The following is a 57,671-nucleotide window of genomic DNA, read 5'->3' as shown; positions in this document are numbered from 1 at the left end:
AGCGATGACTTCCAAAGATGCTTCTTCATTTGCATCGATGACCGACGACCAGTTGCAGGAAACCCTCTCCAAGGCACTGGCGGATGAGCAGTATGAAAAAGCTGCCCGAATACGGGATGAAATCACACGAAGAAAATCGTCGTAACTAAAATCGGTAACTATGTCGATCCGAACCCGACTCACGGTGATGAACTTCTTTCAGTTTTTCGTCTGGGGTTCGTGGTTGATTTCTCTTGGTGGTTATATGGGGAGTCAACTCGGTTTTTCCGGTCTGCAGATCGGCTCTGTCTATTCAACCATGGGCATTGCAGCGGTGTTTATGCCCGGGTTGCTCGGTATTGTGGCCGACCGCTGGATCAATGCAGAACGTGTATTTGCCGTTGCGCATTTTATTGCAGCGGGCGCATTGATTGCGGCAACGCGCGTTACTGACTTCCAGACGTTTTACAGCTTGATGCTTATCAATTCACTGTTTTACATGCCCACCCTGGCACTTTCCAATTCGGTATGTTACAATGTATTGACGAGAAGAGAATTTGACGTGATCCGGTCTTTCCCGCCCATCCGGGTGTGGGGCACGGTAGGCTTTATCGTGGCCATGTGGGCCGTCGATCTGTTGGGGTGGACAAAGAGTACGAATCAACTTTACCTCGCCGCCGGCGCAGGGTTATTTCTGGGTTGCTATGCATTTACTGTACCTCCCTCCCCTCCGTTTCTGGATGAAACCCGAAAAAAAAAGCTCGCTTCGTCACTCGGATTGGATGCCTTTATCCTGTTTAGGAAGAAAAACACGGCGTTGTTTTTTGTCTTTTCGTTGTTGTTGGGAGCCGCGTTGCAGATTACCAACGCTTTCGGTGGCCCGTTTCTGGACGATTTTAAATCTACCTATCCGGATTCATTCGGTGTGCAGCACCCCAACCTACTGCTCTCCATTTCCCAGATTTCCGAAACCTTTTTTATTTTGCTGATTCCGTTTTTCCTTACACGCTTCGGCATCCGCAACGTGATTCTGTTTAGCATCTTTGCCTGGGTATTCCGCTTTGGCCTGTTCGGTTTGGGAAACCCCGATAACCGGCTGTACCTGTTGGTCTTATCCATGATCATTTACGGCATGGCTTTCGATTTCTTCAACATTTCCGGCTCACTGTATGTCGAAAAAGTTGCGGCGCCGAAAATTCGCTCCAGTGCACAGGGGCTCTTCATGATTATGACCAATGGCTTCGGAGCCATTATCGGCGGCTACGGTAGCGGGTGGGTGGTCGACCACTTTACAAGCTCCGGCGGTGTTCGGGATTGGCCCAATATCTGGTTTACATTCGCTGGTTATGCGTTGGCACTAGCCCTGCTTTTCCTCCTGATATTCCGGAACAAACGGATCGAAACCAACCAGGCTTCTACCCCATCTTAATGCGGATAAGTCGGCTATCAACGGGCAGCTGTTCCACGGATGCTACGGTGATCAAATCGTGATAGCCTGGGAATAACGGATTCAATAAACAATTGTATTCTTTAGGATTGACTGCCGACCGCACCCGGACACCCAAGTAATTGGCTTCCCGCATCCACCGGTCGCCCATCCGTTTGTTTTCCAGGTGGCCCAGCTTTGTCCATTGTTTCGGATACGCAGAATCGGGCAGTGTATGGATTAACTCGGGCTTGCCCCCCACCTCAATGCTTATGATAAACAGCTTGGGTGGAATGATGTCCGGGTCGAAATGCACGAGGTTTTCCAGGTAAGCCAACGAGCTGTTCTCGCTGGTATAAAGCATATAGGTGCCCGGATTATTCCAGCGCCCCCCAAATGTATATGCACCCATGCCTGAAAGATCAGTGGTTCGCTGCCTCGATTTAGCGATCCGGTAGAGCAGCATCAGGAATACACCCCCTCTTCAATGCGTCCCAATACGGTATTGACCAAGGCCAGCCCCGTGGGCATGTGAAAAAGCGCTAGCGGACGCATCCCGTTCATTGACCGATTGGGCGTAGCCAGCCAATCGCGCACCTTATCTTCATCCTCAAAAACCATCACGGCATGTTCAACCACTTTGGCAATCTCGATGATATGCGAGGAGGTATGGCGATCCAAGCGGTCTTCGCTACGCTTGCGTTCGATGGTTTTCACCGACATATCAAGGATGCTTTCTACAAACTGTTTCTTGGGCATTCCCAAAAAGGAAATCAGCGCGTCGAGCGATGCTCGTTTCAATCCCTCATTACTTAGGGTAATCAAATCAAACTCTGTTTTGACACCCATGCCGAGCACTTCTTTTCCTCCCAAGAGCGATACCACATCCCAATAAACCTTCGTCTCTTTCTTACTTGCAGCCATATGCGACATTTTTTCCAAAGATAAGGATAATTTGTCGTTTTTCAAAAACATACCCACAAATGGTCCCCATCCGTTACGGGGTAAACTACAACAACCCCAACAACTTTTCCTTGTCCAATGTCCGGAAAAATGAGCTATCGCTGTCCACCAATCCATCTGCCAATGCAAGCTTGGTGGCCTGTAGTTGCAACACTTTCTCTTCCACAGTACCCGGGGTCACTAACCGGTAAGCCACTACTTTCTTTTCCTGGCCGATGCGGTGTACACGGTCAATCGCCTGGTTTTCCACCGCAGGATTCCACCAAGGATCTACTAAATATACCACTTCCGCAGCCGTCAGGTTTAAGCCGGTGCCACCTGCTTTCAGGCTGATCAGGAAAATCCGGATGGCAGGGTCTTCTTGAAATGCGTTGACAACCTGTTCGCGATTACGCGTACCGCCCGTAAGGCTGACGTATCGGATGCCAATATCATCCAACATGTCTGCGATGAGGTGAAGCATCGACACAAACTGTGAGAAAACTACGATTTTATGATAAGGGGCTTTATCCTGAATCTGCTCTTTGAGCAATTCAATTTTAGCCGATACGGCAGTATTCAGCATCCCATCGGGCAACAATGCAGGTGAATTGCAGAGCTGTCGCAGCCGAGTCAATCCGCGGAGCACGTGCATCGGACTGTTATCCACGTCCTCACCGGACAGGGCTGAAAGGAAATCACGGAATTCCTTTTCATAGGCATCGTATATCTTTCGCTGTTCCACTCCCATTTCACTGTACAGTACGGTAGCAACCTTTTCGGGCAGGTCCGTCGCAACCTCCTGCTTGGTACGCCGCAGGATAAAGGGCCGGATTTTACGTTGCAGTTCCATCCGGCGTTTTTTATTTTTGAACAGATCAATGGGTCTTCCATACACATCCCTGAAATACCGCTTGTCGCCCAGCAAACCGGGACAGGCAAATGATAACTGCCCATACAGGTCGAATGAACTGTTTTCAAAGGGCGTACCGCTGATGGCAATCCGATTGCCGGACTGCAGAAGTCGAACTGCCTTATACCGCTGTGAATCGGGATTTTTAATGTACTGGGATTCATCGAGGTATATGTAGTTGAAAACAATCCCCTTCAGAAAGCGGATATCAGCCAACAAGGTGGTGTAGGAAGTCAGTACCACATCGTATTGTCCGACGGTTTCAAGTGATTTGGCACGACTGGAACCATACAACGTTAATACCGTCAACGACGGAGCCAATGCAGCCAACTCCCGTTGCCAATTAAAGATCAGCGTGGCGGGCACCACCACGAGGTCTGTGCCTTTCCGGCCAGCCTCCCGTTGCGACAGCATAAAGGCGATGACCTGCACCGTTTTTCCCAAGCCCATTTCATCCGCCAGTATCCCGCCGAACTTGAATTCATCCAGGAAGCATAGCCAGTTCAATCCTTCCTGCTGATAGCGACGAAGCTTAACCCGGAGGCCGCGGGGTGCATCCACGTCGGGGATAGACTCGAAATTGGCCAGCCGCTCACGGAATTCCCGGATTTCAGTGGCAGCCGTTTCGTCCAACATCGCCGCGTCATAGAGGACCCCTACCGTTTCAAAATTGGCTTTCGCAAAACGGATGGTCACATCGTCCACCACTTCGCCTGCACGGAAATACTGTGCAAACTTTTCCAGCCATTCTTGGGGCAGAATACCGACTGTTCCGTCGTCCAGCGCCACATACCTGCTCTTATTGCGCAGCGCTGCCTGAATTTTTTTCAACGATGCTTTTTTCCTTCCAAAACGTACCTCGTGCGTGGCGTTGAACCAATTTAATCCGCTGATGACTTTGATATCAACCGTTACTTTGTTTGGATTCAATTTATTGCCACTGAGCTCATTGAACCCGTATACTTCGATGCCTGCTTCACGCCAGGTATCAAACACCGGCAAAAACCACGCTTCATCTAGAAAATACCGTTTATGAAGGTAGAAATAGTAGAGTTGGTTATCCAGCTGTTCCGGAAAGTAGGGATGCTGCTTAATAAGCCCTTCAATAAATGCCTGTTCGAAATCCGCATTCCGTGCAACCCTGAATTCATTCCCCTTTCCATCCACTGCCTTCAATTGCTTTTCTGTCCGGATTGCTACCTCTGCCTCACCATAACGGACAACGGGGATAAGCATGACATGCGGACCGAAATCCGATAGGTAAATTAACCGCTCGGGCAATGCAGCGAAGCCTGTCTCGGCCAGTTGCGCCGGCGTGCCAGGTTTGACATCGGGGTATTCCACGCGGATGCTTTCCGACAGTTTGTCGAGCAATTGCCGCTGGAAGTCACGGTATTTGCTGGCATGAATAAGCAATTTCCCCCCTTGTTCGCGCAGCAGGGCTACCAAGGATAGCAGCAGCGTACTGTCTGCAAGATACAACGTGTCTTTCAGTAGGAAAAAACATCCTAGCTTAAGCGGTAGTTCATGCAATGCATAAGATTTTCCGTCCAGTCCAACGTTACCGGTAATCGCATAAAAAGCACCCGCTGCCCGCACGGAAAGGCTAACCGTGCCAAGCATTGCCACCGCCTTTACCGGAACAAGCGATTTAGACGAAAAATTTTCACCCAGTTGTTCATCGTGGTAGTACAGGGGATAGTCTGCTCCGTTTCTGATCACGGTACGCAGCGCTAGCAAATCCGAAGCCATACGGTCCCCGTTTTCTACCTGCTGGAGCCGGGCAATTGCAGCATAGAACTTGGCCTCCTCAACTCCTACGGCCATGGTAAGCCGCTGAAGTGGCTCAACACGATTAAAAGGTGGTTTTAAACTTCCGGAACGGGTGCGCCCTGCGTCTATAAGTTCTACTACCGGATTCCGGTAATATTTATGGCGGCTGACAACCAAAATAGTCCGTTCTGTGGATGTCTCATCCGGCGGCTGTGGATGCCTGCGCTCCGCCTGTTCCTCCAGTTCGCGGAACTTGGGCGACGTAAGTGGCAGCAACCCCGCCAAACGGGGTTGGATGGTTAATCGTCCACCAGTAAGCACGGGAGCCAGGTAACGGTCTAGATCGGGCTCATGTTCCAGTCCGTAGGCGACAGCCGCCTGTCGCAACCTGCGGTGGCGGAGCGAAGACACAAAAAAAACACCTAGTTCTTCCCTTCGAACGAGCGCAATCAATACCGTGGCTTCTAGTGCTGTAAGGACTTCGTCCGGACCGGCCAGATCGCTGGATACGGTTACCTGACCGTCTTCCTGAATTACACCGACCGTTGCCTCCCCCCCGTCCGAAAGACGGCAGGTAAATGTCCCCGCATCCACCGCCAACTCCCTAGGCTGTACCAAAGCGATGGCCTGGGAATCCGCCCAAAAACCACGTTCAGAGACCGACACAATCATCGGCTCAGAAAGCTGCTCCACGGCTGTATCCCGAAAAATAAAAATATGGGTTCCCTGAGTTTCCAGCATCCGCAAACTTAGGTAAATTTGCCCACAATGACAGCGCGCTTTCATCCATTCACCACCGATCTGCCGATCGCCGAATCCATTCCACAGGTCAGGCAGATTCTTGCGGCGCACAACACCCTTATTCTGAGCACACCACCCGGGGCGGGCAAAAGTACCATCGTACCGCTGGCACTGCTGGATGAGCCGTGGTTGCAGGGCAGGAAAATCATCATGCTAGAACCGCGCCGCCTGGCTGCGAGCAGTATTGCCCATCGCATGGCATCCCTCTTAGGCGAAAAAGCGGGCGGGACGGTGGGCTACCGTGTCCGCTTTGAAAACCAGACGTCCTCCCGTACGCGTATCGAGGTAGTCACGGAAGGCATCCTCACCCGCATGCTTCATCATGACAATGCACTGGAAAACGTGGGCATTGTCATCTTCGATGAGTTTCATGAACGGCGCCTGCACACGGACCTATCCATGGTACTGTGCCGGGAAAGTCAAGCCATATTACGGCCTGACCTGCGACTGCTAATCATGTCGGCCACATTGGATACCGATCAGCTTGCCACTTTACTGCAGGCGCCGGTTGTGGAAAGCGACGGACGCATGTATCCAGTCGATATCGTCCACACAGAAGAACCTGATCTGCGGGAGTTACCGCGGGAATGTGCTCGTACTGTCATCCGTGCTATCCGGGAAAAACAGGGGGATATACTCGTCTTCTTGCCGGGCGAAGCGGAAATCCGTGCCTGTGAACAGCTGCTCCTTGCCAACTCAATGGGGGCAGCCGTCCATCCACTCTACGGGCAACTGTCGTTGGCTGAACAGCATGCCGCCATCCAACCTAATCGCCGGGACCAACGAAAAATCGTGCTGGCCACGTCTATTGCGGAAACCAGCCTTACCATTGAAGGAATCACCGTTGTAATAGATTGCGGTTATACGCGCACCCTGGTGTTCGACCCACCGTCGGGCTTGTCGCGCCTGAAAACCATCCGTATCTCGCAGGATGCGGCCAACCAGCGCGCCGGACGTGCCGGCAGACTCGGACCGGGAACCTGCTACCGACTATGGACCGCAGCCACCGAACAGCGCATGGCTGCCTACCGGACACCGGAAATTCTGGAAGCCGATCTGACCTCCCTTCTGCTCGATACGGCCCAGTGGGGTGTACAGGACCTCAAACAGCTGGATTGGCTCACACCGCCGCCCCCCACTACCGTAATGCTGGCCCAAGATCTATTGACCAAACTTGGCGCACTTGACGATGGAAAAATCACCCGGCACGGAAAAGCCATTCATGCCCTGCCTTGTCACCCCCGTATCGCCCACATGCTATTGGAAGGCCAGCGCTTGGGAAGGGCCGGTCTCGCAACCGATATCGCTGCTCTTCTAGAGGAGCGCAATCCGCTTGGCCGAGAAGCAGGAACGGATATCACCTCCCGCATCGAAGCATTACACAGGTACCGGACGGGAAATGAACAGAGTAAGCGCCTGGGAAATATCGAAAAGATCGCCCATTCTTACCGAAAACTGCTTGACGCCAAGGAAGACAATGAAGTAACAGCCCCTTACGTTGCCGGCCTCCTTCTCGCACATGCCTATCCGGAGCGGATCGCCAAAGCCCGGAATGATGGCAAAGGAACCTATCAATTGGCCAATGGCAAAAGGGCGGTTGTACCACCGGGCGATGACCTCGCCCACGAACCCTGGCTGGCGATTGCCCTCTTGGACGCCCGCGACGGACTGGGCAAGATCTTTCTCGCTGCTACGGTTAATCCGGCTGACCTATTGCCGTTTGTCCAAACGTCACAACGTATCGCGTGGGATACCCAAAAAGGATGCGTGGTTGCTTCTCACGACCGCCGTATCGGCAGCATCACACTGGAATCTTTACCTTTGCCAAAACCCGATGAGACGGCCATCATCGATGTGCTCTGTGAAACCATCCGCAGTGAAGGAATGCAGCTGCTTCCTTTCACCGAAGCCGTGGAGCAATGGCAAAACCGCGTGCTTAGCCTCCGCCATTGGCGGCCGGAAGACAGTTGGCACGACGTATCCACGGCCACCTTGCTCCGCCATCCGGAGCAATGGCTTACCCCCTATCTGGGAGGAATCCGCAAAGCCGAGGAACTGAAAAAACTGGACCTATGCGATATCTTACACCATAGTCTCGACTACCAACAGCAACAGGCGATGGATCATTTGGCACCTACCAACCTTATTGTACCCAGTGGCTCAGCGATTAAACTACGTTATTCTTCCACCGGTGAACCACCTGTATTAGCCGTGCGGCTACAGGAAGTATTCGGGCTGCTGGATACCCCCCGGATCAATGATAACCAAACCTCCGTAATACTGCACCTCCTGTCGCCGGGATTCAAACCGGTACAGGTAACGGCTGATCTCCGCAGCTTTTGGCAAACGACTTATTTCGAGATACGCAAGGAATTAAAAAGGCGGTATCCTAAACATGCCTGGCCCGAAAATCCCCTTCAGGCACAGGCCGTGCGGGGTGCCCCAAAAAGACCACCGGTTTCCAAAGATACAACGCGTTAGGGAATCTTCGCAGCCGTAACCTGAAAGTTCGGAAAAATAAAAGCCACCGGAATTTATTAATTTTGGGCCATGAACAATCCTTTATTACAGCCTTTCGGCACGCCGTTCGATTCGATACCTTTTGAATCCCTGAAACCGGAACATTTCAAATCGGCTATTCTTCAATTGATTGAAGACGCCAAACAGGAAATCGATGCGATCGTGGACAATCCAGCTGCACCGGATTTTGACAACACCCTTGTGGCTCTGGAACAGGTGGGTAAACGGCTCAACATCGTTTCTGCTACGTTCTTCAACCTAGACTCGGCCGAAACGAATGACGAAATCCAGCAACTTGCCCAAGAATTATCGCCGATACTAGCGGCATATAGCAACGATATCATGCTGAACAAAGGGCTGTTCCAACGGGTGAAACAGGTGCACGATACAGTGGATGAACAATCGCTGAACAGCGAAGAAAGCCGCCTGCTGGATAAAACCTACAAAGGATTCGTTCGCAACGGCGCATTGCTATCGACGGAAAACAAAGAAAAACTGCGCGAGATCGATAAGCAGCTGGCTACGCTGACCATGAAATTCTCGCAGAACGTACTCCAGGAAACCAACGCATATCACTTGCATATACAGGACAGGGAGCAATTGACGGGTTTGCCGGAATCTATCCTGGCCGCCGCCAAGGCCGAAGCCGAAAAACGTCAGCTAGACGGATGGGTGTTTACCCTTCATTTCCCGAGCTTTGTACCGTTCATGAAATATGCGGTCAACCGGGACCTGCGCAGGGAACTATACCGCGCTTCATCTACCCGCGCACTGAAACCCAATGAATATAACAACGAAGGCATCGTACGTAATATCGTCGTCTTGCGCGACGAACGTGCCAAATTATTGGGTTTTGGCACGCATGCCGACTTCGTATTGCAGGAACGTATGGCTTCCTCCCCTGCCATTGTACTGGATTTTCTGAACAACCTGCTGGAAAAGGCCAAACCCCATGCACAACAGGAGATCGACCAGCTAAAGGCATTGGCCCGGGAAGATGGAATCGATGAAATGATGCCTTACGACCATGCATATTATGCGGAAAAATTGAGGAAAGCCAAATTCAACCTATCTGACGAAACCTTGAAACCTTATTTTCCCTTACAGCGTGTATTGGAAGGGGCATTTGAGGCTGCAAATCGGTTATATGGACTCACATTCAGTGTGCGCAACGACATCCCGAAATATCACGAAGAGGTGACGGTATATGAGGTTTCTGAAAATGGGGCACACAAAGCCTTGCTGTATACCGACTGGCATCCGCGTGAAGGCAAACGTGCCGGTGCATGGATGACGGCCTACCGCGGTCAGTGGAAAGAAGACAACAAACAGGTACGTCCGCATATTTCCATCGTATGCAATTTTGCACGGCCGGCGGGCGAGATTCCTTCCCTGCTTACATTCAACGAGGTAACCACACTATTTCACGAATTTGGACATGCCCTGCACGGCATATTGGCCGACACGACTTTCGAAAGCTTGTCTGGCACCAACGTGTATTGGGATTTTGTGGAGCTGCCCTCGCAGTTTATGGAAAACTACTGCTACGAGAAGGAGTTCCTGCGTTCTTTTGCCAAGCACCATCAAACCGGCGAACCACTGCCGGAAGCAGAAATTGATAAAATTATAGCCGCCGCCAATTTCATGGAAGGTTATCAGACGCTACGCCAACTGGGTTTTGGATTATTGGATATGGCCTACCATACCGGCAAACTGAACAACGACCTATCCATCGAGCGTTTTGAAAAAGACACAATGCGTGACACACAGCTTTATCCCGATGTGCCGGGAACAGCACAGAGCCCCTCCTTTTCCCACATTTTTGCCGGCGGGTATTCCGCTGGGTATTATTCCTATAAATGGGCCGAAGTGTTGGATGCCGACGCGTTCTCGTATTTCAAAGAAACCGGGATTTTCCATCCCCAAACTGCGACCAAATTCAAGCATTTGCTGAGCAGTGGCGGCACAATAGATCCGATGGAACTTTACATCCGGTTCAGGGGGCGTAAGCCCGAACCTGAGGCGTTACTCAAAAGGGCAGGATTGGTACGCTAAAGTACCCTAAAATAACTAATTTTGCGACCATCAAAAAAGATATGTACCAATGAGTGATCGTACCAAGAAAATTTTCCTTGCCGTTTGTATTGTTGTTCCTTTCTTACTATACTGTTTTTACTACTATAGCCAGATGTTTAAGAATGCACCGTTCCGGTTTTCAGATTTCGAATCGATCGTCCTGAAATATGGAACGGGGGATGACCTGGTTAATCAGTTTGATTCGTCAACCGGACGCTACCAATACCTCAATGTCCGCGATTCTTTGGTCATCGATACTGTCCGATTGCGGAAGGACGACTTCCAATACCTGCATGGCAAAGCCACCCAATTGGGTTTCTGGAACCTTCCCGACGACATGACGAGTGGAGACGCAAGGGGCGGGCAGCCCGTACCGCGCTTCTACCTGCAATACAACTACAAGGAAAAAAGTAAGGAAATCACGCTCGATGCGGACTTTGACGGTAATCCGAAAATGCGCGATGTAGCGAAATCAATCGTGGACGAAGTAATGCGTGTCATCAACGATGCGCGCGATCGCTGAGCACGCCAAGTGGTTCATTCCGTAAGCTGAAAAGCAGCCCCTCCTTTGCCGCCGCCGGCCATCGGCAAACGGAGGTTGCGGATATCATCGGATGCAGGCGCCTCGAATACTTCCAGTTCAAAATATTTGATGGCCGAAAGCAGGTGGTCGAATATATCGGACATGATGTCTTCATAAATTGCCCAGCGGATATCCGACGTGAATATGTATACTTCAATGGGAAGGCCATGTTCCGTGGGTTGCAACTGCCGCACCAACATTGTCATATCCTTACGGATCTGCGGGTGATTCTGTACGTAGCGATTGATGTATTGCCGGAACAGTCCCACATTGGTCATGTTGCGGCCGTTAACAGGCATAGACCGGTCGGCTTTGGTTTCCGCGTTGTACCGATCGATTTCCGCTTGTCGTTCCATAATATACGATGCTAACAACTGGATCTTCGACAAACGCTCGATTTCCTCCCTACTTAAGTAGCGAATCGACGAAATCTTGATGTTAATGGCCCGCTTGATCCGCCGGCCACCTGCGTCCTGCATGCCGCGCCAGTTTTTGAATGAGTCGGTAATGAGATAATAAGTAGGAATGGTGGTAATTGTTTTATCCCAATTTTGAACTTTTACGGTATTCAGGTTGATTTCAATGACATCTCCGTCTGCTCCGTATTTGGGCATTTCGATCCAGTCACCTACACGTACCATATCATTCGTAGATACCTGTATACTCGCAACGAAGCCTAATATTGTATCTTTGAACACCAACATAAGAATCGCAGATGCGGCACCCAACGCCCCTAGAAATGCCCACGGTGATTTGCCCGTCACCATCGTAAAGATGATGATGCCGGCAATGAAAAACATAAAAATATTGACGACCTGCAGGTAACTGTCCAGCGGCTTGTCCTGAAACCCTTTCTTTGTGCGCAGGTGGTCTCGGACTGACCGGAAAAGCGCGCGGAACAGCATCACCCATCCCAACACCAGCAGGATGTCTACAAGTTTGCGTAACGGCCCTATCCACCCCGGGAAACCCGAGAATACGACAGGAATAAACTGAATGGAGATAACCAGCGGTATTAGCCGTGCAAAATGGACCAGTGCACGGTTGCTCACCAGGTAGTCGTCGAATTTGGTTGAGGAACGCTTAGCTGCACTTGTCAGTACACTTACCAACACCTTCCTGACTATAAAATCAATCAATCCCAAAACGATCAACATCAGCCCCAGCAGTACGAATAGATTAACCCAGTTCGCCTGTTCTACAGGGACACCCCAGCTGATGAGTTTATCATAAGTCCAATGGTACACAAATGTCGAATAATTTACTATTTCTCCCTGAATTTCCATAAGCTGTGTTACTAGATGAGTGGATTGTAAGAAAGATTTAGCACACAAAGGTAAGAATTATGCACCGATTCTCAAAATCAATCTCCCTCGAAGGCGATGTAATATCACAGCCTGTGGGCCGATCGGTTCACCCCAAAGCGCCGACACATAACCACCATCGTACAGGCCTTTTCACCCAAAAAAGATTATGCTTTCACCCAAAAAATTCTTATTTTCGCATGCGCAATAAGCGGACCTGCTTATATCTGTTTGCGCACAGTGAGTTAAGAGAACTGAAAACGTATAATGGCTGAAGAAACAGAAAACGAAAACAACCTCGTTCCGGCGAACGACCGGATCATCCCCATCAATATCGAAGACCAAATGAAATCGGCATACATTGATTACTCAATGTCTGTCATTGTTTCGCGTGCGCTTCCCGACGTACGTGATGGGTTGAAGCCCGTACACCGTCGTGTATTGTATGGCATGCTTGATCTGGGTGTAACCAGTGGTAAGCCCTACAAAAAGTCAGCCCGTATCGTTGGCGATGTACTTGGTAAATATCACCCCCATGGCGATTCCTCTGTATACGATACCATGGTGCGAATGGCACAGGATTGGAGCCTGCGGTATCCGTTGGTAGACGGTCAGGGAAACTACGGTTCGGTAGACGGCGACCCCCCTGCGGCCATGCGTTATACAGAAGCCCGGCTGAAAAAGATAGCCGAAGAGCTGCTTTCTGATATTAATAAGGACACGATCGATTACCAACTTAATTTCGATGATTCGATCGAAGAACCGACGGTGCTCCCTACCCGTATTCCAAACCTGCTGGTTAACGGGTCATCAGGGATTGCGGTGGGTATGGCAACGAATATGGCCCCCCATAATCTTTCAGAAGTGGTGGACGGGATTATCGCTTACATCGACAACCGTGACATTGAAATCGCCGAGTTGATGCAACACATCAAAGGTCCGGATTTTCCCACAGGTGCAATTATCTACGGGTATGCGGGTGTGCAGGATGCGTTCCAAACTGGACGTGGCCGTATCGTCATGCGGGCAAAAGCTGAAATAGAAACCACAAAAACAGGGCGTGAGCAGATCATCGTAACCGAAATCCCCTACCAGGTGAATAAATCGGAAATGATTAAACGTACCGCCGACCTGGTAAACGATAAAAAAATAGAAGGTATATCCGAAATACGCGACGAGTCCGACAGGCATGGGATGCGTATTGTATACGACGTTAAGCGGGATGCAAACGCATCGATCGTACTGAATAACCTATACAAACACACGGCCTTACAGACCTCATTCAGCGTAAATAACATCGCTTTGGTACATGGGCGTCCGATGATGCTCAACCTTAAGGACATGATTTACCACTTTGTTGAGCATCGCCATGAAGTGGTTGTCCGCCGTACCAAGTTTGAATTGGCTGAGGCCGAAAAGAGGGCACACATTCTCGAAGGGTTATTGATCGCATTGGATCATCTTGATGAGGTTATCCAATTGATCCGTTCGTCCGAAACTCCCGACGATGCACGGGTGGGATTGATGGAAAAATTCGGCTTAAGCGATATCCAGGCCCGAGCCATCCTTGATATGACATTGCGCAGGCTCACCGGACTGGAACGCGACAAGATCAAGGAAGAATATGCTGAACTGATGAAAACCATCGACTACTTGAAGTCGATATTGGAAGATGAAAACCTTCGGATGAGCATTATTAAGGATGAGCTGCGCGAGGTGAAGGAAAAATATGGTGATGAACGTCGTTCAACCATTGTGCATTCTGCAGAAGACATGCGCATGGAAGATTTCATTGAAGACGAAGAGATTGTCATCACCATCTCGCATGAAAGCTATGTGAAGCGCACTCCCTTAACAGAATACCGCAGACAGGGACGTGGAGGCAAGGGTTCGCTGGGCAGCAATACGCGCGAGGAAGATTTTACCGAACACATTATTATTGCTTCTGCCCATAACTACATGCTCTTTTTCACGGAAGCTGGCCGTTGTTTCTGGCTACGGGCCTTCGAAATTCCGGAAGGCACGCGGACTTCCCGTGGGCGGGCCATACAGAACATCATCAACATTCCTAAAGAGGAGAAAATCAAGGCGTACATCAAGGTGAAAAACCTCAAGGATACCGAATACCTGGAGAACAATTTCATCATCATGTGTACGAAACGCGGCACCATCAAGAAAACTTCGCTGGAAGCCTATTCACGGCCGCGGGCCAACGGCATCAATGCAATCAACATCAATGAGGGTGACCAACTTCTCGAAGCCTGCCTGACAGACGGCAACAGCGAAATCGTAATGGCACTCCGCTCCGGAAGGGCCATCCGTTTCAATGAATCAACCGTGCGCCCGATGGGACGGACCGCCACCGGTGTGCGGGGCGTGACACTGGCAGGGCCCGATGATGAGGTAGTTGGCATGATTAGTGTTAATAATTCTGAAACGACGGTACTCGTAGTCTCCGAAAAAGGGTATGGAAAACGTACCGATATTGAAGACTACCGGGTAACCAACCGCGGAGGTAAGGGCGTAAAGACCATCAATGTAACTGAAAAAACAGGTAAATTGGTGGCAATCAAGGATGTGACGGACAACGACGATCTGATGATTATCAACAAGTCCGGCATCGTGATCCGGATTGCAGTCAGCGAACTGCGTGTCATGGGCAGAGCCACACAGGGTGTTCGGCTCATCAGCCTGAAGGGCGACGATGAAATTGCGTCTGTAACCAAAGTGGAACATGAAGATGAAGAAAACGACGAAAACCAGGAGAACATCAATAACACCGATGACAACAAGGGGAATACCGACGAATCGGCTCAGCCGGAGGAATAATCTGGGAAAAGCAGCAGCGATCGTGTTGCTGCTGGCCACAGGTGTATTGCCTGCGACCGCCCAATCAAATCTGAAAGAAGGTAATAATAATTTCGCGCTTTACACGAAGACCAAGGATTTTAAATACTTGGATGCAGCGCGGAAATTGTCGGATGCGGCTTATCAGACCAAGCGGGATTCGGTCAGCTTTCGTAATATCCTACTACGCGGATTGGTATACAGCACATTGGCCGTGGTCGATTCAAACCGTGCGCAACCTTATACCGCCGATCCGGCAGACATTGGCTTGTCAACATTGAGAAGATTAACCAATAAGCCCGTAAGTACTGAACACGAGGCTGAAATTAATTACATCAAGCGCTCATTGGCCAACGCGTACCTGATCAAAGCAAACCGCGCGGTAGTCAGCGCAAACTATGAAGAAGCTTACCATCAATACCGAAAAGTGGATTCCATCAGCCGCTCTGCCATTGATGTAAAACATAATCTTGCAGTATTGAGCACTAAAATAGGCGGAAATGAAGACGCGATTAAACGTTATCAAGCTTTTACTGCTCAAAAGGAAACTTCCTCACCGGTCTATATTCTGGAGTTAGCCAAATTATATCGCCAACAGGGTGATACCCGGTCGATGCTCAACACGTTATTAGCCGGTAGGGAGCAATTTCCGGAAGACAAGGAGATTTTGTTTACATTGATCAATACATACCTCGCCAACGAAGCATATTCGGCGATTGTACCGCTGGTGGACGAAGCGATTGCCCATGAACCCGAAAATGTAAACCTGAATTACATCGCAGGTTATGCTAACGAGATGGAAGGTAACAATGAGGTAGCGAAATCATTTTATGAGAAGGTGATTAACCTCGATGCAAATAACTTTGAAGGCAACCTGGAATTGGGATTGATGTACTTAAAAGAGTACATCGCTAATCCCCAAGATGAAGAGAAACAAAACAAAGCACAAGATTATTTGTTAAGAGCAAACCAAATACAACCATCGGAAGTAAGAGCACTGAAATCCTTAGCCGTATTATATGATCAAGCTGGGGATATTATTCAAAAAGAACGGGTAAATAGCATTTTAAATCAACTCACACAATAGATTACGATCATGAAAGTGAAATCCATTTTATTAGGTACGCTGTTTTTAGCTTCTTCGGTAGCATTTGCACAAACCAGCAACCTAAGAAAAGCAAAAGCAAGCTACGATAAGTTCAATGAAGTAAAGTCCGTCGGTAACGCAACACTTGGCGTAAGTGATTTGAACACGGCCAAAGAAGCGTTGGAAAAAGCCATAGAACATGAAAAAACCATGAATTTGGCAGAGACCTGGACGTATTATGCATTGGTAAATGCCGATTTGGCTTTATTAGACTCTACGGAAACCTCCGAACAATATGTTCAGAAAGCCGTTGAGGCCCGCGAAAAAGCTATCAGCCTTGATACCGAAAAGGAAAATGAGCAGAACCTCAATATCCTTGGGTCGATTCTCGCTCAGTACGAATTGAATAAAGGTGCTAAACTATGGGATAGCCAGGATTTCCTGGGTGCATACAATGCCTTTGACAAAGGATTGACCTATCTTCCCGGTGATACTACCTTATTGTATTATTCAGGTATGGCAGCCGTAAACGCCCAGGATTACGATAAAGCGCTGGCTAAATACGTCGAATTGGTACCTATCGATAGTTTTTCCAACAATCGGCAGATTATATTGGACGTTTCCCGTCTATACCTTATGAAGGGCGATACTACAAATGCTATTAAATATGCTGAAATAGGTACCCAAAAATATCCGGAAGATGGCGAACTAGCCACACAGCACATCGAACTTAACCTGATGGCAGGCAATGACGAAAAAACAATTAATGCCATCAACGATCAGGTAGCGAAAGATCCCGATAACAAAAACCTGCATTATTACCTGGGAATCGCATATAGCGAAACCGGAGATACTGAAAAAGCTGAGGCATCCTACAAAAAAGCCCTGGAGATTGACCCGAATTACCTTGATGCGAACATCAACTTGGGCGGACTGATTTTGAACAAGGGGATCGACCATTTCAACAAAACGAACAACGCTAATCTTCAGCAAGCTGAATACGATGCGGAAATCAAAAAAGCGTATGACATCTTCGATACGGCCCTACCCTATCTGGAAAAAGCAGTAGAGATCGATGGAAAATCTCAGGTAGCTCTCACCAACCTGAAAAGGTACTATGAAATTAAAGAAGATCAAGCAAAGATAGACGAATTACAGGCGCGCTTGGATGCGTTGCAGTAGGCTATTGGCTTAAAACTTAGTAGAGAGCCCACAGACTTCATTGCCTGTGGGCTATTTTTTTACAAATGCGTTTAATCAATCCCGGACCTTCATAAATAAATCCGGTATATAATTGTATCAACGCCGCTCCTGCATCTAGTTTCTCCAACGCATCCTCCGGCGTATGTATCCCGCCGACTCCAATAATGGGAATGGCAGGGTTAGACCGGGTCGAGAGATAACGGATTACCTCCGTTGAACGCGTTGTCAATGGAGCACCACTTAGTCCGCCCAATTCCGATGCCCACCGCGTATGTTTCAATCCTTCGCGACTGATGGTGGTGTTGGTGGCAACGACGCCGGCAATACCGGTTTCACGAACGATTTCAATAATATCATCCAACTGATCATCTGTAAGGTCTGGAGCAATTTTCAGCAATATGGGGCGTGAAATTCCTTCTTTTTGATTCCGCTGCTGCAACGTTTCGAGGATATGCATCAAAGGTTCTTTGTCCTGAAGTGCTCTCAATCCCGGCGTGTTGGGTGAGCTCACGTTTACGACAAAATAATCCACCACATCAAAAAGCGTATCGAAACAAATGATATAATCTTTTACAGCGTCTTCGTTTGCGGTTGTCTTATTTTTGCCAATGTTACCTCCGACAATTATGGGGTGTTCTTTTTTTAACTGCCTCAATCGGGCTGCAGCCACATCCACTCCCTGGTTATTAAATCCCATCCGGTTGATCAGTGCCTTGTCTTCTACCAGCCGGAACAGCCGCGGCCGTTCATTTCCGGGCTGTGGTCTCGGCGTTACGGTTCCCACTTCAATAAACCCGAAGCCCAACGTATCCATTTCTTCAACAAACGCCGCATTCTTGTCAAATCCTGCCGCCAATCCGACTGGGTTTTTAAATTTCAATCCAAATATATTCCGTTCAAGCTTCGGATGTTCATACGCATAGGCAGAACTCAACAGACGTTTCCCTCCCCACAGCCTGCAAAAAGATTTCAAGCCACCTGAAACCAGGTGATGCGCCTCTTCCGGATCGAGGGAAAACAGGATGGGTTTTACCAGTTTATACATGGCCACAAAGGTAAGTTTTAGATTTCAGATTTTAGAAACGAGACGAAATACAAGATACGAGGTACAACTTCCAACTTCCAACTTCGTACTTCTAACTTCGTACCTCGTACTTAATTTCGTACTTTTGCACCCGTAATGATTGCTATAAATAACCTCACATTTGAAATTGGTGCCCGTGCACTGTATGACGAAGCCAATTGGCACATTAAGCCTGGCGACAAAACCGGATTGATCGGTGCCAATGGTACCGGTAAGACGACCTTACTGAAGCTGATCGTAGGTGATTATGCCCCTACGTCGGGTACCATTTCGATGGCCAAGGATATTAAAATCGGGTATCTTAACCAAGACTTATTGTCGTACGAATCCAATAAGAGTATTCTTCATGTCGCCATGGAGGCCTTTGAGCGTCAGAATCAGTTGCATACGGAAATAGAGCGACTGCTTAAAAAGCTTGAAACCGATTATTCCGACGATATTATCCAAAAGCTCAGTGATAAGCAATCGGAGTTTGAAGCGTTGGATGGTTACAACATCGAATACCGGGCCCATGAGATACTCGCGGGGCTGGGCTTCAGCGATGAAGATCAGCAACGGCAGCTGTCTGAGTTTTCCGGAGGATGGCGTATGCGGGTGATGCTTGCGAGAATATTGCTCCAGGCTCCCGATATCTTGCTGCTTGATGAACCTACGAACCACCTCGACCTGCCTTCCATCAAATGGTTGGAAGGTTACCTTCAGGCGTTTGACGGAGCCATTGTGATCGTATCGCACGACCGTTATTTCCTGGACCGCGTAGTTAATACGATTGTGGAATCCAAGCGTGGGAAACTCATTCAGTACGCGGGAAATTACAGTTTCTATCTGGAAGAAAAAGCCTTACGCGAAGAAATCCAAAGCAATCAATACAAAAACCAGCAAGCCAAAATCAAACAGGAAGAACGTTTAATTGAACGGTTCCGCGCAAAGGCCAGCAAAGCCAAAATGGTGCAGTCGCGCATCAAGGCCCTCGAACGCATGGAACGCGTGGAAGATGTGGATGATTACAACCCCACAGTCAACTTCCGTTTCAAGTTTAGCAAACAATCCGGCCGGCACGTGGTCAGGCTGGAGAACATCAGCAAATCGTATCCCGGCATCCCCATCCTGGAGCATACAGATGCCATCATTGAAAAAGGAGATAAAATTGCGTTGATTGGCGCTAACGGAAAAGGAAAATCTACCCTGCTGCGCATTGTCGCCAACGCGGATAAGGAATTCACGGGAAAAAGCGAAACCGGGCATAATGTAACACAGACCTTCTTCGCCCAGCATCAGCTTGAAGCACTCCATTTGGATCATGAAATTCTGCAGGAGCTTCAGGCGTTTGCACCGAAACATACCGAAACAGAACTCCGCTCCATCCTGGGTTGCTTTCTGTTTACGGGTGACGATGCTTTCAAGAAAATCCGGGTATTATCCGGCGGTGAAAAATCAAGGGTGGCATTGGCGAAGGCGCTTACGGCGGATGCGAATTTCCTTGTACTGGACGAACCCACTAACCACTTGGATATTCAATCGGTAAATATCCTGATACAGGCCCTCAGACAATTTGAGGGTACTTTCATCGTGGTGTCTCACGACCGTTACCTACTGGACAACGTAGCGAACAAAATCTGGTACATTGAAGACCGGAAAATAAAGGAATATCCCGGTACATACCAAGAATTTGAAGAATGGCAATCCAAGCGAATGCCAAATACCACACCGGAAAAAGCGGATGCCAAGCCCGTTAAAACTCTGCCCAAAAAAATAGAGTCGCCTAAGGATGAAGATCGCGACCGGCAAAGCAGGAAGTTGAACAAAGAGCTGGAGAGCGTCGAACAGCGCATCGCCGATATCGAACGGACCATCAAGGAAACCGAAGCACTCATGGCAGAAGAAGCCACCTACGCAGACCCAAAAAAGTTAACGGAGGTTTCCCAACGTTACGAAGACCTAAAAAGTGAACTTCAGGAGCTTCAGCAACGGTGGGAGAAGCTGGCGGAAGAAATCATTGTTAACGGCTAAATTTTACTAGTTTGAGGAAGCTAATAGTAATATTCGTTCTGCTGCATATCTGTTTGGGATTGACTGCCCAAAAACAGAAAAAGAAGCGGGTATCACGTGAACGCAGCCCACAACAGGAGTTGGTATACGACAACATCGATTATTTACCTTCCATCAAATCGGTTCAGTTTTATCCTGCGGATCAGGAAAATGCTTTTCCCGTTATCGAATTGTTCAGTGAAAACCAGCTGATGCTTGCTTTTGACGATCTGCGGGGTGATGTACGTAACTATTATTTCAGCATCGAACACTGTGATGCCAACTGGAACCCCAGCAGGCTCTCGCCGTTGGAATACGCTGATGGATACAACGAAGACCGCATTATCAATTACAGTAACTCAGTCAACACACTTCAGTCATACACGCATTACCGTGTCGATTTTCCCACGAACAACGTAAAACCCAAATTGGCGGGCAACTATCTCCTGAAGGTCTATGAAGACGCCGACAAAAGCCGACTAATTATCAGTCGCCGTTTCTACGTGTTGGCACCATTGATGTCCGTTTCACCCGAGTTGGTTCCTTCCGTGGATGTTGCGAAACGGAGTAAAAACCAGAAGCTGAATGTTACGGTACATACCGGTGGCCTGACAGTAAACAACCCTTATCAGGACATCAAAATTTTGGTGCTGCAGAATCAACGGCCAGACATCCAACAATGGCTGACCACTCCTCAATTTGTAAACAACGGCGAATTGAGATACCACGACAACCGCACATTGGATTTCGGCGGAAGCAATGAATTCAGGTTTGTTGACCTGCGCAGCCTGCGACTGGCATCCGAACGGATGGCTACTATCCAGGTTGACAGTACCGTCCGGGTCGATCTCCTCCCCGATGAAAACTATCGCACAGCTTCCTACGCATCTGTTTTCGATGAGAACGGACAGTTTTTTATCCGTAACCAGGATAAAGACAATGCCGATACTGAATCAGATTATATATGGGTTACATTTACCCTGGCAGATGATGCAGTGACAGCGGGTGCGATTTACATCGTAGGTGGCTTTAACAGCTACCAACGTAACGAAGCCAATAAATTGACGTATGACGCCAGCCAAAAAACGTGGCGGGGTACGCTCCTGCTTAAGCAGGGATTGTATGATTATGAATATGTATATGTAAGTCCAACAGGAGAAGTAAACCCTACTTTCTCCAGCGGTGATCATTTCGAGACCAACAACACGTATCAGATCCTGGTTTACAACCGTCGCCAGGGCACAACCTGGGATGAATTGGTAGGATTTTCAACGGTGCGTTAGCTTTTCCTGTAGCATTCGGGAAATGCGATTGAAATAACGCTTTTGTTTGTATCCCATTACCCATTGCACGCCATATATGGCGTTGGTGTGAAATATTTCATCAGCCTGACTCATGATAGCAGGACTGATTTGAGCCTCGATGACTTCCAGACCATTTTCCAACGCCATTTCAATGACTACTTTACGCATAACACCGTCAATACAGCCCTCACTGATAGCCGGTGTATAGAGTTTTTTGCCGTACCAAATAAAAATATTGGAACTGATGGACTCACACAGAAAACCTTCCTGATTGAGAATCAGCACATCATCCAAACCGTTCTTTTTACGGTACAATCCCGCCATCACATAAACCAGTGAGTTGCCTGATTTTAATTTGGAAAGTTCACTGTAAGGTTTCCTGAATTCGGAATAAACATCCACGATCAATCCGATCTTACGGTGTTTTACCTCGTCCGGATCCAGCTTGGCAACACTCATCACGTAAGCGGCTTGATTTTGCTGCGGACTATACAGTCCTCCCCCATCCCGGTATACCTGAAGACGGACGCGCACATGCTGCCCCTCCAATCCATTCCGCTTAATGAGTTCGGCGGCACGCGAACGGATGAAATATGCATCGAAAGTAGCAGGATGTTCCAATTGCAACATGCGCATGCTACCCTGGAGCCTTGATACATGATGAGACAGAAACCGGATATCCCCATCCATCCACCGCATGGTTTCAAAAATTCCGTCGCCGTAACGGAACGCACGGTTGTCGGCTGTAATAATTGCCTCTTTTTCGGGTATTAACTGCTTATTAAAATCGATATAATGTACCGGCATTTATGTTTTTATAATTGATAATTGATAATTGACAATTGATAATTGATAATTGATAGTCATAACCGTCACGGCAGTCATTATCCACTCTCCACTCTCCACTTTTCATTATTCAATATTCATTATTCATCGCGTATCCCCGCCACTTTTCCAAACACGAACTGAAATCTATGGGCAAGGGCGAAGTAAATTCTAGTTGCTTTTTGGAGGTTGGATGCTGAAATCCGAGACTTTGCGCATGCAGAGCCTGACGGGGCAGTAAGGTAAAACAGTTTTCTACAAATTGCTTATATTTACTGAATACCGTTCCTTTCAGAATACGATCGCCGCCGTACACCGCATCATTAAACAAGGGATGGCCGATGGACTGCAAATGAGCACGAATCTGATGGGTCCGTCCCGTCTCCAGTTGGCATTCGATCAGCGTCACATAATTGAGCCGTTCCAGTACCCTGTAGTGGGTCACAGACCACTTTCCTTTATCAGGTATGTCGTACACCGCCATTACTTTCCGGTCTTTCATACTTCTGCCGATATACCCGCTTACGGTTCCATCTTCCGAAAGATCTCCCCAAACCAACGCGATGTACTTGCGGGTTATGCTGTGATCAAAGAACTGTTTCGCCAGGTAAGTCAGTGCCCATTCGTTCTTGCCGATAACCAACAGGCCGCTGGTATCTTTGTCGATGCGATGTACCAGCCCTGGGCGACCGTCGTTACCGGGCAATTGAGGAAATTTCGAAAAATGGTAGACCAATGCATTGACTAACGTGCCCGAATAGTTATTGTAACCCGGATGAACCACCATGCCTGCAGGTTTATTCACAATCAGCAAATCGTCGTCCTCGTAGTAAATATCCAACGGTATGTTTTCGGGATAAATTTCGGTGTCCCGCGGCGGATGCGGCAGGACCACTGAAATGACATCTTGCGGTTTCACTTTGTAGCTGGCTTTCACCTGTTGCCCGTTGACGAGCACGGTTCCGGCAGCGATCGCATTTTGGATGCGATTGCGTGACGCATTTTCAACCCTGTTTATCAGGAATTTATCAATACGCAGCAACGTTTGTCCCTTATCCACGACAATCCGCAGATGCTCAAATAAATCTTGTTCGTCGGATTCCTGCAGTTCCAAGTCGTCAACCATGGCGCAAACTTAGACAAAAAGCGAACCAAAATTCAGTATTTTTGCAAAAAACAGCATGCTTCAGCTCGACGTCCACAGCCCTGTTAACCCGCTTGATTTTCCGCAATTCCGGGAGAGCGGGCTTACCCTTCATATCAAGCGGGATGATCTTATACATCCCTTTATATCAGGCAATAAATGGCGGAAACTGAAATATATACTACAAGATGCTTCTGATCAACGGAAAACACAGCTCGTCACGTTTGGCGGTGTCTGGTCAAACCATTTGCTGGCCATTGCGTGTGCAGGTGCCAGGTTCGGGTTCAAAACCACTGCTTTCGTGCGCGGAGAGCAGGTATCGAACGCCAATTTATCCTTATGCCGAATCTTCGGCATGGAACTGCGCTTTGTAGACCGTACCGCGTACCGAGACAAACCGGCGCTGTTCCAACGGTATTTTGCGGAAGACCAAACTGCCTATTTTGTTGACGAAGGTGGATACGGGGCGGCAGGTGCCAAAGGATGCGCAGAGATAATTGATGAATTGGGCCAGATTTACGACCATATTTTCTGTGCCTGCGGCACAGGTACTACACTGGCGGGATTATGCATGGGAAAAATACGAAACGGGTTGGATACCACAATTCACGGGATTCCTGTGCTGGCCGGCAGCGGTTTTATCAAAGCTGCTGTAGCCGAACTATGCGCTGACGGCGGAGCAGATGACCTAGTATTGCACACCGATTACCATTTTGGTGGCTATGCCAGGACTACACCGGAATTGGATGCCTTCATCCGTCGGTTCTGCGCAAATACGGGAATCCTTATTGAGCCGGTGTACACCGGTAAATTGCTCTACGGTATTTTTGATTTGGCGTCCCGTGGCCATTTCCGTCGGGGCGAAACCATCCTCGCCCTCCACACGGGGGGACTTACCGGCATTTTGGGCATGCATGAACGGCTAGCGCAGGGCTGATTGCTGCCTCCCGGTATGGACAGCTGGATATTGACAAAGGAATGGCAATTATTGACGGAATTTTAGCTGGCATTTAGTAACTTCATCCCTACGAAAAAGAGGATTCAACAAAAACTACGATTATGGCAAAACGCATTTTATTAGTAGTAGGCGACTACGTGGAAGATTACGAAGCGATGGTTCCATACCAAGCCATGCTATCTGTCGGCCTGTCGGTGGATACCATCGCACCGGACAGGAAAAAAGGTGATACCGTTCCGACGGCAGTACACGATTTTGTGGGCGACCAAACCTACCGGGAAACCCAGGGCCATAATTTTGCCATCACGGCCGACTTCGAAGCGGTGGATCCGGCAACGTATGATGGTCTTTATATCGCCGGAGGGCGTGCACCCGAATACATACGCCTCAATAAGCGGGTTCTCGAAATTACACGCCATTTCTTCGATGAAAACAAACCCGTTGCGGCTATCTGTCACGGTATCCAGGTATTGACCGCTGCAAAGGTGCTTTCCGGACGTACGCTCACGGCATACGTGGCTGTGGGGCCGGATATCGAACTGGCCGGAGGTACGTGGAAAAACATCCCTGCAACTGAGGCCATCGTGGACGGCAATCTGGTCACCTCCCCCGCCTGGCCCGGACACCCAGCCATTCTGAAGGAGTTCTATCAATTGCTGGGATTGCGTATCGGATAGCAAAATGCCACAATCATTCGGCAAAAAAGAGGGTTCTGTTTTGTGATCCGCTATCTGTGGGATTCGTTTACGGCCTGCTGTGGTAATTCGGAGCTTCCTTCGTTATCGTGATGTTATGGGGATGGCTCTCACGCAGCCCTGCACCGGTGATCTTCACAAACTGCGCACCCTGTAAAGCTTTGATCGTCGGAGCTCCGCAATAGCCCATGCTTGCCCGCAATCCACCTACGTATTGATAGACGACTTCGGCCAGTGTTCCTTTATACGCCACGCGACCCACGATGCCCTCGGGTACCAACTTCTTAATATCGTCTTCGACGTCCTGGAAATAACGGTCTTTAGAGCCCTGCTCCATGGCCTCAACAGACCCCATACCACGGTAAGATTTGAATTTACGGCCTTCGTAGATAATGGTTTCTCCCGGAGCTTCTTCCACACCTGCAAACAGTGAACCTGCCATGACCGTATCGGCTCCCGCTGCAATCGCCTTCGCGATGTCTCCGGTCTGTTTGATCCCACCATCAGCAATAACCGGAACACCGCTGCCCCGGAGCGCCTTGGCAACCTCATAGACCGCATACAATTGGGGTACCCCCACACCGGCAATGATACGGGTGGTACAGATCGATCCGGGACCTATGCCCACCTTCACGGCATCGGCACCCGCATCGGCCAACGCCCGGGCGGCAGCCGCTGTTGCAATGTTGCCAACTATTACCTGAAGATTGGGAAAGGCTGCTTTCACTTCTTTCAGCTTATCAAGTACACCTTTCGAGTGCCCATGTGCGGTGTCAATGGTAATCACATCCACCTCCGCTTTTACCAATGCCTCCACACGTTCCATGGTATCCGCGGTTACTCCGACAGCCGCTCCTACCAGCAACCTGCCGTGGCTATCTTTAGCTGCATTGGGAAAATGCTTATATTTCTGGATATCTTTGAAGGTAATCAGCCCCACGAGCACATGATCGTCATCCACCACCGGCAGCTTCTCAATCTTGTGATCCTGTAGAATGGATTCTGCTTTCAGCAGATCGGTTCCAATGGGTGCCACGACCAACCCTTCGCGGGTCATCATCTCGGCTATCGGCCGTTTCATGTCCTTCTGGAAGCGGAGGTCCCGATTGGTGACAATGCCCACTAACCGATTCTCACGATCGATGATGGGAATCCCTCCGATCCGATGCTCTTTCATGATCTGAAATGCATCTCCCACGGTTGCATTTTCACCCAGCGTCACCGGATCTTGTATCATGCCACTTTCCGATCGCTTTACTTTGCGCACTTCGGCAGCTTGGTCAACAATGCTCATATTTTTATGCAGCATCCCCAAACCACCCGCCTGCGCAATGGCGATGGCTAGATCTGCCCCGGTAACCGTATCCATCGCAGCGGACACGAGGGGGATATTCAACCGGATATTCCTCGTCAAATACGTACTGGTATCCACATCACGTGGCAGGACTTCGGAATATGCGGGTATTAAGAGTACATCGTCGTAGGTGAGGCCTTCAGCTACGAATTTTTCGGGATCTAAATGCATGGCAAATATGTATTGGAGTTACTATTTGCCGGGCAAAATTACTGAATTTTTATGTCTTCTACAAGTAAAAAAGTTTTTGGACGTATGGATGGAACACGGATGACACGTTAAAAGGAATAGCTCACACCGATCTGGAATACCCGGTTGAGCGAGACTTTATCCGGATCATCAAATATACCCAGGAAATAGTCGTTGTTGAACGCATCCAGTAAACCGGTCTTGAAACGCCCCTCAACCGTCAACCCGAATGGCAACGTATAGCCAAGGCCGAGCGCAATTCCCAGGTCAACACCACCATAATCGTCGTCATCAAAATCAATACGGGGAAAATTCTTCCCGATCTTCATATCGAGCGACGGCCCCACCAATCCATGAAACCCTTCGACAAAATAAAACTTGTTGATCACGCCAAGCGAAAGATATTGAATCGTCACATTTTCCTCTCTGCTGGGTTGGCCCGTCTCCTCCTCATCCACAAAAACCACATGATTGGCCCCTTGCCGTGTATAAATTAGCTCCGGTTGCAGGGTGTATCGTTGACCGAGATTAAGGCTAAGAATGCCTCCGGCATAAAAATCTGTCTTAAAATCGGCATTTATGTTGCTTAAGGTCGCCACATTGACTCCCGCCCGGATACCGGGTGAAACCCTTTTTTGTGCGTATAATGCGTGTGCGGTCGCACATATAGCGACCGCAATCAATAGAAATGCATTCCTTTTCATGAGAGGCGTATCAGTGGGTTATTATTTGAACGTAAACTTAAATCCTAATGTGAAACGGGCCGGTTCAAAATGGCTGTTATTAGACAGGTTCCACCAGGGCTTCCAATCAAAATGGAAAGCCAGCGGTGCGGATGGGATCTTGAATTCCAACCCTACTGCCGGGCGGAGTGCAAAAAAGGTCTCGTTGCCATCCCAATCGTCGTCGCCATACCACCAACGGCCATTATCTATAAAGGCCAGTTGCGGGCCAACGCCCACATACCAACTCAAGCCATTTGCTCCGCGGATGGGCTGGTTGTACGAGTAGTCCACACCCAGCACGGTAACATCGTCGCCAAACAGTACCTGTGCATTACCTGCATTGGCAGGATCAAAAAAATGCTTAATCTGTGGCCCTACCAACGTCGGGCCGTCTCCCAAATCAATCCCCAAACCTAAAGCAGTACGGTAACGGCTTTGTGCATCGGCATCCTGTACACCCAATGCCAGTAATGAAGTAACCAAAAAGAATAAAAATACGTTTTTCATTTGAATAAATTGTTTTTTAATGGTAATGAAGCTTGCATGAATTATTTTTCACTTTTGTTTGAATGGCAATTCATGCAGGTTTCATTTGAATAAATTGTTTTTTAATGGTAATGAACTTAAATCAGCGAGAATCCTTTTTATCTGCGTCATCAGCGTTCTATTTTTCTCGTTTTTAGACATCTTCATCTACGAACCAGAAACTACCGCTGATGGATAAGCAAATAGTTTGCCAAACTGACACCTGTTACAGCCGGCATGGTAATAACTATCCGCTATTCAGACTGCAAAATACCCCTGTGAATAAACTAGAAAATAGACCTTTCTTTATACAAAAATTTTATACCTTTGCCGTCTTAACTAAATTTTGTAAGGAAATAGATAGAATTAATACTAAGCTAAGGTAAGAACATGCAAGGTAAAGGGCTGATTAAATTTTTGGTGGTAGTGGTCACAATCGCGTGCCTCTATTCCCTATCATTCACATTCGTTACCCGCAAGGTGGAACGGGATGCTGCGGCATATGCCAAAGGAGATTTTGCGAAAGAGAAGGCATATTTGGATTCCATGGCCGGGGAAGTGGTGTACAATTTAGGCATTGCCAAATACACCTACCGTGAAGCTAAGGGAAATGAAATCGCTTTGGGCTTGGATTTGAAGGGTGGCATGAACGTGACGATGGAAGTGTCGTTGCAGGAATTGGTACGCAACCTGGCTAACAATCCGAAAGATGAAAACTTCAATAAAGCATTGGAAAATGCCAATATCCGGAGTAAAAATAGCCAAAGCGGATACGTAAGCCTGTTTGTTGAAGAATTCAAAAAGCTCAGCCCGAATACCGGATTAGCCAGTTTCTTCGCTACGAAAGATAACAGTGCCTACGTAAAACCCAACAGCACGGATGCGCAGGTAGAGAGCTTTCTCCAACGGGAGGCAGGTAACGCTATTGACAATTCTTTCAAAGTGTTACGCACGCGTATCGATAAGTTTGGCGTGACTTCACCCAACATTCAATTACAGCAGGGAACCAACCGGATACTCATTGAATTGCCCGGCGTAACGGACGAAGATCGGGTGCGGAAACTCCTACAGGGTTCCGCAAGGCTGGAGTTTTGGGAAACGTATCACAACGTGGAGATTTATCCGATGCTGGAAAATGTCAACAGCGCGTTGGCAGCCACACTGAAAGAAACTGAAAAAACAACCCAGACTACCGCTGATACGGCAAAAACAGACAGTACCGATGCAGGCCTTTTGGCAACATTGGGTGCCAACCAGGATTCATTGGATGTTTCGGATTCCTCAGCCAACCAACTGGCACTCCAAAATCCCCTGTTTAACATCCTGCGCCCGGCAACAGCGCTGGGACCGAACAACCAGCCGATGTTAGCCCCCGGTCCGATTGTTGGATATGCTCAGCTTCGGGACACGGCCAAAGTGAACCGCTACCTGGAAAACCCGGTTGTCAAACAGATTATCCCAGCAAATGTTAAGCTGCTGTGGGGAGTAAAACCCAACCCGAAAACTCCGGAACAATTGGAACTTTATGCGGTGAAACCGAGCGGTGTAGACGCGGGTCCGATTTTGGGTGGTAATGTAATCACGGATGCAAAAGATGATTTTGATCCGCAATCCAATAGCCCAATGGTGACCATGTACATGAACAGCGAAGGTGCCCGGGAATGGAGAAGGATTACGGCCACAGCTTCCGCTGACCCCAATAATAAACAGGCCATCGCCATTGTACTTGATGGCGTGGTGTACTCCGCCCCCACTGTACAGGGTGAAATCCCGAACGGTGTTTCCCAAATTACAGGTAACTTTACGATCGAAGATACGAAGGACCTTGCCAACGTATTAAAAGCGGGGCGTCTGCCTACAACCGCCAAAATCGTAGAAGAAGCCGTTGTGGGACCTACGTTAGGTCAGGCAGCGATTGATGCCGGCATTAACTCTGCCATCATCGGGCTACTGATTGTATTGATCTTCATGATTCTTTACTATAACCGCGGCGGATGGGTTGCGAATATTGCAGTGGTATTCAACGTATTCTTTTTAATGGGTATCATGGCATCACTCAATGCGGTCCTGACCCTTCCGGGTATTGCAGGTATCGTACTGACACTTGGAACCGCTGTGGATGCCAACGTATTGATTTACGAGCGGATCCGGGAAGAATTAGGCTTGGGAAAATCAATCAGACAAGCCATTGCCGATGGCTATAAGCATGCGATGCCGTCCATTTTGGACTCACAAATTACTACATTCCTCGTTGGGGTAATTCTCTTCTTCTTCGGTAGTGGTCCCATACTCGGATTTGCGACCACCTTGATGATTGGTATCATCACATCGTTGTTCACTGCTATATTCATCACGCGGATCATCTTTGAATGGATGTTGGCCAAAGGATGGGAAATCAAAGTATCTTATCCCTGGAGTGCAAATACACTGAAAAATGCCAATTTTGGTTTCGTTCAGAACCGGAAGAAAATTTACCTTGCTTCGGCGCTGTTTATTGTCATCGGTTTTATCTTCATATTCACGAAAGGGTTTAGTTTAGGGGTAGACTTCCAAGGAGGAAGAACATATACGGTACGCTATGAAAAAGCGATCGATCTGGAAGAAGTGCGCAGCAATCTCGACGAGACTTTCGGCTTGACCACCGAAGTTAAGATTTATGGCGCAGATAATCAAGTACGTGTAACCACTACGTATCAGATCGATGAAACCAGTGATGAAGCAGATAAAGAAGTGTTGGCCAAGCTGAATGAAGGATTATCAAAAATAGCTGGCAATCAGTACGAGATCCTAAGCTCTCAAAAAGTAGGTCCGACAATTGCCAATGACATTAAATCCAGAGCAGTATATGCAGGTATTTTCTCTGTCATCGTTATTGCGGTATATATACTGATCCGGTTTCACAAATGGCAATACAGCTTGGCGGCAGCCATTCCGACCATACACGATGCGTTGGTGATCCTAATTTTGTTTTCGATGCTGGACGGGATTGTTCCTTTTTCTTTGGACATCGACCAACACTTTGTTGCGGCGATACTGACGGTCATTGCATATTCGGTAAATGATACCGTGGTCGTATTTGACCGGCTACGTGAATACCTTGGTATGTCAAGACGTAAGCAAGAAGACATTGGTGAAACTGTTAACTTAGCAATCAACCGGACGTTAAGCCGTACCATTGTTACTTCGTTGACTGTGATTTTTGTAATGGCTATTCTGTTTATCTTCGGTGGTGAAGTGATCCGTGGTTTCTCATTCGCAATATTGGTAGGTATTATTGTTGCTACCTATTCGTCAATCTGCCTTGCAGCCCCCTTGATTGTGGACTTGCAGGGAAAGCAGAAATCAGAAGAGCCATCGGTTGCTGACACCAAAAATAAAGCTGCATTGAAGCCTGCAAAAGCTTAATGCCGAGATAGTACGTCACTTAAAATATAATGAGGTTGCTGTTTCCAGCAACCTCATTTTTTTTAAAAAAAACATAGTGAATCACAAAGAAATAATCTCAAACTTTACGACCAATTTCCAACAAAACACAATGTTTTTGTATTTAATTAAATACAAAAAGCAGCATTCTCGATTATAATAGTATTTTTGTTCCCGTTGCTGTTCACAAGCATACTATAATTGCGCAGCATTACCTAAAAAGCATATTTTAATCCGGATGAAGTTACACACAAAGATTTTTATCGGCATGATTTTCGGCATTGTAGCCGGATTAGTTGTAAAAAACCTCGGACTTTCAACAGAAACCTTAACCACCATCGTAAAATGGGTTGAACCAATCGGAAAAATCTTCATGAATCTGATCTTCATGATGGTCATTCCCTTAATTCTATCTGCCTTAATTTTGGGCATTGCCGAAATCGGGGACGTAAAAAAGCTAGGCCAAATGGGCATCAAACTTCTGCTGTACACGATTGTTGTGAGCTTTATCGCTGTTCTTATCGGTGTCACAATGGTAAATATCTTCAATCCTGGAAAAACTGTCTCCACCGAAACGCGAGAATATCTCATCAAACAGTTCGGCACTGAAGCTGCAACCGCAGCGGAACAGGCGAAGGCTATTGAAGCAGATGAGCGGACCGTTGGCGATATCCTGGCACAAATCATTCCGCGTAATCCGTTCGAAGAGATGGTCAATGCATTCAATGCAAACCATACCGGGGGTGGTTTGCTGTCGGTCATGTTTTTTGCGTTGATTTTTGGGGTAGCGATGGCTGCTGTTGGGGAAGAAAAGACCGCAACACTGAAGAGCTTCCTGGAAGGGCTCTACGAAGTGGTGATTAAGGTCATTGGCTACGCAATGGCATTGGCTCCCTATGGGGTGGCTGCATTGTTGTTTAACATGGTACTCAACGTAGGTGCTGATTTCCTGATTTCGTTGCTTTGGTATGTACTCATTGTACTCGGAGCTTTGGCCATCCACCAATTTGTGGTATATTCCATTATTTTGAAATATTTCGCCAACCGGAATCCGATCCAGTTCATGAAAGACATGGGAGAAGTAACCCTAACTGCCTTTTCAACCAGTTCGAGTAACGCCACCCTTCCCACTGCCATCCGGGTGAGTATAGAAAAGCTCAGAATTCCGAAGCCCATTGCTCATTTTGTACTGACAATCGGCAGTACGGGCAATCAAAATGGTACCGCCTTGTTTGAAGGGATAACGGTGCTTTTTTTAGCACAGGTATTTAACGTAGACCTGTCGTTGGGATCACAGATTACCGTGGTACTGCTCTGCATATTGGCCGGAGTCGGCACTGCCGGCGTACCCGGAGGGTCCCTCCCGGTCATCGTAACGATATTAGTCTCCATTGGTGTACCAGGGGAAGCGATCGCTTTGATTTATGGTGTAGACCGCATCTTGGACATGTCACGCACCACGCTGAATGTCAATGGCGACATTACCGCAGCTGCATATATCCAGCATGTAGAAGAAAAAGCGGGCCGAGTTTACCACGAATAATACAGACAGATACCTTGCTTTTATCTTAATTACTTCATATATTTGTCATACTAATTATTAATATGCTAATGAAACAATACAATGCATATTCTTTCTTATTGGACCGCACGGCGCGCCGCGTAAAACAGTATGCGCAATACCAGTTCAATTGCCAGCAATTCGGTATCACAGTAGATCAATGGGCCATTTTGAAAAACCTCAATCAATATACGGATCTTTCTCAAAAGGAATTAGCTGAATACTGTGGAAAGGACCAACCCACACTCACCCGTATTGTGGACCTACTGGTAAATAAGAAGTTGGTGGAGCGTCGGGCAAATCCCACCGACCGGCGCAGTTTTGTAGTTCATCTTACTGCGGCCGGGAAACAGAAAGTAGAAACCCTTTCCGGTGAAATCAGCAAAATCCGTATGCAGGCATGGAAAAATCTCAATGAGAAAGACTTTGGGCACCTGAAGCGAATACTGAATACAATATACGATAATTTGGAAATGGAACACGGATAATACAGATTCAACGGATGGGCGCTGATCGCTGAAAATCTGCGCAAAATGCGCCTTAACCGCGTCATCTGCATTCAAAAAATTAAAAATATGATAACAACAGATATATGCATCATTGGAGCAGGTCCTGTAGGTCTATTCGCCGTATTTGAGGCCGGACTGCTCAAAATGCGGTGCCACCTAATTGATGCGTTGCCGCAAGTGGGCGGGCAACTATCGGAAATCTATCCGCACAAACCCATTTATGACATTCCGGGTTACCCGTCTATCAATGCACAGGAACTGGTAGACAACCTCATGGAGCAAATCAAACCGTTCCACCCCTCTTTTACACTCGGCGAACGGGTGGAAGCTCTCGAACGACGGGCCGACGGTTCATATGATGTGATCGGTAGCGAGAAAACCGTTATCCATGCCCAGGTGGTCGTCATTGCCGGCGGACTGGGTTCTTTTGAACCGCGGAAACCCGAAATACCGGGGTTGGCTGATTTCGAAGGCCGGGGAGTGAGTTATATGGTAAAGAACCCCGAGCTTTACCGGGACAAGCGTATCGTCATTGCCGGCGGTGGTGATTCGGCGCTGGATTGGACGGTATTCCTGAGTGATATTGCCCGTGAGGTAACGCTGATTCACCGAAGCGACAGTTTCCGGGGGGCTCCCGATTCCGCTGAAAAAGTCTTTGCCTTAGCGGAAAGCGGAAAGATTCACTTGCTGTTACAGAGCAATCTCACCAGTGTACATGGCAATGGCACGTTGAAACAGGTAGGTGTAACCGATAAACACAAACAGGAACAACGTATTGAAACCGATGCTCTCATTCCTTTATTTGGGCTAAGTCCGAAGTTAGGACCCATCGCCCAGTGGGGGTTGAACATTGATAAATCCGCTATCGCAGTGGATACAACCGACTATTCCACCGGTGTGGAGCGCATCTATGCCATTGGTGACATCAATACGTATCCGGGCAAGCTGAAACTTATTCTTTGTGGTTTCCATGAAGCGGCTTTAATGGCACAAAGTGCCTTTAAGTACGTTCACCCCGCAGAGAAATTGAGTTTCAAATACACTACAGTTAACGGTATACATACTTTTTAAAGCAAAAAAAATGGAAGAAACCATCCATATCACGGTAGAGGACCAACACGGCGGCATCCGCCAGCTTGAGATTCCCGAGGGGATTAACCTCAGTTTGATGGAAGTTTTAAAAGCTTCCGAATACGACATACTGGCTACCTGCGGTGGCATGGCATTATGTGCCACCTGCCACATCGAAGTGCTGGAAGGTGGTGAAAAGCTCGATCCACTCAATGATGCAGAGCTGGATATGCTGGACACCTTGCCCGATGCAAGCGACGTGAGTCGGCTGGCCTGCCAGATACGGCTGAATCCGGCACTTGACGGATTAAAAATCAGGGTGTTTGGAAACAATTGACAGCATCAACCGTTCGTATTACTAATAGGGCTTTTAATTATTTGAAACGATGAATACAAAATATTCCAATCCTAAATTTCCACGGGTGGTTATCATCGGCGGCGGTTTCGGTGGCATCGAAGTGGCCAAAGCACTTAAAAACAAGGAAGTTGAAGTTATGCTGTTAGACAGAAATAATCACCATACCTTTCAACCCCTGCTGTATCAGGTTGCAACCGGCACCTTAGATGCACCTTCCATTGCTTTTCCCCTCCGCAAGATGTTCCGGAAGCAGGAAAACTTCACGTTCCGAATTGCGGACGTACGGGGTATCGATGCACTAAACAAAACACTTGACACAGACATCGGGTCTATTTCATACGACTACCTGATTGTTGCCACCGGGGCAACCACCAATTTCTTTGGCAATAGCGACATCGCCTATTATGCCATGCCCATGAAAAGCGTAAAGGAAGCGGTTAATATCCGTAGCTTCCTCCTGCAAAATATTGAAGAGTCGCTTTTAAAGACAGATTTAGAGGAGCGCGCCGCTTACCTCAATTTCGTGGTCGTAGGCGGAGGCCCTACCGGTGTGGAACTGTCTGGCTCCATTGCGGAGATTCGCAACCACATTCTCGCAAAGGATTATCCGGAGCTGAAAAAGGAAGACATGAATGTGTACCTGGTGGAAGGACTTCCGAAGATACTGGCCAACTTATCCCCACAGGCATCCGAAAAAGCGGAACTATACCTAAAGGAATTAGGTGTAAAAGTGTTGTTGAACGTACAGGTAACCGGTTACGACGGGGACATTATCACCTTTGCCGACGGTAGCCGCATCAAGACCAAGACCGTCCTCTGGTCGGCAGGTGTAATGGGGCAGTTTCCAGACGGTATCAGCCCCGATATTGTTATACGTGGCAATCGCATACGTATCGACGAAGAATGCCGCGTGATCGGGATGAAAGACATTTTTGCCATCGGCGATGTTGCGGCCATGATTACCGATGAATTGCCTCGCGGGCATCCCGGTGTAGCCCCCGTTGCCCAACAGCAAGGGCGGTTTCTGGCAAAAAATATTGTCCGGATGCTAAATGGGCAACCCACTGAAAAATTCAAGTATTTTGACAAGGGTTCCATGGCAACGATAGGCCGCAACAAGGCAGTTGTTGATATCGGCAAAATCCGCTTCCAGGGCTTTTTTGCCTGGTGGGTATGGATGTTTGTCCACCTGATGTCGCTGGTAGGATTCCGGAACCGGGTGGTTACGTTTATTAACTGGGCGATTAATTACCTGACCTTTAATGCGGGAATACGATTGATTATCCATAAATACCGGCGACCGGAACGGGTCAGTGAACACGCAGAATAGGACACGGTATTTCCGTGTGCTTAAAAACTTTGCGATCTTTACCGGAAACGTTTAATTTGCAGCAATGGATAACAAGAAGATCGCAAAAACCATCAGGCTGTATGCCCAGTTGATGGAGTTGCATGGCGAGAACGCATTCCGGACAAAGGCCATTGCCGCCGCCGCTTTTAAATTGGACAAACTGCCTTTTCTGATTACATCACAATCACTGGAAAAGCTCGGTGAAGTACCCGGCATCGGAAAAAGTACCGCCGATAAGGTCGCGTCATTAGTCTCAACAGGCTCGTTTCCTGAGTTGGACCAACTGTTGAGCGCTACTCCCGAAGGAATACTTGAAATGCTAACCCTTAAGGGATTAGGACCGAAGAAAATACAGATAATATGGCGTGACTTAGGAATCGAGACCATTGGGGAATTATTCTATGCCTGTAATGAAAACCGCCTGATCGAAGCCAAAGGATTCGGACTGAAAACCCAGGAAGAAATCAAACGTGCTATTGAGTTCTCTATCGCAAATCAGGGCTGGTTTCTGTACGCCAATGTCCAAAAGCTCGCCGACGATGTGGTGTTTTCGTTGCAGGAGCTATTGCCCGAAGACAGGAAGCTCTCTTATACAGGTGATTTCCGTCGGAAATGTGAAGTCCTTCAGTCGGTGGATATATTGGTGGAAGCATCTTCCAGCGAGCTCACTACTGCCGTGGCAAACATAGATGGATTGTCCATTCAGTCGGCCGCCGGTTCTCAGCCTTTGGAAGCCTTGACGGATACAGGCGTGCCTTTCCGGTTCATTCCTACCGACCCCGCATCGTTTTTCCGGCAATTGATCATTTCTACCGGCTCCGACGCGCACCTACGTCAACTGGACGAGCAATTGATTGAATCCCAGTTACCCGAATTTGATTCCGAAGAGGCCATTTACCGATCGCTGGGATTGGCTTACGTTGAACCCGAATTGCGCGAGGGAACCAACGAGCTGACACTGGCGGCGGCAGACACCCTCCCTACCCTGATTGGCTACGCTGATCTCCGGGGCACCCTGCATAACCACAGCACATATAGTGACGGTGTCAATACACTGGAAGAGATGGCACTGTACTGCCGCGATGAACTGCGCCTCGAATACCTGGGCATAAGTGATCACTCAAAAACAGCCGTTTATGCCAAAGGGTTAACCGTAGAACGTGTACAGGAACAGTGGGCGGAAATTGATGCACTCAACGCCCGCCTGGCCCCCTTCCACATTTTCAAAGGCATCGAATCGGACATTTTGAATGACGGTTCATTGGACTATCCCGATGAAATCCTCACTGGATTTGACTTTGTCGTAGCCTCGATCCATGCCAACCTGAAGATGGATATGGAGAAAGCAACCGCTCGATTGCTCCGTGCCATCGAAAACCCATACACCACAATCTTAGGCCATCCCACAGGACGCCTACTGCTTAGTAGATCGGGATATCCAATCGACTATGCACGTGTCATAGATGCCTGTGCGGCCCATGGCGTTGTCATTGAGATCAACGCAAATCCCCTGCGCCTCGACTTAGACTGGCGATGGCACCGGTATGCCGTCGAAAAAGGTGTGCTACTTTCCATCAATCCCGATGCGCATCGAAACAGCGGATTTCAGGATATGCAGTATGGAATTCAGGTAGCCCGCAAAGGCGGCCTGACTGCCGAAAATTGCCTCAATACATTCACATTGGAACGAATAAAGGAGTATTTCAACCGTAAACGTCAACAGACAAGATGAGACGATTGCTTTTTCTATACTGCTTTGTATTCGCCGCCATCGATGCCCAGGGCCAATTACTAAAAGCCCGTGAAATTTTCAGCCGGGCCGATTCCCTGCGGGGTCAGTTGACTCCGTTACGTACCTGCTACGACATCAACTACTATCACCTGGATGTGCGGGTGGATCCGGACGAGCGCTATATCAGCGGTTCCAACCTGTTTCAATTCACGGCCACCGAAGATTTCTCACGGCTGCAATTTGATCTGTTTGATAACCTTGCTATCGAAAAAGTTGTCTATCGCGATCAGGAATTACCGTTCAGACGCGAATACAACGCCGTATTTATTGATTTTCCGCATACCTTGCGCAAGGGTGAGCGGGATTCCTTTACCGTCTATTACTCGGGCCACCCGGTTCAGGCAAAGCGGGCACCCTGGGATGGAGGATTCGATTTCAGGAAAGACAGCCAGGGTAAGCATTGGATCGCCACTGCCTGCCAAGGCTTGGGAGCAAGTGTCTGGTGGCCAAATAAGGATCACCTATCGGATGAAGTGGACAGCATGCTGATCAGCATCAGTGTCCCCACGGGACTTACCAATGTGTCCAACGGACGGTTCAGGGGCAGTGAAGATCTGGGAGACGGTTATACGCGTTTTAATTGGTTTGTTGGCAATCCCATCAACAATTACAACGTAGCCGCCAACATCGGTGATTATGTCCATTTCGCGGATACCTTTCACGGTGAGAACGGTGTACTTGACCTCGACTATTGGGTACTCCGCGAAAACAGGAGCAAAGCCAAAGCCCACTTCGACGCCAATGTCAAACCGATGTTACGTGCATTCGAACATTGGTTCGGCCCCTATCCCTTTTATGCGGACGGCTATAAACTGGTGGAGACCGCCCACCTCGGTATGGAACACCAAAGTGCCATTGCTTACGGCAACAAATACCAAAACGGTTACCTTGGCAGGGATGGCTCCGGTACCGGCTGGGGCAATAAATGGGATTTTATCATCATCCACGAATCGGGACACGAATGGTTCGGAAATAACATGACTGCCGCAGACCTTGCGGACATGTGGATCCATGAAAGTTTTACCAACTATTCCGAAGCGCTTTACATTGACTATCATTATGGCAAACAAGCCGGCCAGGAATACATACACGGCAATCGGAACGGCATCCAAAACCTTACTCCGCTCGCCGGTAGTTATGGCGTAAATCACGAAGGCTCGGGCGACATGTATAACAAAGGAGGGGTACTGCATAACATGGTGCGTACGATCCTAGACGATGACGAAAAATGGCGGCAGATTTTGCGGGGACTGAACAAACAGTTTTATCACAAAACAGTTGATTATCAAGACATAGTGGATTACATCAGTAACCAATCGGGAAGAAACTTCGCTCCGATGTTTGCCCAATATGTACGCCATCCGAACATTCCGACACTTGAATTCTATTTTACGAAAGACAACAAAGCAACCTGCCGGTGGATTGCCGACGAACCCGATTTCGACATGCCGGTGCGTATCCGTATCAAAGGCGGCCAATACCGGTTTATTCAGCCCACACGAAGGCTCACGCCCATAGACCTCCCGGGACTGACACGTGACAACCTGGAGGTAGACACCTTTAACTTCTACATCGGAGTACTGGTAAATGAGTAAAATGCATCAGTTAGCCAATATGGCTTTACGGTTATCGAGCATATTGATGCGATTAATGAAGGCACTGAATTCTGTGTATTGCTCAGCAGGGAATGTGCCTTCGTTAAGGACGAATTTCCGGTGATACCGAAGTTGGTTACCCATTTGTTCTACGGTAGCCTGGTACTTCCCAAACCGACTTTCGATTTCCTCCTTCCATCCTCCGCTAACTAGATTAAGTCCGTCGGGCAACACATAGGTGATTTGGTCCTCATCCGTGTATCCCCTGTTAATATACACCGGAAGCTTCCGGTCTTTGACGGCAGGTACGTTCGGTTGCCGATTCACGATATTGGCAGTCAGAAATACCTGCCCCCCATTTTCAGGAGCATATTTTGGCAGTGTCACCTCAAATGTTTCAACCAACATCGGGATTTTGCCGGATTGCTTCTGATAGTCAATGTTGCGAAAGTCGATGTAGTCAACATCGTAGGCCTTTTTCAGCAGTTTAATCTGTTCCGCTCCGTTGCTGCCGGCAATCTCCAGGTGATTTTCGTATTGCCCCGCAGCGAATGCTGTCTCCATCTTTCCGGTAAGTGTTCCGTCCTCAGCCAATACCAGCACGGCTTGTCTGTGTTGTGTACTGGCAGCTACCGGATAGTTGGGTGTCCGCAGCAACTGTCCGCCTGTCGGTGTACAGGCCCATACCGTGCGGTCATCGGTAAAAGACCCCAGATAGCCGAAAGGGAGGCGTTGGCTTGTGCACTCCAACCAGGTGGTATCGTTTTCCAATGGCACACATAGGATAATATGGTTGCCTTGTTCCATGCTGGCGAAATCGGACTGGATATTGCGCTTGGCGCTCCCGGCCTCAACGATGCAATAATAGGAAGGAATACCAGCAACCTTCAGCAATGCCTGCATGTAATTGACCAGCCCCTTGCAGTCGCCATAGCCCAGCCGGTCCACTTCCTTTGCTGCCATGGGCTTGAATCCGCCGATACCGATTTGCACGCTGACATACCTGGTTTTGCGTTGGAGGTATTCGTACAGCACCTTTGCCTTTTCTTTATCAGATGCCAACCCCTCTACCAGTTTCCGCACCACCTGGGTTGTCGCTTCGGGAAGTTCCAAACCATCGGCTAGCAATGCATCGTAGCTCCATTTACCCAGCTCCTCCCAGTTGGAATAATGGCCCTCATGCTTGTAGTAACTGAAATTGACAGGGGCAACTTTAACCGTTATTTTGTACGTTTCGGGATCCGGACTGTAAGGCTCGTACCTCCGGGCAGGCAGGTTGGCGACATTCCAGGTAATGGATTTCCGGCCATCACCATTGCTCCGTACAGGTTCTCCTGCATAGTTGGTGTCATTGACCCGTATGTCATCCGATTCCCCGCATGTAAATGTATATTCGCTGTGCTGCACAGCAACATTCCAATAAGCGTCCGGCCGCCACGCCGGAATAATCAGATTTTGTTTAAGTTCCAGTTCATAGGCATACTCCACGGTATACGGATATGCGGTTACAGCAGGCAGGAAGTACTTTACGCGGGTGTCTTCATACAGGGAAAAATTATTTACCGCACTCTCGTCTTTGAAATCCCGCTGCGTAAATTTACCAATCTGGAATCCACCGGCATCGAATACCCGCCCCGATATGCGTTTAATCACGGTCTGCTTGTTGTAATAGATAACCAGCCTTGCCTTATCTTCTCCTTCCTTATTGAATACGGTAATGGCCTGCTTCACCTCGTAACGAACCTTGGTCGGCGCCAGCATATCCGCTACAATGGTTTCTTGCCGAACCACGGCATCTGCACGGCTTTTCAACGCAACCGGAATATCCGATACCGGGTACTCAGATTGCGCAACTACCTGCGACAACAGGGTCAGCACAGCTATTCCTGTCAAGGTGATCTTCATTCTCCCGCCGCTTTATGTAAAACCACGTCGATTTTTTCCTGCTGTATAATCCGACTGAAAAATTCCTTTAAGGCGAAATAGCTTTCTGGCACATAGGTAGCCTGATTCAACGCAAGCAACTGTGAAAAAGTGAACGTATCGCCATTCAACTGCGTTTGGGTAAGGTACCTGCCGCCTTTGTTTTCTAATGCCAGGTTATAGTCGTCCGGTTTCGACTTCAATGTATAGCCTGCCGGCAATTTGACGGTAATTACAACACGTTCTTCACGGGCAGTTCCCATATCCACGGGATAAGTTCGCTCATCCAGATTGAATGGGTTTTTGCCGACGCGATTGATAAAAAATGGATTGAAAAAGATCTCAGGAGCGTCCAATCCATCGTATAGCTTCATGTCAATGTCATAGCGCTCTACCAAGGGATCTTCCGCCTCGGTTATACCATGGATTTCGCCACCCGAGATACCGAACGCAGTATGGGTTTCGTCTATGTGCTCAATATATTCTTCGGTGGTATTGTAATTGGCCAGCTCATGCCGTTTATTCAGCGCAGTATAGCCGTTACTAGTGGTAGTCAATTGCCCTTTCAGGCTTCCATCGGGATGCAATTCAGCCGTAAGCGCATACAGGATGGTCGACTTTTGAGACGACTTCGGTTCAATCCAATAAGATGGCTCTTTCAGGTTGATGACACGGGCCTTGCCATTGATGCAACGAAGGGGAAGCAACCCAAACGGTAAAAACGGATCGGATGCATCCAACAGGTGGTAATCGTCTCCGATGTTCACCTTGGCTACGACGTAGTTAAAATCACTGAGCACGGGATGCAGGTCATTGACCACACCGTTATCCCGTGTGGACAACATAACAGCTTCCGCGTCCAATCCTGCGGCACGCAACCCTGCAATCAATGCCAGATTGATGTCGCCGATATTACCCGACCGATGTTCGAGTGCTTGCTTAATATTATTCTCGCTGTATTTTCCGAGGTAACGGTTCCACTTGATATGCTGTTGGATGTAACGATACATGGCCTTCGCTTTAGCCAGCTCATCCGGAGCGCCTGCCAGAATGGTCGGCAAAATCGATTTAAAGACATTGTCGCGTTTCATCTGCCCGCCAAAATCGGGATGGGTTACCAATTCACGGTCAACATCCCGCCACTCTTTCGTGATTTTAATATTGGATCCATTCAGTCTATAGATATCAGATAGTTCAAAATAAATAGCTGATTTAAAATTACTTGAAGCCGTCATATAGTCTTCTTCTACAAATGCGGGTATATTTTTCATACCGTAAGTCATTTGTGAGCAGTCAATATCCTTGCCGGCAATCCGGAAACATCCTCGCTTTAATTTGGCATCTTGGATATCCAGTGGAAATGGGCCACGAAGAACGACATTGTAGTTATACATCCCTGGGATGAGGGCTTCAAACAGACTGTTGACTTTCGGGATGTCATCCTGCAGATACCACGTCCTGAAATTAAAAATATGCGGGGATGTCAACCGGTAACTGTATTCGATGATGCTCCCGTCCTGCAGCCCCGGAAAGGTGAATTTGGTATGGGTTAGGTATTTACTGACCTCCTCCCGGAATAGCTGACTTTTGTCCAAAGGTAGTGAAACCACCTTTCCGTCAACGATATTAAGGGTTATCGCCTTGATTTCCGATAATACATCCATCCGTTCACCGCTCTCGTCTCTATGTGTTGGCAAGACAATGTCAGCACGACCGTAGCCATCCCTATTGAAAATTTTGATGCGCACATGATATTCCACGATCAGTTCGGTGTACCCCTTGGTATCATTATATACCATGAAAGCTTTGCCATATTCATTCAATACCGCGGCATTTGAGAAGCTATCCAAGTCGTTTCTTTTAAGCTTCACATCTGCTGGGGTAAGTGAGCCGAAAGTGAAATCCTGCGCAGGTAGACAAATGTGGAAAAGCACAATAAAGGTAAAGGTCAAATAGGTCTTGATCATCGTCAAATCAACTAATTTAGGGTATTTACATAAATCGGATATAAATCGGATATTGTGGTTAAAGTTATCAGTTTTTTTGGTAGGTTTGCACCTAATTTAAAAATCTTATCATATTTTGCCGGATGGGCTTATTTAACTGGTTTACACAAGAAGTTGCAATTGATTTAGGGACCGCCAACACACTCATTATCCATAATGATAAGGTGGTAGTGGATGAACCTTCCATTGTTGCGTTTGACCGTACCACCAATAAGGTTATCGCAATCGGTCGGCAGGCCATGCAAATGGAGGGTAAAACACACGATAATATCCGTACGGTAAGACCATTGAAAGACGGTGTAATCGCCGATTTCAATGCGGCGGAACATATGATACGGGGTATGATTAAAATGGTCAACAACGGCAAGGGCTGGTTTTTCCCTTCCCTGCGTATGGTCATCTGCATTCCGTCTGGCATTACGGAAGTGGAGAAACGAGCTGTTCGTGACTCGGCAGAGATTGCTGGTGCCAAGGAAGTATACCTGGTGCATGAGCCTATGGCTGCAGCAGTAGGCATTGGTATCGACGTGGAAGAGCCTATGGGCAATATGGTGATTGATATCGGTGGTGGAACAACGGAAATTGCCGTCATCGCTCTGTCGGGAATCGTATGTGATCAGTCCATCCGCGTAGCCGGGGATAACTTTGATTCGGACATCGTCCAGTACATCCGCAGGCAACACAACATCATGATCGGTGACCGTACGGCAGAGAAAATCAAGATCGAAGTCGGTTCTGCATTACCTGAACTGCAGGATCCTCCTGCTGATTTCGCCGTGCAGGGACGGGATTTGATGACGGGCGTGCCCAAACAGATCACGGTTTCCTATACCGAAATAGCACACTGCCTTGATAAATCCATTTCAAAAATAGAAGAAGCGATTCTGAAAGCGTTGGAAATTACGCCCCCTGAACTTTCGGCCGACATTTACCAAACAGGCATTTACTTAACGGGTGGCGGAGCCTTGCTGCGCGGTTTGGATAAGCGGATCCAAGCCAAAACCAAACTGCCTGTGCATGTTGCAGAAGATCCGTTGCGTGCTGTGGTACGCGGCACCGGAATTGCATTGAAAAACATCGGTACGTTCAAGTTTTTGATGCAGTAATTCAGGCCCGTAAGCGTTAGCTGCAGGCCTAAATGAATAGCCCCGACAGATTTGTCCAAGGCTTAAAATAGATCGTAGCATGAAGAACCTTTGGCTAATTCTTACCAAGTACAACGCGTTTTTTTTCTTTGTCGTGTTCTTCGTATTCGCCTATTACCTGGTCGTCCAAAATAACACGTTTCAGCGGGCGTCTGCCGTCAATTCGTCAAACGAACTGGTGGGTGCTGCCTATGCAAAAATCAACGGGTGGAAAAGCTATCTTCACCTCAGTGAAGACAATGCTTTGCTTGCGGAAGAAAATGCCAGGCTTAAGGAACAATTGCAGCGGCTCATGGCTCCTGACAGCCTGGAACAGGGTACGGTGGTAGACTCGTCAGAAAAGGTCCAATACCACTACATCGTTGCCAAGGTAACCAACAATAGCATCCATCAGAAGAATAATTACATCACGTTAGACAAAGGACGTATACACGGGATCAAAAAAGGCATGGGTGTTATATCTGCAAGCGGTATTGTGGGTATTGTACTCAACGTGTCCGATCATTTCTCTACGGTTCAATCGTTGCTGCACAGTGAAACCCGTGTCAGCGCAGCCCTGGAAGATAGCAAAGCCTTTGGATCCCTGACGTGGGGAGATAGTTATGATGCGCAGGTCGGAACACTGAAAGACATTCCAAACCACGTCAAAGTCAGGAAAGGCGAAGCCGTATTTACCTCCGGATTTTCTCTTTTTCCCCCCGGCATTCCCATTGGCAGGGTAATTCAAACCGGTGTGTCGGGTGGCGATAGCTTCCTGGATATTAAAATTGAACTAAGTACCCAATTCCACAATCTCCAGCATGTTTACGTAGTTGACGATATCTTAGCCGCCGAGCGGACTGAGCTGGAATCCCAAAACGAGAACAATGGCTAAGATTTTTGTAAATAACATAGTCCGTTTTGTTGTTTTGGTTATTTTACAGGTATTCTTATTCAAGAATATCGGTTATTACAACTTAGCTATCCCTTTTCCTTATATCCTGTTTATTCTGTTGCTTCCGGTCGGAATTCCCAATTTCCTATTGTACTGCATTGCCTTTTTCACAGGTATTACCGTAGACGCATTTTACGACACACTTGGTGTCAATGCAGCCGCTTGCGTGGCATTGGTATGGGCGCGCATTCTATTCATCCGCATTACATTACAAACCGACCAATATGAAAGTTACCTGACCCCGCTGTGGGGCAACGTGCCTTTCCGTTGGTATTTTCTATATGTGACGGTACTCGCATTATTCCACCATGCTGTTCTATTCATGATGGAAACCTTTTCTTTCCATCAATTCCATTACACAATTATCCGTGTCTTATTAAGTTGTATATTTACGGTCATTATCATTTTGTTGTTCAGTTTGCTGTTTTACCGGAAAAAGCAGCGTTAAACACTACCAATGAAGTTTACGAGTGGGGTAAATGAATAGTTTTTTCGAGCGTAAGTACATTATTCAAGGTATTTTCATTGCAGTAGCGGTCATTATTGCCGCGAGGCTTTTTTACCTGCAGCTGATTGATGAGTCATACCTGCTTTCGGCCAACAACAACGTCTTGAGAAAGATGGTCATCTACCCTGCCCGGGGGGTTATTCTTGATCGGAATAGCAAAGTACTTGTGCAAAATGAACCCGTTTATGACCTGTTGGTAACCCCAAGAGAAGTGAAAGATATTGACACCGCATTACTATGCGAATTGGTCGGTATTGATAAGGATGGCTTTAACCGCAGGATGGCGGCTGCACGCAGCTATTCCCCCTACAAAGCGTCTCAGTTTGAAAAACAGATTCCTGCCACCGCTTATGCCAAATTGCAGGAGCACTTGTACAAATTCAGGGGATTCTACGTGCAGAACCGGACCGTGCGCAGCTACCCCGATAGTATCGCCGCTCAGTTTTTAGGTTATATACAGGAAGTTAATGACCGCGATATCGAACGGTCAAAAGGCTTCTACCGACCAGGGGATTACATTGGTGCCAGTGGTGTGGAAAGTGCGTACGAAGAATTACTAAGGGGCCAGCGTGGGGTGAAAAATGTGATGGTCGATGCGTTTAACCGGCCCCAGGGTGTTTTTGCAGATGGCAAATACGACACATTGGCCGTGGCAGGGGACGGACTGGTTTCGTCGTTGGACAAAGATTTGCAGATCCTCGCTGAGAAGTTAATGCGCAATAAAATCGGCAGCGTGGTGGCTATTGAACCCGCTACCGGTGAGATATTGACATTTGTAAGTAGCCCCAGTTACGACCCGAACATGATGGTGGGCCGCGAACGGGGAAACAATTACATGAAGCTATTGAACGATCCGTATAAACCGATGTTTATACGCCCCATACAGGCACAGTATCCACCCGGATCTGTGTTCAAAGTGGTCAGTGCACTAACGGCCCAACAGGCCGGTTTAATCGACCAGCATACCATATTCAATTGTCCCGGTGGATATCGCTACGGTGGCGGGCGCGCAATTATGCGTTGTACGCACGTGGACGGGCCAATTCCGTTGATTACCGCCATCCAACGTTCGTGCAATACCTATTTCGGTTATACCTACGCCCGGATGATCGACCACCGTGGCATGCCGACCGGAGAAGCGTATACGTTGTGGCGTGACGCGGTGATGAAATTTGGCATCGGGCACCCTTTGGGTATTGACCTGCCCGGCGAAAAAAGTGGCCTCCTCCCTACTGCGGATTTTTATACCAAACGCTATGGCAACGCAAAATGGGGATCCAGCTATAACATTTCATTGTCTATTGGGCAGGGCGAAATGGGTATAACTCCGTTGCAAATGGCCAATATTATGGCCATCGTGGCCAACCGGGGTTTTTATTATCGTCCACATCTCATCAAAGGAATTGGTGAAAAGAAAATTGTCAAACCCGAATTTGCCGAAAAAATTTCTGCAGGTGTTGATGAGAAATATTATGAGCCTGTGATCGAAGGATTGAGCCGGGCGGTGAATGTACCGGGTGGTACGGGATATTCCGTCAGAATCGCTGACATCGAAATGTGTGGAAAGACGGGCACTGCACAAAATCCCCATGGGGCAGACCACGCCGTATTTTTCGCTTTTGCACCTCGGGAAAATCCCAAAATTGCCATTGCCGTGGTGGTGGAAAATGCCGGATATGGGGGGACCTGGGCAGGTCCTATCGCTAGTATGTTGGTTGAACAATACCTGAAAGACACGATCACACTTCCGAAGTTTATTCAGGATCGCATTTATAATGCGGACCTGTTGCCCAAGCCAAAGACTGAAAAACCGAAGGAAACGGTTCGGACAGCACCCCGGGAGGCCCATACACAACCGGGATCTTCCGATGAACATGTTGAATTTATTCACCACAGCGTTGCTGCATTAAACCGATATGAGTAATCAATCCAGGCATCGATTTTTTGGTGGCGACGTCGACTGGTTCACCGTGCTACTTTGGTTTTCATTGTGCATTATTGGATGGTTTAACATCCATGCGGCGGTATTTGATCCGGAGTATCCGAGCTTGTTCAACCTGAATACCAACTACGGCAAACAGTCCATCTACATTTTTTCGGCGATGGTTCTTGCCGTTACCATTCTCATCGTGGATGCGAAATTTTACAGCTCCATCTCCCCCATCTTATATGCCATTACGCTTTTACTGCTGATTGCCGTACTCCTCATTGGCCGCAATGTGGGTGGCAACCAGGCCTGGATACCGATTGGTAGCTTCAGGCTGCAGCCTTCGGAATTTGCCAAGCTGGCTACGTGTTTGTTGCTGGCACGATATCTAAGCGCACAAAGTACCAAAAGCCCCAACCTCAAAAGCTTATTGCTAGGGGCAATCATCGTTCTGCTTCCGGTTATCCTGGTATTGTTACAACCGGATACGGGTTCTGCTTTGGCATTTTTTGCACTGGTGTTCGTTTTCTACCGCGAAGGCTATATTTCGGGAGCATGGATGCTGTTTGGTGCACTCTGCATTTTACTCTTTGTGCTGGCACTCGCTTTCAATCCGTGGATGGTAGTCCTGTCGTTAGCAGTAATATGCGGATTGGGCATCTATTACTTCCGAAAGAAGACGAAGATCATCATCAATCTTGTCGTGCTATTTGTACTATCTGCCGTCTACGTTTTCAGCGTAGAGTTTGCGTACGAAAATGTGCTCCAGTCGCACCAACGTAATCGCATTGATGTAATCTTGGGAAAGATCGATGATCCCCGTGGAGAAGGATACAACCTCAACCAGTCGATGATTGCTATTGGCTCCGGGCAGTTTTGGGGCAAAGGGTACCTACAAGGGACCCAAACCAAATATAATTTCGTCCCCGAACAAAGTACCGATTTCATTTTTTGCACCATTGGTGAAGAATGGGGGTTTGTGGGATGTATGGTCGTAATCGGCATTTACCTGACCCTGCTATTGCGCATTGTCAACATTGCCGAACGGCAACGTACCGCTTTTGCACGCATATATGCCTATGGAGTGGCCTGCATTCTGTTTTTCCACTTTGCCATAAACATTGGCATGACCATCGGAATTGTGCCGATAATCGGTATCCCGCTGCCCTTTATCAGTTATGGTGGATCATCCCTATGGAGTTTTACCATCCTCCTGTTCATTATGATCAAGTTTGATTCAAATCGGAAGGGAATTGTTTAGTTACCAAATGCGCGGCCCTGCAAGGGTCGCAGGGCACTACGCAAATGGCTGCACACATGAATGACAACAAAATTAATAGATTAATAATAAAATCCTAAATTTTTTGAAATTTTTTTATCATTAACCAAATAACCCTTACAAATCTGTTTGTTCGTCTACTTGGACATTGCGAATAAAATCCTCATAGAATGGATGATCCCGATCCGAATAAGTACCGTAGGCATTGAGTAAGTAACCAACCTGGCCATCGTCCGCGTGGATTGCGTAAATCACCGACATATCCGCCGGGTCAGACTCGCCTTCAAATCGATAAACCTTAACGATTGTTAGTGAAGATGGTTGGTAAATCGTCGACTGTCCCTCAAAATAGGCACCTTCTTTGTTAATAATCAGTTCCCGGCCGTACCCTTTTTCGCGGAGGCGTTCCATTACAACAGACAGTGGGGTCATGGATCTGGATGTACTCATGGTATATTCTTTTCTTACTAAACAAGAGGCCCGTGGTAATGTTTAGCATCACTTTTTATTTCCTATCTTTATTTTTCTATCTTTATTCCATCAAATCAATTTCCAGTATGGACCGCAGAAAATTTATTACAATAAGTGCCGCATCCAGTGCTGTTTTAGCAGCCCCCTTCAAAATTGCAACGGTTTCCAAACCGGAAAAACGTTATCAAAATGGGGCCAGTCCCTGGCCAATCTGTTTGGATACGGCGACCATCCGTACGGCCTCCTCCCTTCGGGAAAAGGTATCGATTGCAGCCAAGGCGGGTTACGACGCAATCGAACCCTGGGACAACGAATTGGAACAATTTGAGGCTGAGGGTGGAAACCTAAAAGATCTGGGCAAAGAAATTGCCGACCTGGGGCTCTTTGTCCCGAGTGTTATTGGCTTGTGGAACGCGCTTCCTCCCACACAGGAGTTATTCGATGAATCGCTGAAAGACACACGCCGGCGTATGCGGATGGCCGCCAATATTGGTTCACAGCATATTCAAACCATTCCCAATACCGTGGGCGATCCCTACGATCCCAAATGGGTGGCAGCCCGCTACCGTGACCTCATCGAAATAGCAAAAAACGATTATAACCTTGAGGCAGCATTGGTATTCGTCAAATATTTCCCATTGAAAACACTTGGCCAGGCCATGGCCATCGCGTTGGATGCCGATCATCCGGGGGCAATGGTCATTCCCGACACGTATCACATGTATATTTCAGAAGGTGGCTTTAACGGTTTGCCGCTTGTCAGCGGAAAGAGTTTCGCCATTTTTCAATTTTCGGATGCCCCAGCAACACCTGCCCTCAATCAATTGGATGACAGCCACCGGGTGTATCCAGGCGATGGGATCCTACCTTTGGCCAAGATACTGCAGGACCTCAAAGCCATCGGCTTTGATAAATGCGTATCGTTGGAATTATATAATCCGGAATACTGGAAGCAGGATCTCCAACAGGTAGCAGAAACCGGTTTACGGAAAACCCTATCGGTTATCCGCGAGGCGGGCGTGTAAGTTGGCTGATTTTTACACCTGCAAGCCCAGAGAATCCACCAATAAGCCCGGCCACGCATGCAGCAATGATCGATACTAGGGCGATAGCCGGCACATCCGCCAATGCGGGAAGTCCAGCCGTGAAAATGCCTGCCACCCTGCTTGTCAGATCCGTTTGGGCACCTAGGTGCAAGTAGATCGAATAGCCTATCCATAAGGTCGCACTGGCAAATGCTGAAGTCCAGAATGCAGGCACCGGTTTGCGGGGTAAGAAGAAACAACTAACAAAACACACCGGAGCAATCGTCCACCAGGGTCCGAAATAAGAAGACACACCGCCCAGCAACAGTATTAATGTATACAGCATAGTTATCTATCTTTGGGAGTCAATAAAATACGGCGCAACAGTCTCCCCGATTGTTCGTCCGCATGTTTCATAAACAATAACGTATCCAACTGACCCGCTGCCCAGCGGTCTATCATATTGTCATAATATTTACTCCCCGGATTACCGGATTGTCCGCCCGGATACAAACCATAGGCTACCGGCCAATCGGTATCCAGCTGTACCACCATGCGCCAGGAAGGTCCATGCTTACCTGAAGTGGCGTTGACAACCCCGCTTCCACCACCGTTCATCACATTTGTCCGGCCGAAAGAAGTAAAATTGGGCACGAGGTGCATGATCCGGGTTTGCTTCACGTTAGACCATGCCCAGTTGCGCGCTGATATTTCCCCGAAACGTTCGCGCAATTCGGCCATCGCGGTCTTAAAACTACTGCAGATAATATCGTCTATGTTCTCGACGGTATCCGGCGTATCTACGCGGTCAAACCACTTAGCCCCCGGTTCGTGATTAATGAGCTCAAACGTGCGATCCAGACTTGGATATAGCAAGCGTTCACTTGCCGGAAACTCATCGCCCCATACCCCCCTCAGCAAATCACCCAGCCAGCTTTCAAAAATAGTAGCTCCCACGGCATCTGCATCGTTCCGGTAATTCCATCGCTCCAGCGCATCGTATTCAGCCGAGTGCCGGATGGAGTCGTCCAAGGCCAATGACACCAGCAAACGGGGCAATATACGTCTTGCATCCACATTGAAATTGTCGTTTTGCAACATCCGCAAACTATCCGCCGTAGCACGTACCATGGCATCCAACCGCTCGTTAATACGTATTGCACGGCTGGAGTGGGCAAACCGCCAATCCAGGTAATAGGGATACGTGGTGTCTGCCGGAAACTGGTTAGCGGAGCTGACAAATCCCCGTGGCGGATTTTTCACACCTGGATTTTGCTCACGGGGAATCCATCCCTGCCAATCGTGTGCAGCCAGGGTACCGTCCAGCAGGAACTTCCCCTGTTCCCTCCACTTCAACGGAAGTTTCCCATTCGATACAATGGCAATATCACCTCCGTTGCTGGAAAACACGAAATTCTGCGCCGGTGCGGTAAAATAAGTCAGTGCTTTGCGGTAATCTTCGTAGTTGGTCGCACGGTTCAAGTAATAGAATGTCAATACATCCGCCCCGTCGGTCTCATTGGCTACCCACCGCATGGCATAGCCGACCGGAATATTGGGGGCATAATTCGTCGACTGCTTCTTATGATAGACAATTGGACCTTGATGCGTGTAAAACAAAGTATCCAACACCTGAGAACCATCTTTCATGCGATAAGATTCGGTATACCGGATGGTTGGTTTCCACGCTCCATCGTGCCAGTAGGCGTTTAGCGTGGAGTCCCGGAAGCGTACCCTGTAGAAGTCCATCACATCGGATCCGGTGTTGGTGACACCCCAGGCAATATCTTTGTTGAATCCGATAATGATGGCAGGTGTACCGGGCAGGGCAACACCGTACACGTTGACATTGGGAGATGACAGTTGCATCTGGTACCAAATAGAGGGTAGTGTCAATTGCAGGTGCGGGTCATTTGCCAGGATGGGTAGGCCCGTGGCCGACTTGCTTCCGCTTACCGCCCAATTGTTACTTCCAACCTCCGGATGCGGTTCAGGTACAGCGAAGGCAAACAGGCCGGTATCCGGTGGGGCGGTAACCGTGTCGGGCACGGCGGGTATCGCTACGGGAGAAAAGGCCCACGGAGTTCCCTGGGGCACAATGGGCGATTCAATAGCCGGATAGTCCGGAAAGAGCCCTGCCACCACATCTGGGCCATACTTAGCCAGTACATTGGTGATGCGGGAGTCGTTACTTCCACCGTTCAACGTATGCCGCATGTTCATTAACATCAGAATGGATTTATAGGACGACCAAGGTTCCGGCTTATAATTCAAGAGTTTGTATTCCACCGGCAGGTCTTTATCCGACAATTGACGGATGTATGCATTTACACCGGCGGCGTAGGCCTCCAATATCCGATTGGCAACGGTATCGTTCTTTAACCTATCAGCGATCGCCGCAGCCGTTCTCGCCATCCCGATGCGCCGGTTATAGCGATCGTATTCCAATGCCCCCGGGCCTACCACTTCTGTAAGCCTTCCTGCAGCCACCCGTGTATAAAATTCCATTTGCCAAAGGCGGTCTTTTGCAATAACGTATCCCTGTGCAAAGTAGAGATCGTCATCGTTCTGTGCAAAAATGTGCGGCACTGCGTTATCGTCGTACCATACGGTGACTTTACCATGCAAGCCTTCCAATGCGACCTCCCCATTTCCCGTATCCGGATTCCGTTCCGCATTTTGGAGAAATCCAACAAATGGATTAAATAGTTTACCCAAAGGAGGAATCACTCCCCAGGAACGATTGAATGTATAAATAAGCAGTAGGGCAAAAAAAAGCGGCCAAAGATGTTTAATCAGTCTCATCTGTATTTAGGCTTCGTTTTTACTAATAGGTTTTGTTTATTCAAACATACAGAAACCAAGCGACATCACCAAATCCGAATACAATTGTTTGATAAAAGGTCACATTTTTTTAAACCTCAAAGCAATCATAGCATATAAAGTCTACCAATTTTGTATATATTTGCGGCCTCAAATGTAGACTAAGGATAGGATATGGGGATTACGTTCGTGAAACGTTTGACGACAAAATCGGTTACTGTATTTGTACTGGCAGCGATTATGCTGGGCGGATGTGCACCGAAAAACTCATCCGGTTGGGATCCGGAAAAGGGATTACAGGGTACCGTCAGCATATCGGGTGCTTTTGCGCTTTATCCGCTTGTCGTATTGTGGAGTGAGCAATTCAAAGAAGTCCACCCACATGTCCGTTTCAATATTTCTGCCGGAGGCGCCGGTAAGGGCATTGCCGATGCATTGACGGGCATGGTAGATATTGGATTGGTATCGCGAGATATACACCAGCAGGAGATTGACCGGGGCGGATATGTCATTAACGTAGCGCGGGATGCAGTTGTGCCGACCACCAGTGATCAGAACCCCAACTTAGCCTCTATCCTTCGCCAGGGAATTAAACAAGACGAGTTCAGACGGCTTTTTATAGATGGAACAGCTTCCAAATGGAAACAGATCAATCCCTCGTTCTCTGATGATGATCTACATGTATATGTCCGTTCGGATGCTGCGGGTGCTGCCGAAACGTGGGCCGCTTACCTGGGAAAATCACAGGAAGATCTTAAAGGCATCGGAATTTTCGGCGATCCCGGTATTGCCCAAGCCATCCAGAAGAACCCACTGGCTATCGGCTTCAACAACATCAATTACGTATACGACATCAAAACCGGCAAACAGACGCCAGGTATCCGCGTGGTGCCGATTGACCTGAACGGCGATGGTACGCTTGGCCCTGGGGAGGATTTCTACGGCGATCTTGATAGTCTGACAAACGCCGTTGCAACAGGAGCTTATCCTTCGCCTCCATCACGTAACTTATCCTTTCTGGTAAAGGGCAAGCCAAAGGATGCGGTCGTTATTGAGTTCATCAAATTCGTACTCACCGATGAGGCACAATCCCTGCTGCTGGAAAACGGGTATATCCCGCTAAACGAAAAACAACTATTGGAAGAACTTGCAAAACTGAATTAATTTGAATTTTCGGATATTTAAAGACAAGCTGATTGCGAATGCGATGCTGATCCTCTCGATCTCATCGGTTTCCTTTGTTTTTCTGATTGGCATAGGCCTATACCTGCGCGCTGCGCCGTTGTTTGAGGAACATACGCTGTTTTCTCTTTTCAGCGGGAGCAATTGGGCGCCATCCAAGAACCAGTTTGGGTTCTATCCGTTTATCATGGGTACGCTGTCGGTCACGCTGATCGCGATTGTGGTTGCACTCCCCCTTTGCCTCCTTACGGCCATTTACCTGGCAGAATATGCCAAATCAGGTGTCCGGAAAGTTATGTTGCCATTGATGAACATCCTTGCCGGTATCCCTCCGGTAATTTATGGCGTGTGGGGTATCTTCTTTGTGGTACCAATCGTCCGTGAATACGTCGCCCCACAGTTTACGGAGTATTCCAGTGGTTATACGGTATTTACGGGGGGTGTGGTTCTAGCAGTCATGATCTTCCCAATCCTGGTGAGCATTGTTTCTGAGGTATTGAGCACGATCCCGAAAGAATTGAAAGATGCGTCGCTATCTTTGGGAGCCACCAAATGGGAGACCATAAAAAAAGTAGTCCTGAAACGTGCGCTTCCGGGTATCGTCGCTGCAACCGTATTGGCAGTTTCCCGAGCTTTCGGAGAAACCATTGCAGTGCTGATGGTATGCGGAAATGTACCGGTTGCACCCTCGTCGGTATTTGATGGCGGATACCCGCTGCCGGCGCTGATCGCCAACAATTTCGGAGAAATGATGTCGATCCCCCTTTATGATTCAGCGTTAATGTTTGCCGCTTTATTGCTATTCGTCATCATTTTCCTTTTTAATCTGATTTCGCGTATCATTCTCAATCGCATTGAACACAAATACAGCGCCTGATGGGTATCAAAAAGAGAAAAACCGAAGAAACAATTGTCAAGATATTAATGATATCCGCATGCGTAATTGTGGGCTCCAGTCTATTTCTGATTGTGGGCACCATCGTCGTGAAGGGTATCCCCTATCTAACCTGGGACATGGTATCCAAAGCCCCACAAGGAGGCTTTTATATCGGTAAAGAAGGCGGAGTACTCAATGCCATCATTGGTTCCCTGTATGTGGCCGGCGGTGCTACGGTATTGGGGCTGATCATTAGTATTCCTATTTCGGTTTACCTGAATATTTACCTGAAAAGCGGCAGCTTGCTGAGTAAGTCGGCCAAACTGGCTTATGATGTGCTATTCGGCATCCCTTCCATCGTATACGGTGCATTTGCGTTCAGCATCATGATTTGGCTAGGTGTACGTGCCTCGCTGTTGGGCGGTGTAATTGCCGTCACGTTGCTTATTATTCCGATATTGGTACGTACACTGGATGAGGTTATTGCCACGGTACCCCGGGAGCTAAAACATGCCGCTTTATCTTTGGGAGCCACGCGGTGGGAAACAGCTAAGGTGATTTTACGGCAAATCAAACCGGGCATTTATACCGCCGTTTTATTGTCTTTCGGCAGAGGAGTAGGCGATGTCGCATCCGTACTATTTACCGCTGGTTTCAGTGACAATATACCGATATACATCGATGAACCGGCAGCTACGCTGCCGTTAGCCATCTTTTTTCAACTGAGCAGCCCCATACCTGAAGTACAGGGACGGGCCTATGCTTCGGCACTCATTCTTACCTTGATTATCTTGGTAATTGTTATCGTTTCTCATTTTCTGGCAACTAAACATAAACACAAACTATAAGATGACGCAGCATCCACTTATCCGTGTCAGGGACCTGAATGTGCATATTGATGGACAGCATATTTTAAAGAACATCAATATCAGCATTCCGGATAAAAGCGTAACCTCCATCATCGGCCCGTCGGGATGCGGAAAAACCACCTTATTAAAAACCTTCAACCGACTGCTGGACGACACCGCAAATGTAACGGTGTCAGGCAGCGTATTGGTGGATGACGAAGACATTTATGCACCCCATGCCGAAGTGACCCACATCCGCAAAAAGATGGGACTGCTATCCCAACGGCCCTACCCCTTGCCCATGTCGATTTATGACAACGTAGCCTATGGCCCCAGAATACACGGTATCCGCGACAAAAGCACCTTAGATTCGATTGTTGAAAAACAGTTGAAAGATACCGGGCTATGGGACGAAGTAAAAGAACGGCTGCATGGCCCAGCCAATAAGCTCTCCATCGGCCAACAGCAACGGCTCTGTCTGGCCCGTGGATTGGCCGTACAACCTGAAATCATCCTCGGTGATGAGTCTACATCTGCACTTGACCCAGTATCGACGCACACCATTGAAGATCTCTTTGTCCGGTTAAAGGAACAATATACCATCGTATTGGTCACACACATTCTCCGGCAGGCGCGCCGCATTTCGGATTACATCATCTTTGTATACATGGGTGAAATCGTAGAATTTGGTCCCACGGAAGAAGTGCTGCTCCATCCAAAGGAAGAACTTACCCGTCAGTATGTAAAGGGATTTATTAGCTAGTGGGTGGCTATCCGC

At 48.1% G+C, this 57,671-nt stretch carries 45 protein-coding genes (1 of these 45 only partly in view); 30 read left to right on the top strand and 15 right to left on the bottom strand.

Annotation, left to right across the window (positions count from 1 at the left end; translation table 11 throughout):
* Both IEX60_RS10990 and IEX60_RS10985 read left to right on the top strand, forming a co-directional pair.
* On the top strand, positions 1-145 hold the final stretch of the coding sequence (locus IEX60_RS10990; protein WP_188750504.1) for a bifunctional nuclease family protein. 464 nt of this gene lie to the left of the window's left edge; only the last 145 of its 609 coding nucleotides appear in the window; the start codon falls outside the window, past its left edge; it ends in the stop codon at positions 143-145.
* A 15-nt stretch (positions 146-160) separates the two neighbouring features.
* Positions 161-1,408 carry a nucleoside permease gene (locus IEX60_RS10985; RefSeq protein ID WP_188750502.1) on the top strand — a complete coding sequence of 416 codons (1,248 nt, stop codon included), beginning with the start codon at positions 161-163 and terminating at the stop codon, positions 1,406-1,408.
* On the opposite strand, the gene IEX60_RS10980 is transcribed toward IEX60_RS10985, so the two are convergent.
* The 3 genes from IEX60_RS10980 to IEX60_RS10970 all read right to left on the bottom strand — a co-directional run bounded on the left by IEX60_RS10980 (position 1,395) and on the right by IEX60_RS10970 (position 5,885).
* A complete protein-coding gene (locus IEX60_RS10980) occupies positions 1,395-1,871 on the bottom strand; it encodes an RES family NAD+ phosphorylase (RefSeq protein ID WP_188750500.1) in 477 nt (158 codons plus the stop codon). The genes IEX60_RS10985 and IEX60_RS10980 overlap by 14 nt on opposite strands.
* Positions 1,871-2,329, bottom strand: a complete 459-nt coding sequence (locus IEX60_RS10975; protein WP_188750498.1) for an Xre family toxin-antitoxin system antitoxin — start codon at positions 2,327-2,329, stop codon at positions 1,871-1,873. The genes IEX60_RS10980 and IEX60_RS10975 overlap by 1 nt, the downstream gene beginning before the upstream one ends.
* 85 nt (positions 2,330-2,414) lie before the next feature.
* The gene (locus IEX60_RS10970; protein ID WP_188750496.1) at positions 2,415-5,885 is read right to left on the bottom strand and encodes a DEAD/DEAH box helicase; all 3,471 of its coding nucleotides are present in this window, start codon (positions 5,883-5,885) and stop codon (positions 2,415-2,417) included.
* Between IEX60_RS10970 and hrpB the strand changes: the two genes are divergently transcribed.
* The 3 genes from hrpB (at position 5,802) to IEX60_RS10955 (ending at position 10,953) form a co-directional block, all read left to right on the top strand.
* Positions 5,802-8,315, top strand: coding sequence for an ATP-dependent helicase HrpB (gene hrpB, locus IEX60_RS10965; protein ID WP_188750494.1), 2,514 nt, complete (start codon positions 5,802-5,804; stop codon positions 8,313-8,315). The two genes, IEX60_RS10970 and hrpB, sit on opposite strands and share 84 nt — an antisense overlap.
* A 69-nt stretch (positions 8,316-8,384) precedes the next feature.
* Positions 8,385-10,409 carry a M3 family metallopeptidase gene (locus IEX60_RS10960; RefSeq protein ID WP_188750492.1) on the top strand — a complete coding sequence of 675 codons (2,025 nt, stop codon included), beginning with the start codon at positions 8,385-8,387 and terminating at the stop codon, positions 10,407-10,409.
* Positions 10,410-10,542: 133 nt separating this feature from the next.
* On the top strand, positions 10,543-10,953 hold the full coding sequence (locus IEX60_RS10955; protein ID WP_188750490.1) for a hypothetical protein: 411 nt from the start codon (positions 10,543-10,545) through the stop codon (positions 10,951-10,953).
* A gap of 14 nt (positions 10,954-10,967) precedes the next feature.
* Here IEX60_RS10955 and IEX60_RS10950 read toward each other — a convergent pair whose 3' ends face one another.
* Positions 10,968-12,299, bottom strand: coding sequence for a mechanosensitive ion channel family protein (locus IEX60_RS10950; protein ID WP_188750488.1), 1,332 nt, complete (start codon positions 12,297-12,299; stop codon positions 10,968-10,970).
* Between the two features lie 285 nt (positions 12,300-12,584).
* Between IEX60_RS10950 and gyrA the strand changes: the two genes are divergently transcribed.
* From gyrA to IEX60_RS10935, 3 genes are read left to right on the top strand one after another with little or no spacing between them, the layout of a single operon-like run.
* Positions 12,585-15,146, top strand: coding sequence for a DNA gyrase subunit A (gene gyrA / locus IEX60_RS10945; RefSeq protein ID WP_188750486.1), 2,562 nt, complete (start codon positions 12,585-12,587; stop codon positions 15,144-15,146).
* Positions 15,100-16,251, top strand: a complete 1,152-nt coding sequence (locus IEX60_RS10940) for a tetratricopeptide repeat protein (protein WP_188750484.1) — start codon at positions 15,100-15,102, stop codon at positions 16,249-16,251. Before gyrA ends, IEX60_RS10940 begins: the two co-directional genes overlap by 47 nt.
* 9 nt (positions 16,252-16,260) lie before the next feature.
* Positions 16,261-17,433, top strand: a complete 1,173-nt coding sequence (locus IEX60_RS10935) for a tetratricopeptide repeat protein (RefSeq protein ID WP_188750482.1) — start codon at positions 16,261-16,263, stop codon at positions 17,431-17,433.
* Positions 17,434-17,470: 37 nt separating this feature from the next.
* Here IEX60_RS10935 and IEX60_RS10930 read toward each other — a convergent pair whose 3' ends face one another.
* Positions 17,471-18,499: a quinone-dependent dihydroorotate dehydrogenase gene (locus IEX60_RS10930; protein ID WP_188750480.1), complete on the bottom strand. Its 1,029-nt coding sequence runs from the start codon at positions 18,497-18,499 to the stop codon at positions 17,471-17,473.
* A 135-nt stretch (positions 18,500-18,634) separates the two neighbouring features.
* Between IEX60_RS10930 and IEX60_RS10925 the strand changes: the two genes are divergently transcribed.
* On the top strand, positions 18,635-20,548 hold the full coding sequence (locus tag IEX60_RS10925) for an ABC-F family ATP-binding cassette domain-containing protein (RefSeq protein ID WP_188750478.1): 1,914 nt from the start codon (positions 18,635-18,637) through the stop codon (positions 20,546-20,548).
* A gap of 11 nt (positions 20,549-20,559) precedes the next feature.
* Complete coding sequence (locus tag IEX60_RS10920) at positions 20,560-21,849, top strand: type IX secretion system plug protein (protein ID WP_229717526.1); 1,290 nt, start codon at positions 20,560-20,562, stop codon at positions 21,847-21,849.
* Here IEX60_RS10920 and IEX60_RS10915 read toward each other — a convergent pair.
* Positions 21,835-22,677, bottom strand: a complete 843-nt coding sequence (locus IEX60_RS10915; RefSeq protein ID WP_188750476.1) for an aminotransferase class IV — start codon at positions 22,675-22,677, stop codon at positions 21,835-21,837. The two genes, IEX60_RS10920 and IEX60_RS10915, sit on opposite strands and share 15 nt — an antisense overlap.
* Positions 22,678-22,786: 109 nt before the next feature.
* Positions 22,787-23,821, bottom strand: coding sequence for an RluA family pseudouridine synthase (locus IEX60_RS10910; protein WP_188750474.1), 1,035 nt, complete (start codon positions 23,819-23,821; stop codon positions 22,787-22,789).
* 55 nt (positions 23,822-23,876) lie between these two features.
* On the opposite strand from IEX60_RS10910, the gene IEX60_RS10905 reads away from it, so the two are divergent.
* Together IEX60_RS10905 and IEX60_RS10900 are read left to right on the top strand one after the other, a co-directional pair.
* Positions 23,877-24,776: a 1-aminocyclopropane-1-carboxylate deaminase/D-cysteine desulfhydrase gene (locus IEX60_RS10905; RefSeq protein WP_188750472.1), complete on the top strand. Its 900-nt coding sequence runs from the start codon at positions 23,877-23,879 to the stop codon at positions 24,774-24,776.
* Between the two features lie 122 nt (positions 24,777-24,898).
* Positions 24,899-25,474, top strand: coding sequence for a DJ-1/PfpI family protein (locus IEX60_RS10900; protein ID WP_188750470.1), 576 nt, complete (start codon positions 24,899-24,901; stop codon positions 25,472-25,474).
* 67 nt (positions 25,475-25,541) lie between these two features.
* Here the strand turns inward: IEX60_RS10900 and guaB are convergent, their stop codons facing one another.
* From guaB to IEX60_RS10885, 3 genes are all read right to left on the bottom strand, one after another.
* A complete protein-coding gene (gene guaB, locus IEX60_RS10895; protein ID WP_188750467.1) occupies positions 25,542-27,017 on the bottom strand; it encodes an IMP dehydrogenase in 1,476 nt (491 codons plus the stop codon).
* Between the two features lie 107 nt (positions 27,018-27,124).
* On the bottom strand, positions 27,125-27,739 hold the full coding sequence (locus IEX60_RS10890; protein WP_188750465.1) for a porin family protein: 615 nt from the start codon (positions 27,737-27,739) through the stop codon (positions 27,125-27,127).
* A gap of 21 nt (positions 27,740-27,760) precedes the next feature.
* Entirely contained in the window at positions 27,761-28,267 is a 507-nt protein-coding gene (locus tag IEX60_RS10885) for a hypothetical protein (protein WP_188750464.1), read from the bottom strand.
* Between the two features lie 408 nt (positions 28,268-28,675).
* Here IEX60_RS10885 and secDF point away from each other — a divergent pair, with 408 nt between their 5' ends.
* The 8 genes from secDF to IEX60_RS10845 all read left to right on the top strand — a co-directional run bounded on the left by secDF (position 28,676) and on the right by IEX60_RS10845 (position 39,945).
* On the top strand, positions 28,676-31,690 hold the full coding sequence (gene secDF / locus IEX60_RS10880) for a protein translocase subunit SecDF (RefSeq protein ID WP_188750462.1): 3,015 nt from the start codon (positions 28,676-28,678) through the stop codon (positions 31,688-31,690).
* Positions 31,691-31,946: 256 nt separating this feature from the next.
* The gene (locus IEX60_RS10875; RefSeq protein ID WP_188750460.1) at positions 31,947-33,251 is read left to right on the top strand and encodes a dicarboxylate/amino acid:cation symporter; all 1,305 of its coding nucleotides are present in this window, start codon (positions 31,947-31,949) and stop codon (positions 33,249-33,251) included.
* A gap of 68 nt (positions 33,252-33,319) precedes the next feature.
* Positions 33,320-33,757 carry a MarR family winged helix-turn-helix transcriptional regulator gene (locus tag IEX60_RS10870; RefSeq protein WP_229717525.1) on the top strand — a complete coding sequence of 146 codons (438 nt, stop codon included), beginning with the start codon at positions 33,320-33,322 and terminating at the stop codon, positions 33,755-33,757.
* A gap of 87 nt (positions 33,758-33,844) precedes the next feature.
* Positions 33,845-34,849 (top strand): NAD(P)/FAD-dependent oxidoreductase, encoded by a 1,005-nt coding sequence (locus tag IEX60_RS10865; RefSeq protein WP_188750456.1) that lies wholly within the window; start codon positions 33,845-33,847, stop codon positions 34,847-34,849.
* Between the two features lie 10 nt (positions 34,850-34,859).
* Positions 34,860-35,186 carry a 2Fe-2S iron-sulfur cluster-binding protein gene (locus IEX60_RS10860; protein WP_188750453.1) on the top strand — a complete coding sequence of 109 codons (327 nt, stop codon included), beginning with the start codon at positions 34,860-34,862 and terminating at the stop codon, positions 35,184-35,186.
* A gap of 49 nt (positions 35,187-35,235) precedes the next feature.
* Complete coding sequence (locus IEX60_RS10855) at positions 35,236-36,537, top strand: NAD(P)/FAD-dependent oxidoreductase (protein ID WP_188750451.1); 1,302 nt, start codon at positions 35,236-35,238, stop codon at positions 36,535-36,537.
* A gap of 64 nt (positions 36,538-36,601) precedes the next feature.
* On the top strand, positions 36,602-38,290 hold the full coding sequence (locus IEX60_RS10850) for a DNA polymerase/3'-5' exonuclease PolX (protein ID WP_188750449.1): 1,689 nt from the start codon (positions 36,602-36,604) through the stop codon (positions 38,288-38,290).
* Complete coding sequence (locus IEX60_RS10845; protein ID WP_188750447.1) at positions 38,287-39,945, top strand: M1 family metallopeptidase; 1,659 nt, start codon at positions 38,287-38,289, stop codon at positions 39,943-39,945. The genes IEX60_RS10850 and IEX60_RS10845 overlap by 4 nt, the downstream gene beginning before the upstream one ends.
* A gap of 6 nt (positions 39,946-39,951) precedes the next feature.
* Here IEX60_RS10845 and IEX60_RS10840 read toward each other — a convergent pair whose 3' ends face one another.
* Both IEX60_RS10840 and IEX60_RS10835 read right to left on the bottom strand, forming a co-directional pair.
* Positions 39,952-41,850, bottom strand: coding sequence for a DUF3858 domain-containing protein (locus IEX60_RS10840; RefSeq protein ID WP_188750445.1), 1,899 nt, complete (start codon positions 41,848-41,850; stop codon positions 39,952-39,954).
* Positions 41,847-43,835 (bottom strand): transglutaminase family protein, encoded by a 1,989-nt coding sequence (locus IEX60_RS10835; protein WP_188750443.1) that lies wholly within the window; start codon positions 43,833-43,835, stop codon positions 41,847-41,849. Before IEX60_RS10835 ends, IEX60_RS10840 begins: the two co-directional genes overlap by 4 nt.
* Before the next feature lie 122 nt (positions 43,836-43,957).
* Between IEX60_RS10835 and IEX60_RS10830 the strand changes: the two genes are divergently transcribed.
* From IEX60_RS10830 to rodA, 5 genes are all read left to right on the top strand, one after another.
* Entirely contained in the window at positions 43,958-44,980 is a 1,023-nt protein-coding gene (locus IEX60_RS10830) for a rod shape-determining protein (protein WP_090626315.1), read from the top strand.
* A gap of 79 nt (positions 44,981-45,059) precedes the next feature.
* Complete coding sequence (gene mreC / locus IEX60_RS10825; RefSeq protein ID WP_188750442.1) at positions 45,060-45,893, top strand: rod shape-determining protein MreC; 834 nt, start codon at positions 45,060-45,062, stop codon at positions 45,891-45,893.
* A complete protein-coding gene (locus tag IEX60_RS10820) occupies positions 45,886-46,401 on the top strand; it encodes a rod shape-determining protein MreD (protein ID WP_188750440.1) in 516 nt (171 codons plus the stop codon). The genes mreC and IEX60_RS10820 overlap by 8 nt, the downstream gene beginning before the upstream one ends.
* Before the next feature lie 31 nt (positions 46,402-46,432).
* Positions 46,433-48,385, top strand: a complete 1,953-nt coding sequence (mrdA, locus tag IEX60_RS10815; protein ID WP_188750438.1) for a penicillin-binding protein 2 — start codon at positions 46,433-46,435, stop codon at positions 48,383-48,385.
* Complete coding sequence (gene rodA, locus IEX60_RS10810) at positions 48,378-49,649, top strand: rod shape-determining protein RodA (RefSeq protein WP_188750436.1); 1,272 nt, start codon at positions 48,378-48,380, stop codon at positions 49,647-49,649. The genes mrdA and rodA overlap by 8 nt, the downstream gene beginning before the upstream one ends.
* A gap of 135 nt (positions 49,650-49,784) precedes the next feature.
* On the opposite strand, the gene IEX60_RS10805 is transcribed toward rodA, so the two are convergent.
* Entirely contained in the window at positions 49,785-50,117 is a 333-nt protein-coding gene (locus IEX60_RS10805; protein ID WP_188750434.1) for a hypothetical protein, read from the bottom strand.
* A 107-nt stretch (positions 50,118-50,224) separates the two neighbouring features.
* Here IEX60_RS10805 and IEX60_RS10800 point away from each other — a divergent pair, with 107 nt between their 5' ends.
* Entirely contained in the window at positions 50,225-51,163 is a 939-nt protein-coding gene (locus tag IEX60_RS10800; protein ID WP_188750432.1) for a sugar phosphate isomerase/epimerase family protein, read from the top strand.
* Here IEX60_RS10800 and IEX60_RS10795 read toward each other — a convergent pair.
* The gene (locus tag IEX60_RS10795; protein ID WP_188750430.1) at positions 51,141-51,509 is read right to left on the bottom strand and encodes an MIP/aquaporin family protein; all 369 of its coding nucleotides are present in this window, start codon (positions 51,507-51,509) and stop codon (positions 51,141-51,143) included. The genes IEX60_RS10800 and IEX60_RS10795 overlap by 23 nt on opposite strands.
* 2 nt (positions 51,510-51,511) lie before the next feature.
* Positions 51,512-53,968, bottom strand: a complete 2,457-nt coding sequence (locus IEX60_RS10790; RefSeq protein ID WP_188750428.1) for a penicillin acylase family protein — start codon at positions 53,966-53,968, stop codon at positions 51,512-51,514.
* Between the two features lie 192 nt (positions 53,969-54,160).
* On the opposite strand from IEX60_RS10790, the gene IEX60_RS10785 reads away from it, so the two are divergent.
* The 4 genes from IEX60_RS10785 to IEX60_RS10770 are packed head-to-tail and all read left to right on the top strand — an operon-like array spanning position 54,161 to position 57,656.
* A complete protein-coding gene (locus IEX60_RS10785) occupies positions 54,161-55,150 on the top strand; it encodes a PstS family phosphate ABC transporter substrate-binding protein (RefSeq protein WP_188750426.1) in 990 nt (329 codons plus the stop codon).
* Position 55,151: 1 nt separating this feature from the next.
* Complete coding sequence (gene pstC / locus IEX60_RS10780; protein WP_188750423.1) at positions 55,152-56,045, top strand: phosphate ABC transporter permease subunit PstC; 894 nt, start codon at positions 55,152-55,154, stop codon at positions 56,043-56,045.
* Positions 56,045-56,893 carry a PstA family ABC transporter permease gene (locus IEX60_RS10775; RefSeq protein WP_229717524.1) on the top strand — a complete coding sequence of 283 codons (849 nt, stop codon included), beginning with the start codon at positions 56,045-56,047 and terminating at the stop codon, positions 56,891-56,893. The genes pstC and IEX60_RS10775 overlap by 1 nt, the downstream gene beginning before the upstream one ends.
* Before the next feature lies 1 nt (position 56,894).
* Positions 56,895-57,656, top strand: a complete 762-nt coding sequence (locus IEX60_RS10770) for a phosphate ABC transporter ATP-binding protein (protein ID WP_188750422.1) — start codon at positions 56,895-56,897, stop codon at positions 57,654-57,656.
* Positions 57,657-57,671: the final 15 nt, after the last annotated feature.

It is taken from the genome of Parapedobacter defluvii, assembly GCF_014642075.1.
GTDB lineage: Bacteria > Bacteroidota > Bacteroidia > Sphingobacteriales > Sphingobacteriaceae > Parapedobacter > Parapedobacter defluvii.
This window is presented reverse-complemented; position numbering and strand designations above follow the sequence as displayed.

Bases quoted from the DNA above. Each gene is read 5' to 3' on its own strand.
- IEX60_RS10840 (WP_188750445.1), bottom strand. From the start codon at position 41,850: ATGAAGATCACCTTGACAGGAATAGCTGTGCTGACCCTGTTGTCGCAG.
- gyrA (WP_188750486.1), top strand. From the start codon at position 12,585: ATGGCTGAAGAAACAGAAAACGAAAACAACCTCGTTCCGGCGAACGAC.
- IEX60_RS10975 (WP_188750498.1), bottom strand. From the start codon at position 2,329: ATGGCTGCAAGTAAGAAAGAGACGAAGGTTTATTGGGATGTGGTATCG.
- IEX60_RS10870 (WP_229717525.1), top strand. From the start codon at position 33,320: ATGAAACAATACAATGCATATTCTTTCTTATTGGACCGCACGGCGCGC.
- IEX60_RS10800 (WP_188750432.1), top strand. From the start codon at position 50,225: ATGGACCGCAGAAAATTTATTACAATAAGTGCCGCATCCAGTGCTGTT.
- mrdA (WP_188750438.1), top strand. From the start codon at position 46,433: ATGAATAGTTTTTTCGAGCGTAAGTACATTATTCAAGGTATTTTCATT.
- hrpB (WP_188750494.1), top strand. From the start codon at position 5,802: ATGACAGCGCGCTTTCATCCATTCACCACCGATCTGCCGATCGCCGAA.
- IEX60_RS10775 (WP_229717524.1), top strand. From the start codon at position 56,045: ATGGGTATCAAAAAGAGAAAAACCGAAGAAACAATTGTCAAGATATTA.
- IEX60_RS10925 (WP_188750478.1), top strand. From the start codon at position 18,635: ATGATTGCTATAAATAACCTCACATTTGAAATTGGTGCCCGTGCACTG.
- IEX60_RS10935 (WP_188750482.1), top strand. From the start codon at position 16,261: ATGAAAGTGAAATCCATTTTATTAGGTACGCTGTTTTTAGCTTCTTCG.
- IEX60_RS10860 (WP_188750453.1), top strand. From the start codon at position 34,860: ATGGAAGAAACCATCCATATCACGGTAGAGGACCAACACGGCGGCATC.
- IEX60_RS10955 (WP_188750490.1), top strand. From the start codon at position 10,543: ATGTTTAAGAATGCACCGTTCCGGTTTTCAGATTTCGAATCGATCGTC.
- guaB (WP_188750467.1), bottom strand. From the start codon at position 27,017: ATGCATTTAGATCCCGAAAAATTCGTAGCTGAAGGCCTCACCTACGAC.
- IEX60_RS10960 (WP_188750492.1), top strand. From the start codon at position 8,385: ATGAACAATCCTTTATTACAGCCTTTCGGCACGCCGTTCGATTCGATA.
- IEX60_RS10790 (WP_188750428.1), bottom strand. From the start codon at position 53,968: ATGAGACTGATTAAACATCTTTGGCCGCTTTTTTTTGCCCTACTGCTT.
- IEX60_RS10795 (WP_188750430.1), bottom strand. From the start codon at position 51,509: ATGCTGTATACATTAATACTGTTGCTGGGCGGTGTGTCTTCTTATTTC.
- rodA (WP_188750436.1), top strand. From the start codon at position 48,378: ATGAGTAATCAATCCAGGCATCGATTTTTTGGTGGCGACGTCGACTGG.
- IEX60_RS10890 (WP_188750465.1), bottom strand. From the start codon at position 27,739: ATGAAAAGGAATGCATTTCTATTGATTGCGGTCGCTATATGTGCGACC.
- IEX60_RS10910 (WP_188750474.1), bottom strand. From the start codon at position 23,821: ATGGTTGACGACTTGGAACTGCAGGAATCCGACGAACAAGATTTATTT.
- IEX60_RS10985 (WP_188750502.1), top strand. From the start codon at position 161: ATGTCGATCCGAACCCGACTCACGGTGATGAACTTCTTTCAGTTTTTC.
- IEX60_RS10835 (WP_188750443.1), bottom strand. From the start codon at position 43,835: ATGATCAAGACCTATTTGACCTTTACCTTTATTGTGCTTTTCCACATT.
- IEX60_RS10905 (WP_188750472.1), top strand. From the start codon at position 23,877: ATGCTTCAGCTCGACGTCCACAGCCCTGTTAACCCGCTTGATTTTCCG.
- IEX60_RS10855 (WP_188750451.1), top strand. From the start codon at position 35,236: ATGAATACAAAATATTCCAATCCTAAATTTCCACGGGTGGTTATCATC.
- IEX60_RS10820 (WP_188750440.1), top strand. From the start codon at position 45,886: ATGGCTAAGATTTTTGTAAATAACATAGTCCGTTTTGTTGTTTTGGTT.
- IEX60_RS10950 (WP_188750488.1), bottom strand. From the start codon at position 12,299: ATGGAAATTCAGGGAGAAATAGTAAATTATTCGACATTTGTGTACCAT.
- IEX60_RS10930 (WP_188750480.1), bottom strand. From the start codon at position 18,499: ATGTATAAACTGGTAAAACCCATCCTGTTTTCCCTCGATCCGGAAGAG.
- mreC (WP_188750442.1), top strand. From the start codon at position 45,060: ATGAAGAACCTTTGGCTAATTCTTACCAAGTACAACGCGTTTTTTTTC.
- IEX60_RS10865 (WP_188750456.1), top strand. From the start codon at position 33,845: ATGATAACAACAGATATATGCATCATTGGAGCAGGTCCTGTAGGTCTA.
- IEX60_RS10885 (WP_188750464.1), bottom strand. From the start codon at position 28,267: ATGAAAAACGTATTTTTATTCTTTTTGGTTACTTCATTACTGGCATTG.
- secDF (WP_188750462.1), top strand. From the start codon at position 28,676: ATGCAAGGTAAAGGGCTGATTAAATTTTTGGTGGTAGTGGTCACAATC.
- IEX60_RS10785 (WP_188750426.1), top strand. From the start codon at position 54,161: ATGGGGATTACGTTCGTGAAACGTTTGACGACAAAATCGGTTACTGTA.
- IEX60_RS10830 (WP_090626315.1), top strand. From the start codon at position 43,958: ATGGGCTTATTTAACTGGTTTACACAAGAAGTTGCAATTGATTTAGGG.
- IEX60_RS10845 (WP_188750447.1), top strand. From the start codon at position 38,287: ATGAGACGATTGCTTTTTCTATACTGCTTTGTATTCGCCGCCATCGAT.
- IEX60_RS10850 (WP_188750449.1), top strand. From the start codon at position 36,602: ATGGATAACAAGAAGATCGCAAAAACCATCAGGCTGTATGCCCAGTTG.
- IEX60_RS10805 (WP_188750434.1), bottom strand. From the start codon at position 50,117: ATGAGTACATCCAGATCCATGACCCCACTGTCTGTTGTAATGGAACGC.
- IEX60_RS10915 (WP_188750476.1), bottom strand. From the start codon at position 22,677: ATGCCGGTACATTATATCGATTTTAATAAGCAGTTAATACCCGAAAAA.
- IEX60_RS10940 (WP_188750484.1), top strand. From the start codon at position 15,100: ATGACAACAAGGGGAATACCGACGAATCGGCTCAGCCGGAGGAATAAT.
- IEX60_RS10770 (WP_188750422.1), top strand. From the start codon at position 56,895: ATGACGCAGCATCCACTTATCCGTGTCAGGGACCTGAATGTGCATATT.
- IEX60_RS10980 (WP_188750500.1), bottom strand. From the start codon at position 1,871: ATGCTGCTCTACCGGATCGCTAAATCGAGGCAGCGAACCACTGATCTT.
- IEX60_RS10900 (WP_188750470.1), top strand. From the start codon at position 24,899: ATGGCAAAACGCATTTTATTAGTAGTAGGCGACTACGTGGAAGATTAC.
- IEX60_RS10875 (WP_188750460.1), top strand. From the start codon at position 31,947: ATGAAGTTACACACAAAGATTTTTATCGGCATGATTTTCGGCATTGTA.